We start from the raw sequence: 56,503 nt of genomic DNA, 5'->3' as shown, positions 1-56,503 counted from the left end.
CATGCGCAGCGGCCGCTTGGCGGTGACGCGCGGGTCCTTCTGCCTGAGCGTGCCGGCGGCGGAGTTGCGCGGGTTGGCGAACGGCGGCTTGCCCTCCTCCACGAGCTGTTCGTTGAGCAGCTTGAAGTCGTCGACCGGGATGTAGACCTCGCCGCGCACCTCGACCAGGCTGGGGACGTCGTCGCCGGTGAGCCGGTGCGGGATGTCCCTGATCGTGCGCACGTTGGCGGTCACGTCGTCGCCCACCCGCCCGTCGCCCCGGGTGGCGCCGCGCTCCAGCCTGCCGTCGCGGTAGACCAGCGCGATGGCCAGCCCGTCGATCTTCAGCTCGCAGAGGTAGGGGCCGGGATCGCCTTCGGCCAGCCGCTCCGCCCTGGTCAGCCAGCCGGTCATGCCGTCGGCGTCGAAGACGTTGTCGAGGCTCTCCATGCGGGCCAGGTGGTGGACCTTGGTGAACTCGCCCGAGACCGGCGCGCCGACCTTCTGGGTGGGCGAGTCGGGCGTCTGCAGCTCCGGATGGGCCTTCTCCAGCTCCAGCAGCTCGCTGAACCAGGTGTCGAACTGCGCGTCGCTGACCGTCGGCGCGTCTTCGACGTAGTAGCGGTAACGCGCCTCCTCGACCAGCTCGCTCAGCTCGGCATGCCGCTGCCGCGCCGCCGCCGGCATGTCCCCCTGCTCGCTCACGGCGTCTCCTTCCGTACGAACACCCCTGGCCGAACGGTATCGCGCGGCACCGTCACTCCTGGAGGTCGCGCGCGGGGTCGTCCTTGATCACCTGGGCGGCCTTCCGGCAGGCGGCCAGCGCCGACCTGGCGTAGCCGGGCGAGGCGCCGGCGAGCCCGCAGGCGGGCGTGAGCACGATCTTCCCGGCCAGCTCCTCCGGCGCGAACCCGAGCCGCCGCCACAGCTCCAGCGCGGGCCGGGCCACCGCCGAGTAACGGGGCAGCCGCGTGTCGGTCGCGGGCACCACGCCGAGGAACAGCCCGACGCCGGCCTCGACCAGCTCGCCGATCGGCTCCTCGTCCCTGCGCCTGATCAGCGACGCGTCCGCGGACACCGCCCGCACCCCCGCCCGGCGCAGCAGCGCGTACGGCACGGAAGGGGCGCAGCAGTGGACCACCACGTCGGGGAAGGCGCGCAGCGACTCCTCCACCCGCCACTCCTCGGCGGCGGGCAGCCGCCCGAACCCGGACGCGGTCGGCACCGTGCCGTTCAGCACGCCGGGCAGGCCGGGCTCGTCCAGCTGGAGCACGAGGTCGGTGACGCCGGGCATCCGCCGGCGCACCTCGGCGCAGTGGTCGGCGACGCCCTGCGCGAGCGAGGCGGCCAGGTCGCGCACCGCGCCCGGGTCGGACAGGACCTTGTCGCCGTGACGCAGCTCGATCGCGCCCGCCAGCGTCCACGGCCCGCAGACCTGCAGCTTCAGCGGCCCCACGTAGCCGTCGCCGACCTCCTCCAGCCCGTCGAGGTCGCGCCGCAGATGGTCGACGGCCCGCTGGTGGTCGCGCCCCGGCCGCCCCGCCAGCCGCCATCCGGACGGCTGCACCTCCACGGGCAGGTCGACGAGCAGCCCCGCCGTCCGCCCCACCATGTCGGCGCCGACCCCGCGCGCCGGCAGCTCCGGCAGGTAGGGCAGCCCCGGCACCTCCCCGAACACGACCCGCAGCGCCTCAAGATGATCATCGCCGGGATGCGACCCGACCCCGGTGGCTTCCCACGTCAGCATGGGCACAAGCGTAGGGTGTGCCAGATGAAGCTCACGAAGTACGGGCACGCCTGCGTACGCCTGGAGAAGGACGGCAAGGTCCTGGTCATCGACCCCGGCACCTTCACCCGGGACCCGGTGCTCGACGGCGCCGACGCGGTGCTCATCACCCACCAGCACCCCGACCACCTGGACGTCGACCGGCTGGCCGCCGCCTCCCCCGATCTGGAGGTGTGGACGTGCGAGGCCGTCGCCGCCGAGCTCGACGAGCTGCCGCTGAAGGTCGGCGTGGTACGTCACGGCGACGACTTCCAGGCGGCCGGGTTCCGGGTGGACGTGTTCGGCGAGTGGCATCTGAAGAACCATCCCGACCTGCCGATCGTGCAGAACGTCGGCTTCATGGTCGACGGCGCGCTGTTCTACCCGGGCGACGCGCTCACCGTGCCCGACGCCGAGGTGGAGACGCTGCTGGTGCCGACCAACGCGCCGTGGCTGAAGCTCGTGGAGATGGTCGAGTATCTGCGCACGATCCGGCCCGCGCGGGCGCTCTCCACCCACGACGGGCTGCTCAACGACATCGGGCTCGGGCTGGTCGACAACTGGCTGCGGATGGAGTCGGAGGCTCAGAAGGCCGACATGCGCCGGCTGCCCGTCGGCGGGTCGATCGAACTCTAGGCCGCCGACGTGATCGTGGCCGACCCGATCACCGTCGGCCCCGAGTAGAGCACCGCCGCCTGGCCGGCCGCGACGCCGGTGGCCGGCCTGTCGAGCTCGATCTCCAGGCCGCCGTCGCGCTCCTCGAACGCGCACCCGTACACCTCGCCGTGCGCGCGCAGCTGCACGGTGAGGTCGTCGCGGACGTGCGGGCCGTTCCACACCGGTCGCACGCAGGAGATGCGGGTGACCTCCAGCGCCGAGCGCGGCCCGACCGTGACGGTGTTGGACACCGGCTCGATCGACAGCACGTAGCGCGGCCTGCCGTCGGGCGCGGGCCGGTCGATGCGCAGGCCCTTGCGCTGGCCCACGGTGAACCCGTGGGCGCCCTGGTGGCTGCCGACGACCGCGCCCGACTCGTCGACGATCGGCCCCTCGTCCGCGCCGAGCCGCTCGGCCAGGAAGCCGCGGGTGTCGCCGTCGGCGATGAAGCAGATGTCGTGGCTGTCGGGCTTGTCGGCGACGGTCAGCCCGCGCCGGGCCGCCTCCGCGCGCACCTCGGCCTTGGTGGAGTCGCCCAGCGGGAAGACGGCGTGGCCGAGCTGCTCGCGGGTGAGGACCCCGAGCACGTACGACTGGTCCTTGGCCGGGTCGGCGCTCCTGGACAGCACGCCGTCGACGAGCCTGGCGTGGTGGCCGGTCGCGACCGCGTCGAAGCCGAGCGCCAGCGCCCGGTCGAGCACCGCGGCGAACTTGATCTTCTCGTTGCACCGCAGGCACGGGTTGGGCGTGCGGCCGGCCGCGTATTCGGCCACGAAGTCGTCGACCACGTCACGCTGGAACCGCTCGGCCATGTCCCAGATGTAGAACGGGATGCCGATCACGTCGGCCGCCCGCCTGGCGTCACGCGAGTCCTCGATCGTGCAGCAGCCCCTGGCCCCGGTGCGGTGGGATTGGGGGTTGGCGGACAGGGCGAGATGGACACCGGTGACGTCGTGACCGGCCTCGGCGATCCGGGCGGCGGCCACGGCGGAGTCGACGCCGCCCGACATGGCGGCAAGCACACGCAATCCCATGACCGTTCCAGCGTACTGGCCGCGCGGATGTGGTGTGGCGTCACCGAACGGTCGGCTGACCTCCGCTGACGGGGAGGCGCTCCCGGAAAGGATGGCGGACGCGGGGCCGGTCGGCCTGGTCGAGCGAGACCAGGGGCAGGGCGGGCGCGGAGCCGCCCCGGCTCAGCAGGGACAGGACCAGTTCCACGGTCTCCTCCATCACGGTCATGTTGAGGCGGTACCAGATGGTCGTGCCCTCCCTGTCCCCGATGATGAGGTCGGCCCCCTTCAAGACGTTGAGATGGCCGGACAGCGTCGGCCTGGGCACCGCGAGCTGCTCGGCGAGTTGTCCCGCCGACAGCCGGTCATGCTTGCGGAGGATGCGTAACACCTCACGACGTCGCACGTGAGCCAATGCTTCGAAGGCACGATTCGCGAGCACGAAAACCCACCTCGTTTCGCCCTAGACAGTGAGGGGCGGCTTCCTGCCAATGGGGAGATCGTAAATTTGGCCAGTGAAGCCAAATATCCCGCCTAGGGCACATAGGGGTCACGCCGCACCATGACCCAAGTCATGCGCGGCGGCCCGGCGAGGCATGACCACGGCCACGCTGTGCTGCGAGAACCGGCTGGTTAAGCTCGACGCCATGAGCCTCCGGACTCGCAAGCCGCGCGCATGCCGTGGGCGGGCGTCGTCGCCTCCGCCGCGGGCCTCCTCGTGATGATCGCGATCGCGTACGTCATGTGGGACCGCCTGCCCGAGTACGTCGCCACCAGGGAAGCCACCGCCACCCGGCCGGGTGTCGACGTGCCGAGGATCGTCATCGCGGGCGCCCTGCCCGCCGTCCTGCTCCTCGTCGGGGCCGTCATGACCGTGTCCACGATCATCGGCGGCAGGTTGCGGCACTACGTCGACCCCACGCTCGTCGCCTCGCCGAGCTCGCAGACCAGGACGATGAACGTCCTGTTCTCCGTCCTTCCCCTGCTGCTCGTCACGCTGCAGGCCGGCCTGCTGTCCAAGGCCGCCCGCTACGACTTCCCCCTGGAGCAGGCCGTCGGGGTCGCGTTCGGCATCGTGCTGATCGGCCTCGGCAACGTGCTCCCCAAGATCAGCCCGGCCCGCGTCGGGAGCGGCGCCACCGACCGGTGGGCCCTGGCCTGGCAGCGGTCGCAGCGGACGGGAGGCGTGGCCCTGATGGCCCTGGGGGTGGCCTGCGTGACCGGAAGCTTCTTCTTCCTGCCAGTCCTGCTGGTGGTGGGCTCGGCGCTGCTGGTGGCGGCGGTGTACGCCCTGATGGCCGTGCTCGCCGTCATGCGGATGCGCCGATCGTGATCCGGCCAGGTCGAAGCGCGCTCGGAGTGCGCGACCTGGGGGGCGAGTCTGCGAGGATTCTGCCATGCGACTGTTCGGGCGCAAGAGCGAAGACGAGGGTGCCGACCCGGGTGAGCGCGTGGCGGGGTTCTGGCAGTGGTGGGCGAGCGCCAGGCCGGAGCTCGACGCGGCGGTGGCGGCGGGAGAGAGCGGGAAGCCGGCGGAGCTCCTCGGCCCCGCGGTGGCGGCGGTCCACCCCGACCTGGTGTGGGAGCTGGCGCCGGGCAGGAACGCGGCCCACGCGCTGGTCGTGACGGCCGCGGGCGACGCCGAGCTGCGCTCGCTGGCGCACCGCTGGGCGCGCGCGGCGCCGCCCGCCGACATGCTGTGGGAGTTCCACCCGTCGCGCCAGGCGAGCGCCCTGCCCGGTGAGCTGACGCTCGACGCGGGCGGGATCGAGTTCGGACTGGACAAGCTGGTGCTGGGGCTGCGGGTGCCGCGCGGGGCGCTGCGGGTGGACGTGACCGCGCACCACCCGATCTTCGGCGAGCTCGGCGAGGACGCCCGGATGGACGCCACGCTGCTGGCCCTCGACCGGCTGCTCGGCGAGGACGACGTGGCCCGGTGGGTGGGCGAGATCGTCCCCGCCGCCGCGCCGCCGATCGACGCCGTGCCCGCCGTCCACCTGCCCGTGGTGGTGGCCGACGTGGCCGCCGACTACGACACCGAGCAGTGGGCCATGCTGGAGGGCCGGACGGCGAGCGGCGCGCCGCTGGTCGCCTCGGCCCGCTATCCGCTGCGGCCCGTCGACTACCCGCTGCTCGACCACCACATCGCCGTCACGCTGCCGTACCGCGACAAGGACGCGGGCGGACTGCCCCAGGGCAGGTCGCTGGCCGCGCTGGGCGCGTTCGAGGAGCGGCTCGGCGAGCGGCTGCGCGCGCTCGGCGACGACGTGGTGCTGGCCGCCCACCTGAGCGCCGAGCGCCGCCGCGTCATGCACGTGTACGCCACGCGCGAGAGCGCCGCCGCGGCCGCGCTCAAGGAGCTGGCGTCCACCTGGAAGGAGGGCAGGGCCCGGGTGGACGTGACCCCCGACCCGGCCTGGAGCGCGGTGGCGGCCTTCCTCGCCTGAGCGGGCCGTACGGGGCGGCGGGGTCTGTCAGCCGAGGCCGGCGCGGCGGGCCCGCTCGACCGCGGCCGGCAGCACCTCGATGAGCCTGTCGACGTCGTCCTGGGTCGAGGTGTGGCCCAGCGAGAAGCGGAGCGAGCCCCTGGCGGCGGCCGCGTCGGCGCCCATCGCCAGCAGCACGTGGGACGGCTGCGCCACCCCCGCCGAGCAGGCCGAGCCGGTCGAGCACTCCACTCCCCTGGCGTCGAGCAGCATGAGCAGCGCGTCGCCCTCGCAACCGGGGAAGGAGAAGTGGGCGTTGCCCGGCAGCCGGTCGGTGGGGTCGCCGTTGAGCACCACGCCGGGCACGGCCTGGCGGACGCGGGCGATGAGGTCGTCGCGGAGCGCCGTCAGGTGGCGGCGCTGGGACTCCTGCTCCTTGACCGCGGTGCGGACCGCGGCGGCGAGCCCGGCGATGGCGGGCGCGTCGAGGGTGCCGGAGCGGACGTCGCGCTCCTGGCCGCCGCCGTGTTGCACGGAGACCGGGGTCACCCCGCGGGCCAGCAGCAGCGCGCCGACGCCCATCGGGCCGCCGATCTTGTGGCCGGTCAGGGTGAGCGCGTCGGCGCCGGACTCGGCGAAGGACACGGGAAGCTGGCCGATCGCCTGCACGGCGTCGGTGTGGAACGGGATGCCGTGGTCGCCGGCGATGGCCGCCAGGACGTGGACGGGCTGGATGGTGCCGACCTCGTTGTTGGCCCACATGACGCTGACCAGGGCGACGCCGTCGGGGTCGCGCTCGATGGCGGCGCGCAGCGTGTCGGGGCCGACCCGGCCGAGCTCGTCGACCTCCAGCAGCTCGATCTCGGCGCCCTGGCTGTCGGCCAGCCAGTGGGCGGGGTCGAGCGCGGCGTGGTGCTCGACCGAGCTGATCAGGACGCGCTTCCTGGGCTGACGCGCCCAGAACATGCCCTTGATGGCGAGGTTGTCGGCCTCGGTGCCGCCCGAGGTGAACACGACCTCGCTGGGCCGGGCGCCGAGCGCGTCGGCGATCGTCTCGCGCGACTCCTCCACCACCCGGCGGGCCTCGCGCCCGGCGGCGTGGAGCGAGGAGGCGTTGCCGACCCGGCCGAGTTGCTCCGTCATGGCCTCGATGGCCTCGGGGAGCATGGGCGTGGTCGCCGCGTGATCGAGATAGGCCGACGGTCTGTTCACCCGGCCAGGGTATCTCGTTTGCCCCTGTACCGTCCGGACGGTACAGTAGAGCGCATGAGACGGGACGAGCTACTGGACGCGGCAGAAGAGCTGCTCAGCGACCTCGGCTCGACCGCGCTCACGCTCTCCGCCGTGGCCGACCGGGCCGGCGTCAGCAAGGGCGGTCTCCTCTACCACTTCGCCACCAAGGATGCCCTGATCAAGGCCATGGTGGAGCGTCTGATCGAGGAGTTCGACGACCTGGTGGCCGCCCAGCCGGACGCCACCTACACCGAGCGCTACCTCGGCGCCACGCTCGTCGCCGTCCGCGAGGGCAAGCTGCGCCGCTGGGCCGTGGTCACCGGCGCGTCGGGCAACACCTACCTGCTTGCCCCGCTGCGCGAGGCCATGGCCCGCTGGCATCGCGAGGGCCTGGACGACGAGCCCGACCCGGTGGCGTCGCAGATCGTGCGGCTGGCCTGCGAAGGGCTCTGGGATCTGGCGAGCCATGACCCGGAGCTCAACGGCGACGAGGCTCTGGGCGCGCTCGACGCCCGGATGAGAGCTCTGCTCAAACCTCCTTCCTGAGGTTTCCGGCTCTCTCGTACGGTCGGACACCGCTGCGCGCGCCCTTCTGACGCGACGCGCCGCCGGCGTTTGCGTGCGCCACTCCCCCCTTCCTTCAAGGCTCGGCCACGGCCGGGCCTGATTTCTGCCCGAAGTGATGTTTCTGTGAGGCATGCCCTGATGAACCGTGACCTGAGGATCGCCCGCTACGGCGCCGTCCTCACCTTCGCCCTCGCCGGCCTGATGGTCGGCACCATGACCGTGCGCATCCCCGCGCTGACCGACAAGCTCGGCCTGTCCGAGGCGGAGGTCGGCACCGTCCTGCTCGCCTGGGGCCTGGGCGCGCTGGTGACCATGCAGTCGATGCGCCGCGTGATGGCCCGCGCCGGCAGCCGCACCGTGCTGCGGGTCGGCGGCCCGCTGACCGCGCTCGCCCTGATCGCGGTGGCGCTCATGCCGAGCCTTCCGGCGCTGCTCGTCGCGTCCACGGTGTTCGGCATGACGTTCGGCCTGTTCGACATCGCGATGAACGCCCAGGGCTCCACCGTGGAGCGCGCCTACGGGCGGCCGCTGATGAACGGCATGCACGCCGGCTGGTGCGTGGGCGCCATGACCGCCGGCGTCACCGGCAGCCTGTCCATCGTCCTGGGCCTGTCGTTCACCGCCAACCTGGTGCTGGTCAGCCTGCTGTCCCTGCCGGTGCTCCTGGTGCTCGGCCGGACGTACCTGCCTGACGTCCCCGCGCCCGCGACCGCCGCGGGGCCGCGCCGCCGCATGCCGCCGGTCGTGTACCTGCTGGGCGCGCTGGCCTTCTTCGCGTTCATGGTCGAGGGCGTGGTCGCCGACTGGAACGGCCTCTACATGCGCGACACCATGAAGGCGCCCGAGGCGCTGGCCGCGCTCGGCTACCCGATCTTCGAGGCGGGCATGCTGCTCGGCAGGCTGACGGGTGACCGGCTGCGCTCGCGGTTCGGGGTACGGGGCATGCTGACGGCCGCCGGGCTGGCCACGGCCGCCTTCTTCGGCATGGTGCTGGCGGCGCCCGCGCCGGTGGTCGCGCTGGTCGCGGTGTTCTTCGTGGGCCTCGGTGTGGCGACCATCTCGCCGATGACGCTGTCGCTGGCCGGCACCGCCACCAGCACCCCCGGCCCGGCGATCGCCCAGGCGGGCGCCATGGGATACGCGGGCCTGCTGCTCGGTCCGGTGGCGATCGGGTTCCTGTCGGACGTGACCTCGCTCCGTACCGCGCTCGGGCTGGCCGTCGTGCTGGGCCTGCTGATCGCCGTGGCGGCGCGCCTGCTGCCGCGCGAGGAGCCCGCGGCGGTCACGCAGCTGCCCGCCCCCGAGCGGCAGCCGGTGGCCGCCTGACAAATGTCACGCCCGGACCCTGCGGTTTTCCCGGGAAAGAGCTGAGACAGCGCACTGCCGGGACGGCGCCCCGCCCCGGCACAGTGGTCCCGTGGACACGACAGCGATCGAGGTGCGGGACCTGCACCAGAAATATGGCGACTTCGAGGCGGTCAAGGGGATCGGCTTCCGGGTCGGCCGGGGCGAGCTGTACGCGCTGCTCGGCACCAACGGGGCGGGCAAGACGACCACCCTGGACGTGCTGGAGGGGTACGTCGCACCGACCGGCGGCGAAGTGCGGGTGCTCGGGCACGACCCGGTCAAGGAGCGGGCCCGCATCCGGCCCCGGATGGGCATCGTGCTCCAGGAGGCCGGCTTCTACAAGGACCTGACGGTGGCGGAGACCGTGGACGCCTGGCGGCGCTGGACGCCGCACGCGCTCGGCCGGGGCGAGGTGCTCGACCGGGTCGGGCTCGGTCACCGCGCGGCGGTGCGGGTCGGGCAGCTGTCCGGCGGCGAGAAGCGCCGGCTCGACCTGGCGCTGGCCGTGCTGGGCAGGCCCGAGGTGCTCTTCCTGGACGAGCCCACCACCGGACTGGACCCGGAGGCCAGGCGGAACGTGTGGGAGCTGGTGCGCGGCATGGTCGCCGACGGCGCCACCGTACTGCTCACCACCCACTACCTGGACGAGGCCGAGCAGCTCGCGCAGCGGCTGGCCATCATGCACGACGGCCGGATCGTCACCGAGGGCACGCTGGCGGGCGTGCTCGGGGAGCGGGGCACCAGGATCAGCTTCCGGCTGCCCGGCGCGCGCCCTGGCGACCTGCCGTACTCGCCCGGCCTGGCACGGCGCTCGGTCAGGCAGGACGGCGAGACGTTCACGGTCGAGACCCACGAGCCGCAGCGTGACCTGCGGGATCTGCTGGTGTGGGCGGACGAGCGCGGAACGGAACTGGGCGGCCTCGAAGTGCGCAGGCCGTCGCTGGAGGAGATCTTCCTCGAAGTCGCGGAGACGGAAAGGGTGGCGGCGTGAACTGGCTCTCGACGGTCTGGGCGCAGGCCCGGCTCAACCAGACGGTCCTGCTGCGGCAGCGCGGCCTGGCGTTCACCATCCTGCTGCTGCCGCTGTTCATCGCCTTCGTCTACACCAGCGGCCCGACGGCCTCCGGCGAGGTGAACGGGGTGCCGGCCGCCGCGCTCGCCGCGATCGGGGCCATCGCCGTGGTGTTCCCGTTCTCGTACATGACGATCGCGACCGGCATCGTGGTGCGCAGGGAGGAGCGTGTGTACAAGCGGCTGCGCGGCAGCGCGCTGTCCACCACCGCGATCTTCGCGGGCGACATCCTGCACGCCACGCTGGTCGGCGCGGTGCAGGCGGCGGTCATCCTGGTCTACGCGGTCGGGGTGGTGGGCGTGCCGGTGCCGGGGAACGTGCCTCTCATGCTGGTGGCGTTCGTGCTGGGCGCGGCGGTGTTCGCGGCGCTGGCGATCGGCACGGCCGGGCTCATCCCCAACTACGAGGTGGCGCAGCTGGTGGCGCTGCCTGTGCTGTTCGCCAGCATGCTCGGGGCGGGCATGATGTTCCCGCTGTCGGTGCTGCCCGAATGGGGGCAGCGGGTGGCGGAGGTGCTGCCGATGACACCGGTCGTGGACATGATGCGCATCGCGTTCCTGGGCCGCGACCTCGGCCGGGCGGGCGCGCCCGAGGTCGGCTTCCTGGAGGGCTTCCAGGTGTCGGCCGCGGGCCTCGGGATCGGGCTGCTGTGGATCGGCGTCGGGCTGTGGTGCACCCGGAAGTTCTTCCGGTGGGACCCGCGCCGGGCGTGACCTGGGCAAGGACAACCCGGCGGCGACCCTGGCCCGAGATCATCAGGAAGGTGCACGAGGGCGGCCGGTACATCGACCCGGAGCTGGCCGCGGACGCGCTGTCGATCCGGGAGTGCCCGCTGACCCCGCGCGAGCTGGACACGCTGCGCGCGGCCGCCGGGGGCGCGCCGATGTCCAGGATCGCCAGGCAGCTGAGCCTGTCGGAAGGCACGGTGCGCAACTACCTGTCCTCGGCGGTGACGAAGCTCGCCGTGGCGGACCGGCATGCCGCCGTCCGCCGCGCCCGTGACATGGGCCGGCTCTGACGGTCATGATCGTCATCATGACTGAGAGGAACGTCCCCTTCGACGTGGCCGCCTACGAGGCGCGTGTCCGGTCCATCCCCTGTTTCATCTGCGCCATCGTCGCCGGCGACCCGGCCTACGAGCACGAGCAGATCTTCTACGAGGACGAGCACCACCTGGCGTTCCTGTCCGCCTACCCGACGGTGCCCGGCTACGTGCTGGTCAGCCCGAAGGCGCACGTCGAGCACGTGGTCCGCGACCTGGACGAGGAGGCGTACCTGGCGCTGACGGGCGTGGTGCGGAAGGTGGCGCTGGCGGTGGAGTCGGTGGTGCCGTCGGAGCGCACCTACCTGCTCTCGCTCGGCAGTCAGCAGGGCAACTCCCATCTGCACTGGCACGTGGTGCCGCTGCCGCCGGGCATCCCGTACGGGCAGCAGCAGTACCACGCGCTGATGTCGGAGAACGGGCTGATCCCGTGGAGCCGGGAGCAGGCGGAGGACCTGGCCGCGCGGCTCCGGGAAGCTGTGAGTTCCCTCTGAGTCCGCCCGCGTCCCCCAGGCCGGGGTCGCGGGCTCACAGAGGTCTCACAGGATCGCTCAGGACGTCTCCAACCGGGCGGGCCAGGCTGGCCGCATGATCCGGCTCAACGCACTGACCAAACGCCACGGCGGGACGCTCGCCGTGGACGGGCTCACGTTCGAGGTACGGCCCGGCCTCGTCACCGGTTTCCTGGGGCCCAACGGCGCGGGCAAGCCTACTAACGGTCTGGGGCGCTTACGGTTCAATAACGATGCGTGAGATTGGATCCGTGCTGTGACCTGCGATTTTAGCGGGCTGGCGGATAGACGTAAGGGGGCGGACGAATCGTTGCGGTGGTGCTGACCTCATGGGGCAAGATCTCAAAAGGGGGCATTACACTGTCTCGCCAATCCGGGGAGGGGCAGCGCCCCTGCCCCCATACTTCCCTCCCCGCCCCCTTTTGCGATCTTGGAGGGGTCCCCATGAGGTTGGCTCCGAAACGATTCGGTAGCCCCCGCTGTGGCGTGCGATGATCAGCCCGACGACCATCTACGACGAGTACAGCAGGCCGAAGGCTTGCTAACGGCGGCCGACCCGAGGGGTTTCCCAAGAAAGAACTAAGAGGGTGTCGCCTCCGGGGCCAACATCCCTTGTAGGCATTCGCGCGAAAGGCGAATCTCGGGAATGTGGTCCCATGCCTTTGTACGATGAAGGATCTCCCGCGCACGAGAATTGACACGTGCTGAGCTGATAAAGGGAAGTGCTCGTGTGAGAGTACCCATGTATTCAGCCGTAAGACTCGGTCTGCCTGCGCGAATGGCCGTCTGAGTTTGGCGACCTAGATACTGAGCCTGGAAGAGAGGCGAGTATTGCCCCATTGCTTCGGCGGCTGCATGCAGGAGGAGATCCGCCTGGTCATACTCTCCTAGTTGGCTTAGACCGATGGCTACATCACCGCCTAAGGCGGCCTCGGCGAACGGGCTCAGGCCGCGCGTGTCCAGGGCAGTCGCCAGCGCGTCTCTCGCCTCTCGGCTGTGCCCCTTGATACTGATAAGCGCTCGGCCTAGTCGCATGTGAAGACTCGACTCCCTGCTGACCGGAAGATCCGGGACTCGGAGTCCCCGTTGGGCGTACTGAACAGCACGGGATGGGTCGCCTCGGTAGAGAGCTACACGACTCAAGGCGTCATAGGCACGGGCCTGCCCCGGGAAATCTTGGGCATGGTGGGCAAGGTCAAGTGCGATAGAGCCTGCGCGCTCAGACTGGGCCAACTTGCCGGCATCGTAGAGAGTGACGCTGACCTGGTACATCAAGTCTGAGGCGGTTCCCTGCCACCGTCCACTAAGAGATGCGGTTTTCAGTGCAGCTACATGACGCGTGTGTGCCAGGGCGCGGGGTGCGAGAGGCAGTCCGCCAAGTTCGTACCGTCCCCGCGCCAGGCTGTCAGTCAGCGTTCGAACATAGTCAGGGTCCAGATAAGGATCTGAGCTTACGGCAGAAGGCACGAACACCACTGATGCGGCGGCTGCAAGGAAATCCCTGCGCTCCACGGGTTCCTCCACGGATGGCGAGAGACGGACCTCCCAGCCAACTCGCGAGAGAAGCTCTTGTGCTCTGGCCACCCCTGTATCGGCGACGCCTCGGCAGATCTTTGAGATCCAGGCTTGCGATACCCCCAAGTGCTTAGCGAGCTGCGTCTGAGTCCAGCCGCGCTGCTCCATGATCACTTTGAGGGCTTCGGGGAGAGTCCGGACTTCCACTAGCTGAGCGTATAGCGGAGAGGCATTGAGTCCGTAGTGTCTTTTTCCTCAGAGGAATACCCCTCCTGGCCCACTGGAAACAGTCGGGGGAACATGGCTGCCCCAGTGAGAAACGTCGCATCGACAGAGCGTGGTGGGGCACCCGCGCGTGGAGGTCACAGTGGGATCAGCCAGCACAGCAGGCGGAGAGCAGCGGAGTGGCGCAAAGAATCCTGCGCAAAGGGCGGACTCCGGGCATCCCACATCGGAAGGGGTGCGGGAAGGAAAGATAGACGCCGATCTTCTGGGGAATCGTCGGCCGGTGGTTGCGAGGGGTTATGAGTCGGGGCCGATGCCGCTTGCGCCGACGGATTGGGTGCGGCCGAATGTGGCGCGGATGTACGACTTCTTCCTCGGCGGTAAGGACTACGGCGAGGCGGATCGGGTGGCGGCGGCCAAGGCGCTGGAGCTGAACCCGGACGTGCGGCTGATCGCGCGGGCGAACCGTGCGTTCCTCGGGCGGGCGGTGCGGTATCTGGCTGAGCGGGGGGTGCGTCAGTTCCTCGACATCGGCACGGGGTTGCCGTCGATGGGCAACGTTCATGAGGTGGCGCAGTCGGTGCATGCGGATGCGCGGACGGTGTATGTGGACAACGATCGGGTGGTGCTGTCGCATGGGCGGGCTTTGCTGGCCACCGATGATCAGACGGTGATGCTGGATGCGGATCTGCGTGACCCGGGCTGGATCTTGACTCGGGCGTCTGACCTGCTGGATTTCGATCGGCCGGTGGCGGTGCTGCTGGTGGCGATCCTGCATTTCGTGCCGGATGAGGACGGGCCGGGTGAGATCGTCGGGGACCTGATGCGGTTCCTGGTGCCGGGCAGTCATCTGGTGATCTCGCATGTGCTGGAGACAGAGCGGACGGTCGCGGCGACTGCGGCCTATCAGCGGGCGTCTGCCCGGGTGGTGTTGCGCGGTGAGGAGCGGATCGGGGCGTGGTTCACCGATGCGGGTACTGAACTGGTCGCGCCGGGTCTGGTGCGGGTGCCGTTGTGGCGTCCGGAGATGGATGACGGCCTGGCGCGCGATGACGCCTCCCGGGTCGATGTGGCAGGCGGGGTCGGAAGGAAAGAGCGGTGAACGGGCCGGGTGGGGCGAGTCCGGCGGGGCGGCTGGCGCGGGAGCTGGCTGATCATCTGGCCCGGCGTGGGGTGGAGTCGCGGGTGTCGGAGTGCGAGGGGATCGCGCTGGTGGGCCTCGCGGTGGTGGGCCTGAACGTGTGGTGTGAGTTCGGCGGGGCGGAGTGGCGGTTCCGGTGGTCGCTGGACGCTCCTACGGAGCCGGGGCGGTGGCGTTACACCTGCTGCCCTGCCTCGTGTATGGAGACGGCGGCGCGGCGGATCGCGGGGCTGTTCCAGGAGCGGCGCGAAGCGATGTCCGGGCCGGTCACCGCGCGGGTTGGGAGGGCTGCGCGGTGAGGGACGCGAGCAACAACACGAGGAACGACACCAGTCACACGGCGGCGTCGGGGGCGCGGGTCAGCCCAGAGGAACAGGCTCAGACACAAAAGCTTGAGAGCGAGTTCGGCGGGCGATGGCGAGTGTTCCGGGGCGTGTGCGAGTGGTATGTGGTTCGCCGCTGCGGACGCCCGTGTCCCCGGCCTGAGGTGCACGGCTCGCGGCATATCGGGCGGGCGGCGACTTTGGACAAACTCGCGGTGCTGCTCGCGGAGCTGGACAGCCTAGGTCAGGCGCAAGGGTCCGGCCAGGTGCGCTGAAGCAAAAGCTCGGTACGGCAGTGACTTCACCTGAGCCGGGGTCTGGAGCACGCTCCGGTGAGGGTGTCGGAAGGTCGCTGCCGTGCCGTTATGCGGGCCGCGTGGGCGGCCCGTGTCCCGTTCCCCGGTGGTCGCCGAGCGGCCCGTGGGCGGTAGTCGGGAGCGGCCGGGTCTGGTCCTGGTCGCTCTGGGCTGTCATGGCTGACCCCCAAGCTCGCGGGCCGGTGGTTGCCTGCTGGAGGTTGGCCGCCGGGGAACGGGAGTCCCCGCCTGGGAAGGGCGGGGCAGGTCTATAGGCCGTGGGGATCGGGAAGGAGGTGCCGGGCTTGAGCGGCGGTGAGGACAAGAGCAGGCGCGAGGAGATCTTGGAGTGTCTGACGGAGTTCCCGGACGGGGCGACGGTGGATGAGGTGAGCACGTTCTTCGATCACGCTCGCACGCTGGATTACTTCCGGTACCGGTTGAACAGGCTGGCCAAAGAGGGCGTCGTGGTGAAGATCGCGCCGACGCAGCGCAAGGCGTTCCAAGGTGACTATGAGCGTGGGCTGGTACGGCGGGTTAAGTATCGGCTGGCCGCTGCGGCGTCCGGCGCGCCAGACGGAGCCTGCGACATCGCGCGCTGATCGGCAGCGTTGAAGAGACTTCGCGGCTGGCCGCTGTTGCCCCTGGGCGGCTGGTCCTTCCCCTCTGGCGTGGCCCGTTACGGGACACGGGCGGTTCGGTACGCCGGAGAAGGTGGCCCCTCGCGAGACCGCTCATCCGGGCAGACGGTCTCGCGGGGGGCCACGTCGCGTTGAGACGGGAGCATACGGCGCAATCGGTAGGGCGGTCGGGGCGTCGGCGGGTTCCGGGTCGGTTCGGCGGTTCCGGCTAGGGGCGGGCCTGCCGGGCGGCGAGGGCGAGCACGGCGCCCTTGGGCGCCGCGCGCAGTCCCGATGACGATCCGGCCGGCGCGTCCCGTTGCCGGGGCCGCCTAGGACCTGTACCGGCTGCGCTGTCGGCGCGTACACACCGCAATCAAGATCGTGTCCGCGGGGGGTTCCCGTCCGGCTTGCCGGGCGGGCTTGATCTATGTAGGGAAACTCATCACACGGCGGCTCCCGGCATCAGACGCGCGGTTCCGGGCCGATAAGCGCGGGTGGCGCGGTAGCCGGTGGCTAGTGGAGTCCTTGGAGGTGACGAGCGTAGTGTGAGAGTGAGGTGTATAAGTCGTCTGTCCGGTTTGGTGATTGGTTATGGCTCTCTCCACGCACATGACGCAGCATCAGAATCTTCTCATCGTGGCCTTGGAAGGCGAGTTGGAGTTCTCCACGGCCCCAAGCCTGGTGGCGGCTGTGGACGCCGTTCTGCCGGTGGAGTCACCCAGTGTGGTCGTGGATACGGCTGGGGTGACCTTCTGCGATTCGCATGGGCTGGAGGCGCTGCTAGAGGTGCAGCGCATGGTTTCCCGGGCGGGCGGCAGCATGGAACTGGTTCATGTGAACGGCAGGCTCCGCCGTCTCCTGCGCCTGTCGGGGCTGGATCGCGCATTCGTGATTGCCTAGCGGAGTCCTGTGCCGGGCATGGGTTCGCGAGTCTGCTGTGCGCTGTCTGGCCCCTGCGGGCGGAGCCAGACAGCGCGTGCGGGGTAGGCCCCCTCCGGTCCTGTCCCACCCCTCCGTCATATCAGTGACAGAGTGAACACACAACGTGAACGGCCGATGTGGTCGGGATTGACAGGCCCATGGGTGCTGCCTGACCCCGTGAGCGAAGCGCGCGGGCCAGACAGCACCGGTGCGGGAATAGCGTTCCCCTGGGCCGCTCCCGCCCCCCCGTCCTATCAGTGACGGCTTGGCTATGTGGATGATCAGCGGGCTTGGGCGATTCCGGGCATACGGGCGGGGTCCGCCGTTTGGAAGGTGCTGCCCGGCTCGCCGCACCGGGGATAGAGCCGGACAGCACCGGCGCGGCAAGGGCACCTCAGCCTCCACCGCCCGAACATCACACTACGTGACAGGCATGCTGCGGAATGCAACCGGGTGGCCAATAGCGGGCACAGCGATGCCGCTCCCGCATGCGCGGCCATGCGACGTGATCGAACTCAGCCCGCGAACATGCCCTTAACATGCGAGGCGCGACAGTGCACGCCTGCATGCCGGACGGGCATCGCGTTGAACGATTCGAACATATGTTCGAGTACTGCTTGCCAGTGTGGGTGTGTCAGCGGGACACACCCCTGAAGGGAGGCAGACGGATGCGCTTTCCGATCGACGCAGGGCGGTTGGCCTTCACGGTAACCGCGCCACCGAATGCGGCCAAGGACTTCACGACCAAGAAAGCGAAGGTCACCGACGACGGCCAGCCGATCATGGTCGTGACGCTGCTGGCCATGGACGGGGCCGACTCGGCAAAGATCAAGTTCAACCTGCCGGGCGAGCAGAGTCACCTGGTGCCGGGCCTGCCGGTGCGGGTGGAAGGGCTGTGCTTCAACACGGCCAAAGAGGGCGAGGTCCGATGGTGGAGCGCTGCCGCCGTGACCGGCGTGCACGCCTCGGCCGCCGCGAACGCGGCCCCCTCGCGTCCGGCGTCGATGGCGGGTGAGGGCGCGGCCGGTGGCACGCGACGTACCCCGCACGCCTCGGCCCCGTCCGCTTCGGCCTCGTCCGCTTCGGCACGGCATGGCGGTAGCCCGATGGCCACCGGTGGCGAGAGCACGTCATGAGCGGGATCGGGGGTCCGCAGGTTCCCGGGCGGCCGTCCGGGCTGCCGCCGATGGTGGAGATGCCCGCCGCGCCGATCCGTGCGCAGAGCACGGCGGCGTCACGGCTGACCATGTACGTGCTGCGGCCGATGTGGCTCCTGCGGCGGGAGCTGGGCCTGATCACGGCCACGGGGCTACTGCTGGGCGGCGGCTGGTCGCTGGGCGGCTGGCCGGTGCTGGCGGGCCTGGCGGTCTGGCTGGTCGCGATGTTCGGCGGGGTCCCGGCTGTGCGCGGCTGGCTGCTGCACCTGCTGTGGTACTCGCGGGTGATCCGCCGCTGGGACCGGGCGGCCCGCTTCGCCGGGCTGGCCACCTACAACGACCGCATCCCGCGCGTGATGCGGGCGGAGCGGACGGCGGCCGGGGAACGGCTGCGGGTGCGGCTGCCCAAGGGCAGCGCGGCGTGTGAGGTGGACGATCGCGCGCCGTGGCTGGCCTCGTCGCTGGCCGCCTCCGGCGTGGTGGTGACGGCCGATGAGGTCAACGCCCGGTACGCGCTGGTGGAGGTGATCCGGCGTGACCCGTTCGCCGCGCTGGGGTCGCTGGTATGGCCGTGGGCCGGTGCGCCGGACGCGGGCTGGATGTCCTGCGCCTGGGAGCCCATCCCGGTCGGCGTGGCCGAGAACGGGGAACTGGTCACGGTCGCTCTGCTGAGCGGCTCCGGTGACGGGCCGCCCGAACTGGAGAAGCCGGACGGGCTGGAGGAGCTGGACGGGGGGCGGCGGCGATGAGCGTGCATCTGCTGATCGGCGGCGCTCCGGAAGCGGGCAAGTCGGTGGCGCTGCACAGTGTGGTGGCCGGGCTGATGCTCGACCCGGGCACGGACGCGGTGATGATCGACGGCAAGGCGGGCGTGGAACTGGCCGTGTGGGAGAAGGTCGCGCACGGCGGCATCCGGTGCGAGATCGACAGCGCCACGGCGGGCCTGGAGTGGGCGTGCAAGCGGATGGATGAGCGGTACGCGCTGCTGTCGGCGTCCGGGGTGCGGAAGATCACGCCGGGTATGGGGCATGGTCCGCTGCTGGTCGTGGTCGATGAGCTGGCCGCGTTCACGCTGCACCCGGACAAGAAGAAGCGGGCGGCGTTCCTGGAAGGGCTGCATGATCTGGGCGCGCGGGGGCGCGCGGCGGCGGTGCGGCTGATCGCGGCCACGCAGAAGCCGGGCAGTGAGGTCATCCCGACCTACATCCGGGATCTGTTCGATACCCGGTGGGCGCTGCGCTGCTCGACGCGGGACGCCTCGGACACGGTGCTGGGCGCGGGCTGGGCGGCGCGGGGCGTGGACGCCTCCACGATCGGCCTGGGTGCGGCGGGGGTCGGTTACCTGCTGGCCGGGCCTGCCGGCCCGACCAAGATCAAGGGGTTTTACCTGAGTGACGCGGACCTGGCGCGGCTGGCGGCGTATGCGGCTGAGCTGCGGCGTCCGGGCTACTAGGGGGAACGCGGCAGGTCCGGGGATCGCATGCGATCACGCGCGACCTGTGCACGACAGCGGGCATCCGGCCCGCTGATCGGCGGGGGCCGACCGGCACCCTGTCACCACCTACTCCACAGGGAGAAGATCATGTCGAAGTTCAAGCCGTCCACCCTGTTCGCCTCCGCGATCATCGCCGCCGGGCTGGCCGTCAGCGCGGTCGCGCTGCCCGCCACCGCGCACACCGGTACGCAGACCAGCACGGCCAGCACGGCCAGCACGGCCAGCAAGGCGCGGAAGGCGGCGTGCCGGAAGATCGTCATCACCGGGGTCCGCGTCGGCGTGCGGGAGTTCGCTTTCACGAACGCGGATGTGCTGCGGGTCCGCGACACCGGTAGGACCCTGACGTCGTGCGGGGTGCTGCGGGGCAACGGCTCGAACGGTTACGCCGACAAGTGCGGTCGCAGCGGCCGTAACTGGTACCTGGTCAAGATCCCCGCGACGCGTAATTGGCTCGGGCAGAGCCTCACGCAGGGGTACGTACCCGCCACATGCGCGCGGGTCGCGGGCTGATCGTCGGGTCGCGGTGACGGCGGCTGACGGGGGGCTGGGAGCCGTCGCGGGGGTCCGAGAGCCGTCCGGGATCGTCACATCCGTCCCGGGCGGCTTTCCGGAAAGGAAGATTATCGCCTACGGATTGTCACCTAAGCCTTGAACCAAGCGATTGCTTGGTTGATAAAGGTAGGTATCTGACAGTCTCAACCGGCACAACAGCACAACGGGGGTGCCGCCTCACCCTTGGGAACGTCGCGGGCGCATCGGGCGCTGTGCGGCACACGCGAACAACGAGAAGGAGGACGAGCGCGTGAAGATGTGGGTGGCAGACGAAGAGTTCCAGCCGAGAGAGATCGGAGACGAGCACGCGGCGGAACGGTTCATCCGGTGGCTGAGCAAGTGCGGACAGCAACGACTGGAAGACGATCTCCGGGCGTTCGTGCACGCACCGTGGCAGTGCGGCGGGCTCGGAGCGGCGCTGCTGGACGCGCCGGAGGACCTGGACGCGCTGCGGCGCACGGTCCTGGAGCACTGGGAGCCGGTGAGGGCGGGCCGCTGATCGTCCGCGCCTAGAACCTCTCGGGAAGTCTGCGCACCGGGGGCGCGTCGCGGGGAACCGCTCCCGGCTGTGGACGGGTCCGGCAAGAGTCCGGAAGAGGATGTCAGATGATGAGAAGCACGTCCGTATTGGGACAGATGATCGCCCGGGTGGCCGATGACGACGACTACCGGCGCTGGGCGGGACAAGTAGAACGCGCCGGGTACTGCGTCCGGCCGATCCGGCTGTCCGGCACGGCGACGACGATCCATCAGGGGACCGGCGAGGTCGCGGCGCGTTATGACAGCTCCGATGAGCCGGGCGGGGTGCTGCTGGTGGCGTGCAAGGACCGCCGCGAAAGCGTGTGCCCGCCGTGCGCGGCCCGCTACCGCGCCGATGCCTGGCACGTGTTCGCCGCTGGGGTGAGGGCTGGCCGGGATGACGCTGCTCACGAGAGCGCTGATGAGAGCGCTGATGGGCTGGATCACGGGGATGAGCCGGGAGGCAACCCGATCGTGCTGGCCACCTTCACCGCGCCGAGCTTCGGCAAGGTGCACGCCTTCCGCGACGGCGGGATCTGCCGTGCCGTGCGGGGCGGACAGGGCGGCGAGCGTGGCAAGCGCGGTAAGGGCATGTGTGAGCACGGCAGGCCGTTAGGGTGCCCTGCGCGCCACGATGGCGCTGACGCGCTGGTCGGGGCTCCGCTGTGCGTGGACTGTGCGGACCTGGCCGGGCAAGTGCTGTGGAACGCGCACGTGGGTGAGCTGTGGCGGCGCACGGTGATCTATGTGTATCGGGCGCTGGCCGCGCTGGCTCCGGCCCTCGGCGGGCGGCCGGTCGGGGTGCGCCAAATCCGGGAACTGCTGCGGGTGTCGTATGTGAAGGTCGCCGAGTTCCAGCGGCGGGGCGTGGTGCACCTGCACGTGCTGGCGCGGCTGGACGGGGTGAACCCGGATGATCCGGATGCGGTGCTGCCCGCTCCGGCGTGGGCGGGCGTGGAACTGCTGACGGCGGCACTGCGACAGGCGGCCGGACGGGTGAACGTGGCCCTGCCCGTGGTGGACGCCCGCACGGCGGCAGTGGCGCGATGGGGCAGGCAACTGGACGTGCGGCTGGTGGCGGCCAGAGACGTGGACGCGGCACGGGTCGCGGGCTACCTGGCCAAGTACGCAACCAAGACCGTGTCCGACAGCGTGAGCGGTCTGCCCGCCTCCCGCCCTGCTGCGGGCGACGGGGGCGACGACGGTAGCGGCGGCAGGCTGGCGGGCCATGTGGCCGCGCTCACGGCGACGGTGCGCAAGCTGGCACGCCTGGCCACCTGCCGGACACTTCGGCTGGCCCGCCACGTGCACACGCTGGGGTTCCGGGGGCATGTCACGTCCAAGAGCCGCCGCTACTCCACCACCTTCACCGCGCTGCGTGAGCGGCGGCGGGCCTGGCGGCGGGCACAAGCCGGGCAGGATCGGGGTCACGACCCGTGGGCGCACGATGGCGGCGGGGCGATGGTCGTGGTCGGCGACTGGAAGATAGCCGGTATCGGGTACCACACGTTCGGGGATCGGGTGCTGGCCGATGTGCTGGGGCGTGAGCATCGCCAAGCGCGTCAGGCGATGCGTCTGGGCCTGACCGAATAGCCAGCGCATACGGCGTGCCGGCGACTGCGGCGCGTGCGCGCACCTGGGAAAACGTGCCGTAGGCACCACTGTGGAAGGTCTTCGCTGTTCGGGGTTGGCCCTTCTTCCCCGGCGTCTCACCTGCGCCTGATCGACGGCGCGCAACCACTCTCGGCAGGGTGGGTGGGTGGGCTGCCTGGCCGCTGTCCGACAGCACTCATTAAACGATCACGGGGCGGCCTGCCCTGATTCCGGGCTGCGCTGATCACTGGCGCGGGAACGGTGCGGGGCCTGGTCTGCCGGTCGAGACAGGCGGCAAGGGGATGGATGGGCGAGACAGGACGGAAGATCAGCGGTTACCCGGACAGGAGCACGCGGCGGACGTGCCGACGGGGCCGACAGACGGCGACGATGACAAGATCACGGCCATGGTGCGGGGCTGGCCTCCGCTGACGGAAAGCCAGCGTGAACGGCTCGCGCTGCTGCTGCGCTAGCTGCCCTGCGATCAGGGCATGCCCCCGCCGGGTGCGATCGTCGGCGGGGGCACGCGCGCGTTACGCGGCCACCGGCATACCGGGCTGGGGAGGGGTCGGCGTGTTCGGGCTGATGGTCACGCATTCCTCCACGGGGACGTTGCGGCGGCGACCGGGCGGGATGACCTTGACCGTGACCAACAGTTTCAGGATCTCCCGCTTGCGGCCCAGTGACAGGCCGTCCCACGTGCGCTGCGCGTCGTCGGAGGTGGCGAACTCGGCCAACGGGCTGTCCGAGGTGACCTGCCTCAAGATCTGCCGGATCTCCTCGATCCGGGCCATGGCGGTAGCGATCGCCTCGTCGGCGGTCTCCTCGTCCCACTTGCGCAGCGTGACCTTACGGGCCGCGTTCTTCTTCGCCTGGTTCAACGTCACGATCTCCTCGCGCAACGCGGCGGCGTCCACGTCCACATTCACCGGGAGGAGATCGTGAACATCCTCGCGCGACAGCCGCTTGATCAATACGCGCGCCAGGTAGGCGTCCAGCTCTTCTGCCTTGGGCAAGCTGTGATCCTTGCTGCGGCACCGGTAAACGGGCTCTCCCCGGCTGTTCCTGCGCACGCTCGCGACCGTGCCGTCATCGCACCGGCCACACAACACGATCAGCGAACCAAGCCACTTGGGCGTGTTGCCAGGGCTGGTCTTCCGCGAAGGGTCGGCGAACAACGTGATCAAAGCCTGTCGCGTGTCCTCCGGGATGATCGCGGGGTAGGCGTCCCGTCGAATGATCTTTCCCTGGTAGACGGCGTGACCCGACGTACGCGGGTGCGTCAAGATCTGCTTGACCGTGCGCGCGGTCCAGCCCTGCGCCTCGATGACCTTGCCGTGACGCTTCAAGGTCCGCCCGTCGGTCTGGCTGACGGTCTGGACGCCCCGCCTGGCCATGTCCCTCAACACTTGATCAGTCGGCACCCCTGCCAACAGATCTTTGGCCCATCGCCTGATCTCGGCTGCCTCATCTTCCCGGTGCCGGGTCATGTCGAGCACGGGCCGGTCCTCGTAACGGCGCTCAGAGATCGGGGCCTTGGGATTGACGCACACCGACCGGACACGACCGGTGTCCACGCCCCAACCGTAGGGACGGACGCCACCGCCGTAGGCACCGTTGCGGGCCTGGCGCTTACGGGCGTCGCTGACGCGCTCGCCCCGGTGGTCGCTCTCGTAGCTGGCGCTCAACGTGTCGGCCACCAGCTCCTTACGCCCGGCGGCCTTCTCCAGGTTGTAGAACGACCCTTTCATGCCGCTGTACAGCTTGACCTTGCAGGCACGCGCGACCTTGATGAACTGCGTCACTTCCTCGACGTCGCGGTGCAACCGGTCCGCGTGCCGAACGATGATCAGCCGGACCTTACCGGCGGCCATGTCCGACAACAGGCGCTGATAGTCGGGCCGCTCCACACCGGAGAACGCAGACAGATCGTTGTCGACGTAGGTCGCCGTGATCTCCTCGCCCAGCTCCTCCGCCGACTCGATGTTCTCCAGGTGCTGAGTCTCGACCCCTTCGGCGTCGCCGCGCTTGTCGTAGGAGATCCGGCAGTAGTCCACGATGGCGGCGGTTGCGGGGGACATGGGCGGAACCTCCTTGATCTGGGGCTTCGTGACCGTTCTATCTCGATTATGTGCCCCAAACCGTTAGTCGTGAAGACCACCACCATGCGGATGATCCTCGGGCTCGACCTGCCGACGTCCGGCACGGTGACCGTCGGCGGGCGGCGCTACCGGGACCTGGAGACGCCGCTGCGCGAGGTGGGGTCGCTGCTGGAGGCGCAGTCCGTGCACCCGCGCCGCACCGCCCGCGACCACCTGCTCTACCTGGCCAGGGGCAGCGGCCTCCCGGACCGCAGGGTCGGCGAGGTGCTCGACCTAGTGGGCCTGTCCGACGCGGCGGGCTACCCGGCCGGCGGGTTCTCGCTCGGCATGTGCCAGCGGCTCGGCATCGCCGCCGCGCTGCTCGGGGACCCGCCGGTGCTGGTGCTGGACGAGCCGGTGAACGGGCTCGACCCGGAGGGCGTGCTGTGGATCCGTACGCTGCTGCGAGGCCTGGCCGCCGAGGGCCGCACGGTGCTGGTCTCCAGCCACCTGATGAGCGAGATGGCGGTGACCGCCGACCGGCTGGTGGTGATCGGCAGGGGCCGGCTGATCGCGGAAGGGGACGTCGAGGACTTCACCGGCGCCGGCGCCGAGGTGCTGGTCCGGGTGGCCGACGGGGCGGGCTTCGGCAGGCTGCTGGAGCTGGCGGGGGCGCACGTGCGGGCGCACGGCGACGAGCTGGTGGTGACGGGCATGCCGGCCCCGGACATCGGGCGGCTGGCCGCGTCTGAAGGGGTGGCGCTGGCCGAGCTGACGCCTCGCCGCGCTTCGCTGGAGGACACGTTCATGGAGCTGACCAGGGACAGCGTAGAGTTCGGGGCCGCGCTGTGAGGGGGCTGGTGCGGGCCGAGTGGACCAAGTTCAGGAGCGTCCCCGTCATGCCGGTGCTGGCCGGGGCCGTCATCGCCGTGTCGGTGCTGCTGGGATGGCTGTTCGCGCAGGCGTCGGCGGCCGAGTACGCGCGGGCCACGGCGGCGGACCAGGCCGCGTTCGATCCGCTGCAGGGAGGCTCCCGGGGCGTCTTCATCGTCCAGCTGCTGGTCGCGGCGCTGGGTGCGCTCGTGGCCAGCACCGAGTACGGCTCCGGTACGATCCGGGCCACCGTGGCGGCGGCCGGACGGCGCACCCGGCTGGTGGTGGCCAAGGCGGCGCTGGTGGCCGTGGCCGGGCTCACGGCAGGCGCGGCGGCGGTATGGGGGATGTTCCTGGTCTCACAGATCACGCTCGCCATGCACGGCGTGCCGCGGGTCTGGCTGGACGATCCCGACGCGGTGCGGCTGTTGCTCTTCGGGCCGGTGGTGCTGGAGCTGGTGGCGCTGTTCGGGCTGTCGCTCGGGATCCTGCTGAGGAGCACGGCGGCGGCGGTGAACACGGCCACGGCCTTCCTGCTGCTGCCGATGTTCGCCCCGATCATGCCCGACTTCCTGGGCCTCACGCTGAGCACCTGGTGGCCGAACACGGCCGCCTTCCGGTCGCTCATGCCCTCGGAAGGCTCACTCCCGATCTGGATGGGGATGGGCGTGCTGGCCGCTTTCGTGGCGGTCATGATGGTCTGGGCACGCACCCGGTTCCGCACGCGTGATGTGTGACCCCGGCTCGTAGGCTGAAGGCGGGAGGGCGGCAGGTGCGTGAACCCACAGGCGAGCGGCTGCTCGTGGTCGACGACGAGCCGACCGTCAAGGAGCTGCTCGCGGCCACGCTCCGGTTCGCGGGTTTCACCGTCAGCTCGGCCGACAGCGGCACGCGGGCCCTTGAGGCGGCCAGGCGCGACCCGCCCGATCTGGTGCTGCTCGACGTGATGCTGCCCGACCTCGACGGGTTCGAGGTGCTCCGCAGGCTGAGAACCTTGCCGAGGGCGGGCGGCAGGCCGGGGCCGGTGCCGGTCCTGTTCCTGACGGCTCGCGACGCCACCGCCGACAAGATCAACGGCCTGCGGCTGGGCGGCGACGACTACGTGACCAAGCCGTTCGACCTGGAGGAGCTGCTGGCCCGCATCAGGGCGATCCTGCGGCGCACCGGCGCCTCACCCGGCGACCACACGCTGACGGTCGGCGATCTGGAGGTCGACCCGGAAGGCCACCAGGTGACGCGGGGCGGCGTCCCGGTGCGGCTGTCGCCGACCGAGTTCAGGCTGCTGCGCCACCTGGCCGAGAACGCCGGCCGGGTGCTGCCCAAGGCGGACATCCTCCAGCACGTGTGGCGCTACGACTTCGCCGGCGACTCCAGCATCGTCGACACCTACATCAGCTACCTGCGCCGCAAGCTCGACACCGGCGGGCCGCGGCTCATCCACACCGTCCACGGCGTCGGCTACGTGCTGCGCAGGCCGAAGCCATGATCAGGCGGCTGTCGCTGCGCGCCCGGCTGCTCGCCATCACGGTGGCGCTGCTCGTGGCGGGCCTCGCGCTGGTGAGCACGGTCGTCGTACGGCAGCTCGAAGCCGAACTGCTGGCCCGGATCGACGCCCAGCTCGGCCCCTTGGCGACAGCGGCCGCCTCGATGCCGCCCGAGCTCATGGACCTGCTGCGCAAGCGGGCCGCCCCCGCCGCCCCGTCCCAGCTCGACCTGATCGAGGAGGTGCGGCTGGCCTTCCTCGCCGCCGACGGCACCGTGGTCACCACTGTGGTCGGCGCCGGGGTCGGCAGCGGGGTCGGCACCGGCGCCGGCCCTTCCTCCGGCGCTCCGACGGCCGGCGGGCTGCCGCGGCTGCCCCGGCTGGACGCGGCGGCCGTCGAGGCCCGCGCGGGGCGGCCGTTCACGGTCTCCGGCGACGACGGCGAGCAGTGGCGGACGGTCGCGGTGCCCGCCACCCGCGGCACGCATGCCTCGGTCGTCGCGGCGGTCTCACTGGACGGGATGAACTCGACGGTCCAGCGGGTGCGGCTCGCCTCCCTGGTCGCGGGCGGCCTGCTGCTGGGCTTGCTGGCGCTGACGGGCGGGTTCGCGATCCGGGCCGGGCTGGCGCCGCTGCGCCGGGTCGAGGAGACCGCGGCGGCCATCGCCGCCGGCGACCTCAGCAGGAGGGTGCCCGAGCCCGCCGGTCCGGGCACCGAGGTGGGACGGCTGGCCCGCTCCCTCAACGGCATGCTGGCGCAGATCGAGCGGGGCTTCTCCGCCCGGGAGGAGTCGGAGGCCAGGATGCGCCGTTTCGTCGCCGACGTGAGCCACGAACTGCGCACCCCGCTCTTCGGCATCAAAGGCTTCTCCGAGCTCTACCGCATGGGCGGCACGGACGCGGACGCGGCCCTGGCCCGCATCGAGAGCGAGTCCGCCCGCCTGGCCAAACTGGTGGACGACCTGCTGCTGCTCGCCACCATGGACCTCGCCACCCCCAACCCCACCCACACAACCCCCACCCCGGCCGACCCCACCCCCGGAGCCCCCACCCCGGCCGACCGCACCTCCAGAGACCCCACCGCCAGGGACCGCACTCCCGGGGACCGCACCTCCGAGGACCGCACCAAGGGCTGCGGTCCCTTCGGGGGCCGCGCCCTCGGGGACCGCGCCGCCGGTCGCGGCGCCTTCGGGCGCGGCTCCTCCGGAGACGCCTCCTTCGGAGACCGCCCCCTCAGGGACCGCGCCTTTGGAGACGGCTCCTTCGGGGACCGCACCGCCGACCACGGCACTTCGGGAACGGTGGGGTTCAGGGACGATGGGTTCAGGGACGGTGGGTTCGGGGTGGGGCTTGATCTGACGCCGATGGATCTGCGGACGCTCGCCGCCGACGCCCGCGCCGATCTCGCCGCTCTGGATCCGACGCGGGCGATCACGCTCACCGGCCCCGACGACGGCCCGCCGGGGAGCGCCCCGGTGCTGGGCGACGAGGACCGGCTCCGGCAGGTGGTCACGAACCTGGTGGGCAACGCCGTCACCCACACCCCGCCGGGAACCCCGGTCAGGATCGGCGTGGGCACCGTCGGCCGGGACGCGGCTCTGGTGATCGCCGACTCCGGCCCAGGACTCTCCCCGGAGCAGGCGGAGCGGGTCTTCGACCGGTTCTACCGCGCCGACGGCTCCCGCAACCGCACGACCGGAGGAGCGGGCCTCGGCCTGGCCATCGTCCGCTCCATCGTGACCGCCCACGGCGGCCGGGTGGAGATCCACTCCTCCCCCGGCGAAGGCGCGACCTTCCGCCTCCTCCTCCCGGCCGAGCCACAGTGAAAACGAGAGCCACCCGGCACCTGAACTCCCACGAGAACCGACCACGTCCCAAGGTTCGAGATCCCCACTCACAGAACCACAGGCCGGTCTCCATCGCCTACGGCGGAGCGGGCGGGCCGAAGGCTCGCTAACGGCGCCCAGCCCGAGGGGTTTCCCAAAAAAGCTTGTAAAACCCAAACCAACCCAAAACCCTGCCGAAACCCCAACCATCCCAAAAGGCCCGCAAAACCCAGAACCGACCCCGAAGTCCTTGCAGACCCCGACCCACTGGCCGAGAGGCCTGCAAAACCCGAGCCACAGGCCAGGAGGCTTGCGGACCCCGACCCACCAGCCCAAGAGGCTCACAGAACCCAAGCGACCAGCGCAGGAGGCTTACGGACCACAACCCACCAGCCAAAAAAGCTTGCAGAACGCGACCCACCAGCCCAAGCGGCTCGCAGAACCCGAACCGACCCTCACCAATAACCCACCGGACGCGAAAACGGCGCCGCACAGGGGTGCGGCGCCGTTTCCCGGAAAAGAGCTCCGAAAAGCTACTTACGCTTGTCGACCTCTTCGGTGAGCTGCGGGACGACCTGGTGCAGGTCACCCACGACGCCGTAGTCGGCCAGCTCGAAGATCGGCGCCTCCGGGTCCTTGTTGATCGCCACGATGGTCTTGGCGGTCTGCATGCCGGCCCGGTGCTGGATGGCGCCGGAGATGCCGGCCGCGATGTAGAGCTGCGGCGACACGGTCTTGCCGGTCTGGCCCACCTGGAACTGGTGCGGGTACCAGCCGGCGTCCGTGGCGGCGCGGGAGGCGCCCACGGCCGCGCCCAGGGCGTCGGCGAGGCCCTCGATGACCGAGAAGTTCTCCGCCGAGCCCACGCCGCGGCCGCCGGAGACCACGATCGCGGCCTCGGTCAGCTCGGGGCGGGCGCCCTTCTCCTGCTTGACGCGCTCGACGACGCGGGCGGACTTGGCGGCGTCGGACAGCGAGACCGACACCTCCTCCTCGGCGCCGGCGCCCGCGGCGGCCTCCGGGGCCGTCGAGTTCGGCCGCACGGCGACGATCGGGATGCCCCTGCTCACCTTCGCCTGGACGTTCACGCCGCCGCCGAAGATGGACTGCTCGGCCACGAAGCCGTCGCCGAGGCCCACGGCGTCGGTGATGACGCCGGAGTCGGTCTTGACGGCCAGCCGCCCGGCGACTTCCTTGCCCTCGGCGGTCGCGGCGACCAGCACGGCCGCGGGCGACTTCTCGCCGACGAGCTGGGCGAGCAGCTCGGCCTTGGGCGCGACCACGTATCCGGTGATCTCCTCGGAGCCGGCCACGTAGATCGTCTCGGCGCCGTACTCGGCCAGCTTGGCCTTGGCCTCCGGGGTGTAGCCGGGGCCCGCCCAGACGGCGGCGGGCGTGCCGAGCCGGCGGGCCAGGGTCAGCAGCTCCAGCGTGACCTTCTTGACCTCGCCGTCGACCTGCTCGACGAGAACGAGAATCTCCGACATATCAGTAAAACCCCCGTTCTCAGATGAACTTCTTGGACGCGAGGAACTCGGCGGCCTTGGCACCGCCGTCGCCCTCGTCCTTGACGATCGTGCCGGCGGCACGCGGCGGGGCCGGGGCGAAGTCGACGACCTGCGACCAGGAGGAGTCGAGACCCACCTGGGCGGCGTCGATCTCGGCGTCGGCCACGCCCAGGGTCTCGACCGGCTTCTTCTTGGCCGCCATGATGCCCTTGAAGGACGGGTAGCGCGGCTCGTTGATCTTCTCGACCACGGACACGACCGCGGGCAGCGAGGCCTCGACCCGGTCGAAACCGTAGTCGGTGATCCGCTGGATCTTGATGGACGAGCCGTCGACCTCGACCTTGTTGGCGAGCGTGAGCTGCGGCGTGCCGAGGCGCTCGGCCAGCATCGCGGGCAGCACGCCGGTGCGCGCGTCGGTGGACTCCGAGCCGAGGATGACCAGGTCGAACCCGATCTTCTTCAGCGCCTGGGCCATGGCGTAGGACGTGCCCAGCGCGTCGGAGCCGTGGAGCGCGTCGTCGACGAGGTGGACCGCCTTGTCGGCGCCCATGGCCAGGGCCTTGCGGATCGTCTCGGTGGCCTTGCCCGGGCCCATGGTGAGGACGGTCACCTCACCGCCGTGGGCCTCCTTGAGCTTGAGCGCCTCCTCGACCGCGTACTCGTCGAGCTCGTTCACCACGCCGTCGACCGCGTCACGGTCGAGGGTCTTGTCATCGGACCGCAGCTTGCGCTCGGTCGCCGTGTCGGGGACCTGCTTCACGCAGACGACAATGTTCATGGCCGGTGGCCGACCTCCCGTGTTCGCGTGCGCCGCCGCGCGAGCGGTCGGCGCCGGATGTCCTGTCCAGACTGCCAGGGCCCCATGGGCGTTGTGACAGCGGGTGTCCCGGCGCTCATGTTACCCACGGGTAGCTTACGCGCTGACACGTGCATCCGCGCGTAACGACTCCCCGCCCCACCTTACCGAGCTTTGTTCCGCTGCTTGCTGGCGGCCCTGGTCACGCGCTCAGGCTGTGAGCAGGAACACGATCCCGAGGACCAGTGCCGTGCCCGCGAACAGCGCCAGCACGGGCGTGCTGAAGAACGCGCTCAGCGCCACCGACAGGCCGATCGCCCCGGCGACGCCCACGGCGTCCGCGATGACCCTGCCCTTGGTGAAAGGCCCTCGCGAGAACAGCGCGAACCCCGCGTCCACCACCACTGCCAGCGAGAACACGGCCATCAGGAACAGCGCCACCTCCGGCAGCGGCTCGGTGGCCGCGGCCGACAGTAAGCCCACGAACACCGTCGAGCCGGCCAGCCAGCGCCTGCGCACCCTCTCCTGGTGCCGCGCCCTGGCGTCCTCCGCCGAGAGCTCGCCGACCGCCCTGCCGGGCTGCCACTCCCTCGTCGCCATGTGGTGGACATCACGACCGGAGCGGCGCCCCGTACCCACCGAGGGCCGCGGCAGGCGGCGTAACCGAGGGACCGCCGCCACGCCGAGCCGCGCGCAGATGTCGGCGGCCACCGGCCGCGCCGCCGGGTCGGTGGCGAGGCACTCGGCCAGCAGCGGCTCCAGCCAGCCGGGCGCGCCCTCCAGGTCGGGCTCGTGGTGGACGACGCGGTAGGCGACCGCCGACGCGGGCCCCGTGCCGTACGGGTGACGCCCGGTCGCGGCGTAGGCCAGCGTCGCCCCGAAGGAGAACACGTCGGCCGCCGGGCCGGCCGGCCCGCCCTCCAGCACCTCGGGCGCCAAGTAACCGGGGGTGCCGACCACCGCCCCCGAGGCGGTGACCGACAGCGAGTCGAGCGCGTGCGCGATGCCGAAGTCGATGACGACCGGCTCGCCCTCGCTCATCATCACGTTGGCCGGTTTGAGATCGCGGTGCACGACCCCCGCGTCGTGCATGGCCACCAGCGCCTCGGCCAGCCCGGTGGCCAGCTTGCGCAGGTCGGCCACCGGCACGGGCACCGCGCTGAGCGGCTTGCCCTGCACGTAGCGGGTCACGAGGTAGGGCCGGTCGCCGTCGAACGAGGCGTCGAGCACCTCCGCGACGTTCTTGCCGCCCACCAGCCGCATGGTCTCGACCTCGCGGGCCAGCCGGGCCAGCGCCGCCGAGTCGGCCGTGACGTGCGGATGGAGCACCTTGACCGCGACCGTGCGGCCCTCCTGGTCGAGCGCCAGGTGCACGTGGCCGAACCCGCCCGCGCCCAGCCGCGAGAGCAGCTGGTAGGGGCCGAGGTGCTCGCTCATACCCCTACTTCTCCCCACCACGGCCGCCGGGGACACTCACGACCAGGGCGACAGGAAGCCCAGCCCCAGCTCTCTCATCAGGTCGTCGACGAGGCCCGTGATCAGGCCGGTCGCACTGTCATGCGCCCGGGTGGTCAGTTCCTCGATGACGGTCTCGGGGGCCCGCCAGGGCTCCCACGACGGCGTGCCGCCCAGCGCGAACATCACCGCGAACAGCGCGACCGTGCCCATCACCAGGACCGCCACCGTCGCGGCGCCGGGCGAGCGCAGCACACCGGTGAGCGTGCGGGTGACCGCCTTGCGCGGCGAACCGCCGCCGGGCAGCAGGAACAGGCCGGCCACGAGCGCGCCGGCCGCGTAGGCGGCGGCCTCGTTCACGCCCATCCCGCCGCCCCACCGCAGCACGCCCCACACGCACACGCCGAACAGGATCGCCAGCGGCACCTGCACCACGCTCACCAGCGTGGCCTTGATCAGCGCCCACGGCGTGCCGACCAGCACGAGCAGCGGGTCGGCGGCGCTGCTGCCGCGCACCTGGCGCCGCTGCACCATGTCGCCGAACAGGTATTCGCCCACCCGCAGCACCAGCGCCAGCACGATCGCGATCGCGCTCACCATGACCGGCATCATCACCGCCAGCGCGACCAGCGTGACGAGCCCGAGCAGCGCCACGAACTGGCTGCCCGCGAGGTAGCGCTTGCGCTCGCGGGGCGGCGTCTGGTCGCGCGGCGGCGTGTAGGCCCGGGGCCGCGCCTGGGCCTGGGCCCGCGGCTGGGGCTGGGCCTGCGGCTGCGCGTGTGTGGGGGCCGGCGCGGGATAGCCCGCCACCCGCTGGTCCGGCCACGGGGGCCGGGACGTGACAGGCGCGGGGACGTACGGCGGCGGCTTCTCCTCGCGCGCCGGCCGCCCGTACTGGACCGGCGGCAGCAGGTCCGAGAACGACTCCATGACCTTCGTACGGCCGAGCAGCCGCTTGGTCCGCCCCGGCTGGTCCTCCGGCGGCGACTCGTTGAACGTGGTCACCGAGGGGTCGAGCGCCCTGGCCATGCGCAGCAGCTCGCGCGCGTCGGGCCGGTCGGCGGGGTCGACCTGGAGCGCGCGGCTGAGCCAGCCGCGCAGCCACACGGGCGCCTTGTCGAGCTGCGCCCGCCCCTCCATGATGTTGAAGCACACCGCCTCGAACGTGCCGGTGCCGAACGGCGGCACCCCCGTCGCGGCGAAGAACACCGTGGAGGCCAGCGAGTGCACGTCGGCCCGCTGCGTGATGTCGGAGTCGCGGATGATCTCCGGCGCCAGGTAGCCAGGCGTGCCGACGAACATGCCGGTCTGGGTCAGCCGGGTGGCGTTGACCAGATGGGCGATGCCGAAGTCGATGACCAGCGGCTCGCCGTCGACGAGCATCACGTTGGACGGCTTGAAGTCGCGGTGGATCACGTCGGCCGCGTGGATGGCCACGAGCGCCTGGCACAGGCCCTGGGCGAGGGTGATGAGCTGGCGCGGGCCGAGCGGCCCGTCGGACAGCACGGTCTCCTCCAGCGTGCGCCCAGGCGCGAACCGGGTCACCACGTACGGCTGGCCCCCCACCAGCTCGGCGTCGAGCACCTCGGCGACGTGCGGGCTGCGCACCCGGCGCATCGTCTCGACCTCGCGGGTGAGCCGGTCGCGCGCCTTCAGGTCGGCGGCGACGTGCGGATGCAGGACCTTGATGGCGACCTCACGGCCGTCGCCGTCGATGCCGAGGTGCACCACCCCCATGCCGCCTTCGCCGATCTTCCGCACCAGCCGGTACGGGCCGAGCCGCTCTGGCGTCTGGGTGTTGCCCGCGCTCATCGCCATCGTCCCAGCGTCATCCCCCCGAGTCCCCCTTCCAGTCCTGCAGCAGATCGACCACGGGCCCGACGTTCACCGGAGTCCATATGGCCCTCCTCGCGTTGTCCCCGAATGTGCCGGTGGCGAGGATCGGCGTGAGCGCGGCCATCGCCGCGAACACTCCCGCCATCACCATCGCCGCTGTTCTCGAGGGTACGAGCGATGAGAGCGTCCTGCGCATCTGGCGCCCCGGGCCCTCGACTCCGGGGCCTGCGCACACCGTCCACAGGGCCACCCCGGCGCCCCAGGCCAGCGCGTTGTCTGGGCTCATGCCGGCCATCACCGTGAGCAGGAGCGTCACGGGTAGTCCGAGTATGAGCGCGTACGGGATCAGGGCAAGCGTGATGGCCGCCGACTTGACCAGCGCCTTGGGGTAGGCGAACACTCTGATGACGTCCAGCGCGGCCGCGCCCGTCGGCCGGCGGGTGATCAGCTCGGGCTGGGCCAGGTCGGCGGCGCGCAGCAGCACCGCGACCGGCAGCGACACCAGGGTCACCAGCACCGGCGCCCGCGCGGCCAGCACGATCATGATGATGAGCAGCATCGCGCCCGCCACCCCGTAGGCGGCCGATCGCTGCAGCACCTGACCCGGGCGGGCGCCGGGGATGAACGGCTCCCGCTTGGTCTGCGGGTCGGGCGGGAACTGGGCCTGCGGCGGGATGTACGGAGGAGGCTGCACCGGGGTGCCCCTGCCGTAGTCGGGGGCCTCGGGGCGCACCCGCCTGGTAGGCAGGTCCTGCGGGTCGGGCCGCACCCGCCGGGTCGGCACGTCGGCCTCCGGCACATGGTGGTTGGCCTGACCCTGGCCGCCCGGGCCCTGCTGCCAGGGCGCGCTCTGCTGGGCCTCGCGCTGCATCTGGCGCAGCTCCTCAGGGCTCACCCTGCGCGTCGGCCACGGGTCGCCCTGGCCGAGCAGCGAGACGTACCGCTGGTCCTGCGCGGGCGGCGGGACGCGCGGGTCCTGGCCCTCGACGAGCTTGCGCGGCGTCATCGGCGGCGTGGAGATCTCCCACGACGGCTTGTCACCGGCCTCCGCATCCCGAGCCCCGCCCCCTTGCGCCCCACCAGCCACCTGCGAGCCATGCGGCCCTCCAGCAAGCCCTTGCGGCCCGCTGCCGTGAGGCCTATTGGCAAGCCCTTGCGGCGCACTGCCCGTGCCATGAGACCCGCTCGCAGGACTCTGCGGCCCGCTCCCTTGCCCATACGGCCCGGCGGCACTCTGAGCACCGCTCCCTTGCCCATACGGCCCGGCGGCGGCACCCTGAGCGCCGCTGCCAGGGCCAGGCGGCCCTCCGGCGGGGCCTTGGGGGCCGCTCTGCGGGCCTCCGGCGGGGCCTTGACCGGGCGGGCCGCCGAGGAGGCTCTGTGGCTGGCTGTGGGGGGTTCCACCGGGGCCTTGTGCGCCGCTGCCCGGCCCGTAAGGGGTGCCGGACGTACCGGCGGCAGGGCCGGTGTCGGGGCTCTGGGAACCGGTGAGGAGGCTCTGCGCTCCGCTGCCCGGCCCCTGCGGGCCGCTCGCCGCGGCGCCGTGCGGCAGGGCCGAAGGCCCCTGAGGGCCGCCGCTCTGCGGGACCTGAGAACCGCCGCCGGCCGCAGGGAACGCCGACTGAGAACCGCTTCCAGGGAAGGCCGGCTGGGAGCCGCCGGGGAAGGCCGGTTGGGGGCCGCTGACGGGCTGGGGGCGGATTCTGTCGTGGCCGGGTGCGGGGGTGGTCGGTCCCTCGTACGGGGGAGTCACGGACGGGTCCGGGTGGGGGACCGTGGAGATCTCGTCGGGCATCGACAGCCCGGCCTTGGGCATCAGCCTGGCCACCTGCTCGGCCAGCTCGGCCGCCTTGGGCCGCTTCGCCGGGTTGCGCTGGAAGGCGCCCTTGAGCAGCGGCTGGAGCGGCCCGGGGGCCGCGCTCACGTCGGCCTTGCCCGCGGTGATGTTGTAGAACACCATCTCCAGCGTGCCCTTGCCGAACGGCGGCTGGCCCGTGCCGGCGTAGAGGAGCGTGCCGGCCCAGGCGTGGATGTCGACCTCGGGCCCGGCCTCCTGCCCCTCGATGATCTCCGGCGCGAGGTAGCCGGGCGTGCCGATGAACATGCCCGTCTGGGTCAGCCGCGTCGCGTCGACCGCCTGCGCGATGCCGAAGTCGATCAGCACGGGATCGCCGTCGAGGATCAGCACGTTGCCCGGCTTGAGGTCGCGGTGGATCACGCCGACCGAGTGGACGGCGGCCAGCGCCGCGGCCACCCCGTGACCGATCTTGAGCAGCGCGGGCAGGTCGAGCGGGCCGTCGTCCTTGACGATCTCGTCGAGCGAGCGGCCGGCGACGTAGCGGGTGACGATGTACGGGCGATGACCGGTCACATCGGCGTCGAGCACCTCGGCGATGTACTTGCTCCGCACCCGGCGCATCGTCTCGACCTCGCGCGAAAGCCGCCGCCTGGCGAGCTCGTCGCCGGCGACCTCGGCGCGCAGGACCTTGACCGCGACCTGCCGCCCCTGGGGGTCGACCGCGAGGTGGACGACGCCCATTCCCCCCTCGCCGAGCCGCCTGAGCAGCCGGTAAGGGCCGAGTCGGTCATCGTTCATGGCATGAAGCACCATACCGGCTTAATCCCCGCCCACGAGATGAACCATGAGGCCACATTCCCACTCGTACAACGTCCGGATCGGGGTGAATGGTTTCCGATCCAACGGTCTCGGTTCGGCCACGGTGTCTTCCCTCCGTGACCGATCGGCCCTCCGCCGGCATCGTTCCTCGCTCTCTGGAGCTGTCGCGCTCAGACGGACAGGGAGAGGACTTCGGCTCCCTTCAGCCCGGCCAGGGTGGCTCCGGAGACGGCGAGCTTGGACCGGCGCAGGCCGCTGCCGATGACCACCTCGGGGTGCTCGGCGACCTGGGTGTCGACCAGGATCGGCCAGTCGGCCGGCAGGCCGACCGGGGTGATGCCGCCGTACTCCATAGCGGTGAGCTCCACCGCCTCCTCCATCGGGGCGAAGCTCGCCTTGCGGGCGCCGAGATGCTTGCGCACCACGCCGTTGACGTCGGCCCGTGTCGTCGCCAGCACCATGCAGGCGGCGTAGCGGACCTCGCCGCCGCGCTTGGCGGCGACGACGACGCAGTTGGCCGAAGCTCCCATGGCCACGCCGTAGCGCTCGCAGAACGCGGCCGTGTCGGCCAGCTCCGGGTCGATCTCCGCGACCCGGGCGTCCTCCACCTGCCCGATCGCCCGCGCCACCGGCTCGGCCAGCAGGTCGGTCCGGCCGGCGGCCGGCACCCAGTGCAACGTCATCCCATCTCCTCGATCGCTCCTCTCAGGACCTTACGCCGGTCCCGGGAGCAGCGGGTGGCGTCACGATGACTGCAGCACGCGTTTGTGCAGCTCAGTGACGACGCCACGGGCTGATTCCATCGCTCCGGCCATCCAGGCGGTCAGCCGGGTGAGCCAGTCGCCCGCGAAGTAGACCCTTCCGCTGGGACGTTGCAGAAGAGTGAAGGACGAATCAAAGGCGGGCCAGCTCGCCCAGCCGCCCTGGATGTGTTCCTGGCGCTCCCAGGCGACGGAGATGGAGGACAGGACGCCGGTGCGGTACTTCTCGCCGTGGATCTTCTTGCCCTGGGTGAGCGCGCGGCGGCGGCGGTCGTCGGGGGTGAGCGCGCCGTACAGCTCGGCGTCCGGCCCGTGGTTGTAGTAGCCGACCAGCACGCCGCGCTCGCTGTGGTAGCCGTACGAGGGGTACCAGATGCGTGCGATGTCCAGGTCGGTCTCGCTGACGCCGCCGTAGATCCGGTCCTCCAGCTCCCACCAGCGGCGATCGTACTCCAGGCCGATCTTCCCGGTGGACATGGGCGTGGGGAGCCGCAGGGCGGCGGTGACGTCCGCGCCCAGGTTGTGCGGGATCTTGGCGAGCAGGTGGGGCGGCAGGGTGGCGATGCAGTAATCGGCCTTGGTCCGGCCGCCGTCCCAGGTGACCTCGACCCCGTCGGGCAGGTCGGTGATCCCGGTGACCTTGGCGCCGGTGGTGATCCGGTCCGCGCCGATGGCCTCCACCAGTCTGGTGACGATCGTGTCCGTGCCGCCGACGACCTGGAACATGGGGCTGGCCTGGTCGTGGCCGAAGTCGTTGGTGATGGCCCGGCCGGTGCCCGCGGCGAGCACCTGCGCCAGGCTGCCGGGCGGGGGGAACGGGCTGCCCTCGTCCAGGCCCGGGTAGTCGAAGAAGCCGCGGCGGGGCGAGCCCTCGTAGTCGAGCTCGGGGCCCAGGTCGCCGAAGCGTCGCAGGAAGGTGAGCAGCCGATCCCGGTCCTCGGCGGTGAGCTTGCGGTCGAGCGCGCCGGAGTCGGTGGCCTTCGCGAGCAGTTCGGCGACATATCCGTACATGTCGGCGCGGGCGGTGCGTTGGCGCACGGACTGGCCGTTGGTGTGGATGTACGCCTGGGCGTTCCTGTTGACGAACGTCTCGATGGGGACGCCCAGTTCGCGGCAGTAGTCCAGGGTCACCATCCACTGCGCGATCCGGGCCGGGCCGGCGTTGAAGTAGAGGCCCTCGCCCAGCTTGACCTCCTGGGCGGGGCCGTTCAGCTCGGTCAGCCGGTCGCCGCCGCGCAGGGTGAGGTTGCGCCCGCCGGCCTTGGCCCTGGCCTCCAGCAGGGTGCAGTCGTAGCCGGCCTTGCCCAGCTCGTAGGCGGCGGTCAGCCCCGTCACGCCGGCGCCGAGTATCACCACCTTGGCCGCGCCGCGTCCTTGCAGGGAGAAGTCGCCCGGCCTGGGCGGGGTGAAAGTCTTGTCCTGCTCGTCGGGGGCCAGCCCCAGCGCGCCCATGGCGGCGTACATGGCCCCGGCGCCGCCCGCGGCCCCGATGCCCACCAGCAGCCCGCGCCTGGTCAGCTCCGCGCCTTCCATGCCACCCGCCTCCAGCCCTGGCCGCGCTGTCAGACCCGCGCGGCGTCACGAACCCGCCCATGCTGCCGCCCCGCCGCCCGGGACACCCACGGAACCGGCCAATCCATCGCAAAACCCGGAACCCCGGACGAACGGTGGAACCCTACGACTCCCCGCCCCCGGTCCTCACGCGAGGGCCCTCACCCGTACGGGCCGCTGCCGCACGCCACCTGGCCGCCGATCGTCGCGAAGATGCCGAACAGCGCCATGATCTGCGCGAAGTCGTCCGTCGTGAACTCGGTGTGCCGCGACCCCGCCACCTTCACCCCGGGGATCAGCGCCACGGCCGCCGCGATCGCCGTCGAGTTCCACTCCACACCCAGCGTGTACGGGGGATCGATCGTGTAGGGCGTGAAGTCGGTCAACCGGCTTAGCGCCCTGGCCATGCCCTCACGGATCCGTCCCTGGGCCACGCTCGGCGGCAGCAACTCGGCGGAGAACTTGTCGATCCCCTTCTTGACCGCCACCGTCTCCACATCGCCGAGCAGCTGGCGGGCCTCCTCGCCGACGGCCTCGTCACCGGTGACCAGCACCACCGGCACGCCGTGGAACCCGGCGCACGCCGCCACCACCCGCGTCTCCCCGGCGATCTCGCCGTTGAGGTAGACGTTCTGGATCTCCTTGCCCATCCACGTGTGGTTGAGCACGCCGTGGCTCACCCCGGCCCGCGCGTGGTAGCCGACGAAGCCGGCCGCCTGGAAGGACCCGTCGAGCCCGTGCGCCATCCGCTGCGCCTTGCCCGGCCCCCTGATCAGGGTCGCCCGCGGGTCGAGCAGGTCGATCCGCAGGTTCTTGGTCGACCCGTGGGCGTCGTTCACCAGCACCTTCCCGGCGCCGGCGGCGAACGCCCCCTCGACCGCCGCGTTGGCGTCGGCCGTCATCAGCTCGCAGCCCCGCTCGTACCCGCGCTTGCCCGCGTGCATCTCCTCGGGGTCGGTCAGGCCGGTGACGCCTTCCATGTCGACGGACAGGTAGACCCTCATGCGCTCACTCCCTCACTCGCTGCCGCCGGAGACGTTATCCGGTGGAGCCCCAGGTCTCGACCCGGTGGATCTCCTTCTCCGTCATGAGGCCGACCTCGGCGGTCATGAACGAGGTGGCCCGCTCGCGCCACGGCTCCGGGATCTCGGCCAGCGCCGGCGGGTAGCAGTGTTCGAGCCAGCTGGTGGACTCCTCCGTGGCGTCGAAGTAGTCGAGTGCCCCGGCGAAGAGCGTCCGCTCGATCCCGGGGATGCGGGCCAGGCCGTACTCGACCATCTCCTGACCGCCGTACGGCGGCGGGCGGAGCCACTTCCTGGCCCGGGGGTGGCCGGCGGTGAGCGGGGTGTCGAGCGGGCGGCGTTCGACGGCGGCCTGGATGAGCTCCTTGTACAGGCACTTGGCGCAGGTCCGGCAGGGGCCGTCGGCCGCGCCGCTGAGGCACCACCGGACCTGGCCGGCGAGTTCGGACTCCAGCGCCAGGCGCATGGTGACCGCCTCGCTCACGCCGCCGACGGGCAGCACGATGTGCACGCCCACCGCGGCGAAGAGCCGGCCCCACTTGCCGTGCGGGGCCCACATGGGGTTGTCGGGGGTGTAGCGGTGCAGGTAGCGGCCGCCGCCGAGCCAGCGCGACCCGATCTCGTAGCCGAAGCCCAGCCCGCCGAGGTCCAGCCGGTCGGCGTTGAGCAGCGCGCCCGCCGCCACCGCGTGGTGCTCCGGATAGCCGGGGCGCGGCTCGGCCAGGGTGTACTCCAGGTCGGAGCGCACCGTGGTGAGCGGCCGGCCGGTCTGCTGGGCGAGCCTGGCCAGGACGTCGGAGCGGTAGTGCGGCCACCTGTTCGGCACCCGGGGGTGCGGCACCCGGCGGAAGTGCACGAACGGGGCGTCAGGGTAGATCGCGGCCGCGGCCACGGAGTCGGCGCCGCCGCTGTACGAGATCGCGAGCGTGCCGCCGGCGGCCCGGGGCTCGGCGCCGACGGGGCCGGCCTCGACGCCCCAGCCGTCATGGAGGACCTGCGCGAACCGGGCGGAGACCGCGCGGTCGAAGGTGATCCGCTTCCTCGTCCAGGGCGCGACGACCGTCCAGGCGGCGACGGCGAACAGGTCGGGGTGGGCGTCGTCCGGCACGTCGGTGATGGTGCAGGAGTTCGTGGCCAGCTTGACGGGATACTCGTCGGAGGCCTTGCCGGTGATCTGGTCTTCGAGGTCGAGCCGGAACGTGAGAAGGCCGTCAGCCCAGGTCACGCGCACGGCCGAGGCTCCTCCCGCGCCACGGCGGGCACCCGCGCCTTGAGGTCGTCGATCGCCTGCCAGATGAGGACCTCGTTCTGCAGCAGGCCGTCGAGAGCCTGGGCGGTCTCCTTGGCCAGGCGGTGGGCGTCACCGGCGACCCGCTGGGCGTCGGCGGACCCGGGCTGCGGCCCCGGCGGCCTGGCCTGTTGCCTGACGGCGGCGCGCAGGCGCTCGACCTCGGACTGGAGGGCGGCCATCTCCCGGCGCAGCGTCTGCACCTCCCAGAGAGCGTCTCTGATGTCCTGGCGGTGATCCGCGATCGAGATGTACCGGGAGTCGAACCACGAACGCACGGCTTGACGCAGCCGCGCGGGGACGAGGACGCGCTTCATGGAACGTCACCATAGTCGGAAACCTCCCTCGCTCCTGCCGTCCGAATCCGGGCTGTAGCTGGATCGGTATGGCTCTGCCACCGAATATCCGGCATATCCGGCGGACCTTGACAGAGGTGTTGACGAAGCGGCCCCCGCCATCTACGTTTCCGGCTGGCGACGAAATATATCGTCACTTTTCCGAAAAGTTTCGGAGGCGCCATGTTACGAGGCGTTGTCGCGGTCACCCTGCTCGGCTTCACCGCCGTGAACCCCGCGCCGCACGGGGACCCCCCGGCCGTCACCGTCCGGGAGCACGTCCGCCACCAGAACATCGACGGGTTCGGCCTCTCCCAGGCCTTCAGGCGCAACGAGCTGCTGGAAGCGCTGTCCCCCGAACAGCGACGCGAGATCCTCGACCTGTGGTTCGACCCGCGCGAGGGGGCCGGGCTGAGCATCCTGCGCCTGGGCATCGGCTCCTCCCCGGCCGGCAGCCCGTACGACCACATGGTCTCCCACCAGCCCGAGGACCCGGGCGGGCCGGACGCGCGCCCCCGGTACGTGTGGGACGGCGACGACAACAGCCAGGTGTGGGTCGCCAAGGAGGCGCGGCGGTACGGCGTCGAGCGCTTCTACGCCAACGCCTGGAGCGCCCCCGGCTACATGAAGGACAACGGCGACGACAAGAACGGCGGCACGCTCAAGCCGGAGTGGGCCGAGGCCTACGCCCGCTACCTCGTCGCCTACACCGACTTCTACAAGAAGGAGGGCATCCGGATCACCGACCTGGCGTTCACCAACGAGCCCGACTACACGGCCCCGTACGCCTCCATGCGGTTCACCCCGGAACAGGCCGCCGCGTTCGTCAAGGTCCTGGGCCCGATCGCCAAGGGCATGAACGTGGTCTGCTGCGACTCCTTCGGCTGGGACGAGGCGCGCGCCTACACCCGGGCCGTCGAGGCGGACCCCGAGGCCCGCCGCTGGGTCAAGGTCCACACCGGTCACACGTACGCGAGCCCCGTGGACGGCCCGCTGCCCACCCGCCGCCAGGTGTGGATGTCGGAGTGGAACCCCAACGGCACCACCTGGAACGAGAACTGGGACGACGGCAGCGGCTACGACGGCATGACCATCGCCCTGGCCGTGCACGACGCGCTGACGCTGGGCCGGGCCAACGCCTACGTCTACTGGTTCGGCGCCTCCCGCGGCGCGACCAGGGCGCTGATGCAGATCGACGACGCGGCCGGGACCTACCGGGTGGCCAAGCGGTTCTGGGCGCTGGCGGCCTACGGCAGGTTCATCAGGCCCGGCGCGGTCCGGCTCGACGCCACCACCGCGAACCCGGCGCTCAAGGCGTCGGCCTTCCGCAACCGTGACGGGTCCACGGTCATCGAAGTGATCAACACCGGCGCCGAGCCGGTCACCTGGCACGGCGTGCGCGGCCGGGCGACCGCGTACCTGACCGACAGCACGCACGACCTCGCCCCCAGCAAGATCACCGGCGGGAGCGTCACGCTCCCGCCGCGCGCCCTCACCACCATCGTCGTCGGAGGCCATCGATGAGACCCCTGATCGTCGCGCTCACGCTGGCGCTCGCCGTGCCCGCGTTCGCACTCCCCGCGTCCGCCGCGCCCCCCGGCCAGGACGCCGCGAAGAACCACCACCGCGTCAAGGACCTGCGCGACCTGGCGCGCAAGCACGGCATCAGGATCGGCAGCGCCGTGGACGTCGCCGCGCTGCGTGCCGAGGCCGACTACCGGCACGTGCTCAACCGCGAGTTCACCCACCTCACCGCCGAGAACGCGATGAAGTGGGAGAGCGTGGAGCCCGAGCGCGGCGTCTACACCTGGGACGACGCGGACGCGGTGGTCGCGAACGCGCGCCGCAACGGCCAGCAGGTGCGCGGCCACACGCTGATCTGGCACAACCAGCTCCCCGGCTGGCTGACCAGCGGCGTGGCGGACGGCTCCATCGGCCCCGCCGAGCTCAGGAAGATCCTGCGCGAGCACGTCCAGACCCAGGTCCGCCGCTACAAGGGCAAGATCAGGGCCTGGGACGTGGTGAACGAGGCCGTCGACGACGACGGCAACATGCGGCAGACCATCTGGCTGCAGCACCTCGGCCCCGGCTACATCGCCGACGCCTTCCGCTGGGCCCGCGCCGCCGACCCGCGCGCCAAGCTCTACCTGAACGACTACAACGTCGAGTGGAACCAGAGCAAGATCGACCGCTACCTGAGCATCGTCCAGGAGCTGCAGGCGCAGCGGGTGCCGATCGACGGCATGGGCTTCCAGGGTCACCTGGGCATCCAGTACGACTACCCCGGTGACTGGGCCGACGTCATGCGGCGCTTCGCCGCCCTCGGCCTGGAGATCGCGGTCACCGAGATGGACGTGCGGATGGTGCTGCCCGTCACGCCCGAGAAGCTCGCCACCCAGGCCGAGTACTACAGCAGGGCGCTGACCGACTGCCTGAGCGTCAAGGCCTGCCGCGAGTTCACCGTCTGGGGCTACACCGACCGGCACTCGTGGGTGCCCGGCTGGTTCGACGGCGAGGGCGCGGCCTGCATCCTCGACGAGAACCTGCGGCCCAAGCCCGCCTACCAGGCCCTGCTGGCGACCGCGAGGCGCTAGCGGCCGGTGAACTCGGGGGTGGACTTCTCGGTGAAGGCTGTCATGCCGGTCTTCGCGTCCTCCGTCGCGAAGATGCCGGAGAACTGGAGCCTCTCGATCTCCAGGCCGGAGTCGAGGTCCACCTCCATCCCCCGGTCGACGGCCAGCTTGGCGGCCCGCAGCGCGATCGCGGGCCCGCCGGTGAAGGTCGCGGCCCACTCGCGCGCGGCCTGGTAGACCTCGGCGTCGGGCACGACCCGGTCGACCAGGCCGATGGCCAGCGCCTCGGCGGCGGGCACGTGACGGCCGCTGAAGATGAGGTCCTTGGCGCGGGCCGGGCCGATCAGACGCGGCAGCCTCTGGGTGCCGCCGGCGCCGGGGATGATGCCGAGCTGGATCTCAGGCTGGCCCAGCTTGGCGGACTCCCCGGCGACCCGGAAGTCGGCGCACAGGGCGAGCTCGCAGCCGCCGCCGAGCGCGTAGCCGGTGATGGCGGCGATGACCGGCTTGCCGATGCGGGCGACGGCGGTGAGGCTGTCCTGCAGGGCGCGCGAGTGCGCGTACATGTCGGCGTACGACATGACCGCCATCTCCTTGATGTCCGCGCCCGCGGCGAACACCCGCTCGCCGCCGTAGATCACCACGGCGTGCACCCCGGGATCGTCGTCCACGAGACGGGCCGCTTCGGCGATCTCCCGCTGGACCTGGGCGTCGAGGGCGTTCATCTTCGGACGGTCGAGTCTGATCGTGGCGATCTGGTCGGCCACCTCGACGCTTACGAACTCAGCCATGGAGCGAACCCTACCGGCTGCCTTTTCGCCGGTTCCGGCAGGTCTGTCCGGGGACCCAGTCGATGAAGAATTTCTTCGCAAAGCTCTCGCCAGAGAAGGAAAATGTTGAGACGCTGACTCCGTTCTGACAGCCCCCAGCAAGGAGCGGTACATGCGCAGAGCGCTGGCGATCGCGGCGGTCGCCATCCTGCCCTTAGCCCACGTCACGGCCGCGTCGGCCGCCGAGCCCGACGACCGGCAGCAGGCCTTCGCGGCGGCGGCCGAGGAGTTCCAGGTCCCCGAGAGCGTGCTGCTCGGCGTCTCCTACCTGGAGTCGCGCTGGGACGCCCACGCCGGGACGCCCAGCAACAACGCGGGCTTCGGCCCCATGCACCTGACCGACGCGGCCTCGTACACCGGCTCCAACCACCACGGTCAGGACGAGGAGGACCCGCGCGGCGACGACAGCAGGCCCGCCGTCCCGGCGGCCGAGGCGCCCGGGCCCGCCGAGATCCCCGCCGCGCTGCGCACCCTGGAGCGGGCGGCCGAGCTGACCGGAGAGAGCCGCGAGCGGCTGCGCGCCGACCCGGCCGCCAACATCAGGGGCGGCGCCGCGCTGCTGGCCGACTACCAGAAGTCGATCGGCGCGCCGCTCAGCGACGACCCCGGCCAGTGGTACGGCGCGGTCGCCAAGTACTCGGGCGCCGAGCAGCAGGAGGCCGCCCGGTTCTTCGCCGACGAGGTCTTCGCCACGATCAAGTCCGGTGAGGAGCGGGTCACCGACGACGGCCACCGGGTCAGGCTCAGCCCCGTCCCGAACCTGGGCAAGGTCGTGGCGTGGCTGGAGAAGCTGGGGCTGCGCGCGCCGCGCCGCGACGGCGTGGAGTGCCCGAGCACGGTGTCGTGCGAGTGGATCCCGGCCGGCTACGCCGAGCTGCCCGGCGGCGGCTACGGCAACCACGACCTGGCGAACCGCCCCAGCTCCCAGAAGATCGACTACATCGTCATCCATGACATGGAGGGCTACTTCGGCCCCTCCGTCGGACTGGTGCAGAACCCGGCCTACCGGGCGAGCTGGCAGTACTCGCTCCGCTCCTCCGACGGGCACATCGCCCAGCACATCAAGGCCAAGGACGTCGCCTGGCAGGCCGGCAACTGGTACATCAACGCCAAGTCGATCGGGCTGGAGCACGAGGGCTTCCTGGCCGAGGGCCACACCTGGTACACCGAGGCGATGTACCGGACGTCGGCCAAACTGGTGCGCTACCTGGCGCTCCGGCACGGCGTGCCGCTCGACCGGGCGCACATCATCGGCCACGACAACGTGCCCGGCACGCTCCCGACCACGGTGCGCGGCATGCACGAGGACCCCGGGCCGTTCTGGGACTGGGCGCACTACTTCAAGCTGCTCGGCGCCCCGCTGCACCCGTTCGGCGGCCCCCGCTCCGGCGCGGTCATGATCAGGCCCGACTTCGAGAACAACAAGCCGTACTTCTACGGCTGCGACCGGCAGAACCCGGAGGCCGCCTGCCCGCCGCTGCCCGCGCACACCGTCTGGCTGCGCACCGAGCCGCGCGAGGACGCGCCGCTGGTGAAGGACATCGGCAAGCACCCCACGGGCGAGTCCCTCTACAGCGTGTACGACCACAGCGCGCGGGCCAGCACCGGCCAGCGGTACGCGGTGGCCGACCGGCAGGGCGACTGGACGGCGATCTGGTATCTCGGCCAGAAGGCGTGGTTCCACAACCCGGCGTCCGCGCCGACCGCCGTGCCGTCGATGGGGCTCGTGGTCACGCCCAGGCCGGGCCTGGCGACGGTGCCGGTGTACGGCAGGGCCTACCCGGAGGAGGCCGCCTACCCCGAGGGCGTCCCGTACCAGGCGGTCACGCCGTTGCAGTACACGTTCTCGGCGGGCGAGAAGTACACACTGGCCGGGACGGCGGCGACCGAGTATTACCGGGCCGTCACCTTCGACCCGGCGAACCACCAGGTGGTCCGGGGCAAGACGAAGTATCTGCAGATCCAGTTCGGGCACCGGATCATGTTCGTCAAGGCTGACGACGTGCGGGTGACGTTCTCCGGGTGAACTCCGAGACGGCGCGCCTGGTGCTGGCCAGCGCCTCCTGCGAGGAGTCGTAGGTGCGCTGGGCGACGCCGACGAAGACGCAGTCGACGACGAGGAGCTGGCTGATGCGGCTGGCCAGGGCGCCGGGACGGAACTCCGTCTCGCGCCCGGCCGAGATCAGCACGTGCTCGGCCAGCTCCGCGATGGACGAGCGGGGGTTGTTGGTGATGGCGACCGTGGTCGCGCCGGCCTCCCCCGCCCGGCGCAGCGGCTCGATCACGTCGGGCGTCTCGCCCGAGGTGCTGATGCCGATCGCCACGTCGCCGTCCTTGAGCAGGACCGCGCTGGTCAGCGCCAGGTGGGCGTCCTGGAAGGCGTGGCTGGACAGGCCGATGCGCAGCAGCTTCTGCGCGACGTCCTCGGCCACCAGGCCGGAGGCGCCCACCCCGTAGGCGTCGATGCGGCGGGCGCCGACGATGGCGTCGACGACCAGGCCGAGCCGCTCGGAGGTGAGCTGGGCGACCGTGTCGTTGATCGCCTCCGACTCGGCCCTGGCGACCTTCTGGATGACCTCCGACAGCGGGTCGTCGGGGGCCAGGTCGCCGGGCACCAGCCGGTCGGGCTGGGCGGCGGCCGCGGCCAGCGCCAGGCGCAGCTGCGGATAGCCCGCGAAGCCGAGCAGCCTGGCGGTGCGCACGATCGTCGCCTCGCTCGTGCCCGACGCGGCCGACAGCTCCGTGATCGTGCTGCGGGCCACCGTCGCCGGGTCCTCGAGGATCAGCTGGGCGACGGTGCGGGCAGCGGGCGTCAGGGACGGCAGCACACCACGAACCGTGGCCACCAGGGTGTCGGCTCGCATGCCGTTGCCGCTGTCGTCCACAGACCTGATTATGCCGTTGGTTGACCTGATTTCTACACCGCGTAATCAGCGCAGGGTGCCGTTGGTCATGCCGACCGGCTCCTCGGGCACGGCGATCAGCCCCAGCTCGGCCCGCGCGGCCACCAGCGGGTGGTGCGGCACGACCCGGACGGTGTAGCCGAAGGCGCCGGTGCGGCCGAGCGGGACCACCCCGGTGAAGTGGGCGCGGCCGTCGTCGTCGACCCCGGCCGCGGTCAGCTCGGCGTACTCGGGATGGATCAGCTCGTCGTGCGGGCCGACCCTGCCGTAGGCGGCCTCCACCAGCACGTCGCCGGGCTCGAGGTCGCCGAGCGTGATCGTGGCCCGCAGCTCCAGCGAGGCCCCGACCTCCGGCGTGTCTCCGACGCCCGACGCCTCCACGTGCTCGACGCGCACGCCCGGCCACTCCTTGGTGACCTTGAGCCGCCAGTCTGCGAACGCCCGCGCCGGAGCGTACCCGTCGGCCGACAGCGCCCGCGCGGCCCTGGCGGCGGGCGTGTAGAGGCCCACCACGTAGTCGCGGAGCATCCGCCCGGCGAGCACCTTGGGCCCGAGCGAGGTCAGGGTGTGCTTGACCATCTCCATCCAGCGGCGGGGCAGCCCGTCGGCGGCCCGGTCGTAGAAGCGGTCGGCCACCTCGTGCTCGATCAGGTCGTAGAGCGCGGTGGCCTCCAGTTCGTCACGCCGGTCGGGGTCGGTCACCCCGTCGGCCGTGGGGATGGCCCAGCCGTTGGTGCCGTCGTACCACTCGTCCCACCAGCCGTCGCGGATGGACAGGTTGAGTCCGCCGTTGAGCGCCGACTTCATGCCGGAGGTGCCGGATGCCTCCAGCGGGCGCAGCGGGTTGTTGAGCCACACGTCGCAGCCCTGCACCAGCAGCTGGGCCAGGGCCATGTCGTAGTCGGGCAGGAAGACGATGCGATGGCGGACGTCGGCGCGGTCGGCGAACTTGACGATCTGCTGGATGAGCTTCTTGCCGCCCTCGTCGGCCGGGTGGGCCTTGCCCGCGATCAGGATCTGCACCGGCTTGTCCGGGTCGAGCAGCAGCTCGCTCAGCCGCTCGGGGTCGCTGAGCATCAGCGTGAGCCGCTTGTAGGACGGCACCCGCCGGGCGAACCCGATCGTCAGCACCTCAGGGTCGAGCACGTCGTCGATCCAGCCCAGCTCGGCCGGCGAGGCGCCGCGGTCGAGCCACGACTGGCGCAGCCGCGCCCGCGCGCCCTCGACCAGGCGGCCGCGGAGCTCGCGCCTGATCTCCCAGATCTCCGCGTCGGAGATCTTCTGCACGCCCTCCCAGCCGCGCGCCCGCTCCAGCAGCGACGGCAGCTCGCGGCCGGCCAGCTCCATGAACTCGCGGCCCACCCAGGTGGGCGCGTGGACGCCGTTGGTGATCGAGCCGATCGGCACCTCGTCGACGTCGAAGCCGGGCCACAGGTCCTTGAACATGTCCCGGCTGACCTCGCCGTGCAGCTCGGACACGCCGTTGACGCGCTGGGCCAGCCGCATGCCCATGACGGCCATGTTGAACCGGCCGGGATCGGCCTCGGCGCCGAGTTCGAGAATGCGCTCGACGGGCACGGTCGGCCAGGCGTTGCCGCCGCCGAACTGGCGGGCGATCATGTCGACGGGGAACCGGTCGATGCCCGCGGGCACCGGGGTGTGGGTGGTGAACACCGTCCCGGCCCGCACCGCCTCCAGCGCCTCGTCGAAGGAGAGCCTGGACTCGGTCAGCTCGCGGATGCGCTCCAGGCCGAGGAAGCCCGCGTGGCCCTCGTTGGTGTGGAACACCTCGGGGTCGGGGTTTCCGGTGATGCGGCAGAAGGCCCGGATGGCGCGCACCCCGCCCACGCCGAGCAGGAGCTCCTGCATCAGCCGGTGGTCGGTGCCGCCGCCGTAGAGCCGGTCGGTGACGTCGCGGGCGGCGCTGTCGTTCTCGGCCACGTCGGAGTCGAGCAGCAGCAGCGGGACCCGCCCGACCTGCGCCATCCAGACCTGGGCGTGCAGCACCCGGTCGTCGGGCAGCGAGATGCGGATCTTGACCGGTGCGCCGCCGGGCTCCTTGAGCAGGCTCAGCGGCAGGCCCCCGGCGTCGAGCGACGGGTAGTGCTCCAGCTGCCAGCCCTCGGGCGAGAGCGACTGCGTGAAGTAGCCGTGGCGGTAGAGCAGGCCCACAGCCAGGATCGGCACGCCGAGGTCGCTGGCCGCCTTGAGGTGGTCGCCCGCCAGGATGCCGAGGCCGCCCGAGTACTGCGGCAGCGCGGCGGCGATGCCGTACTCGGGTGAGAAGTAGGCGATGGCCCGCGCGGCGTCGGGCAGCGTCTGATACCACCGCGGCGCGGTCATGTACTCGCGCAGGTCGTCCGCTGCGTCGGCGAGCCGCCGGCGGAAGCGGCGGTCGGCGGCCAGTTCGGCCAGCCGGTCGGGCCCCACGGCGCCCAGCAGCGCGACCGGGTCGTGGCCGACCCGCTCCCAGAGGACGGGGTCGACCTCGGCGAAGAGATCCATCGTCTCTGGGTGCCATGACCAGCGCAGATTGTGGACGAGCTCGCCGAGTGCGGCCAGCTCCGCGGGCAGGACGGTCCGGACGGTGAACCGGCGGATAGCTCTCACAATGTGAACCCTACGGGCTAGGAGGAACGTCTGGTTCCTTCACCCCCAGTCCCGGCTTTCAAACCCCTTCCGAGATGAAGCATGAAGGGAGACTTTTGGGGCAACTTTCCCCCATGTCAGGTTCTCCCGGGGACACTCGGGAGTTCTATCCACCGCTGCCCGCAATTCACGTGCAAGGATCGATCCTGCCAGGAAAGCCTCCGGCGGTACCGAGTGCCGTCGCAAACCTTGAAATGCGATGATCGGACGAATTCCCATCACGGACATCTCCCCCGTCGTCGACTGCGGGCAGTGGCCCGCCAAGGCGGTCGCCGGCGAGACCTTCGAGGTCTCCGCGACCGTGTTCCGGGAGGGCCATGACGCCGTGGCCGCCGGAGTGGTCCTCACCGCGCCGGACGGGCAGCGGGGCAGGCTGAGACCGATGCGCGAGACCGCCCCCGGCACCGACCGGTGGGCCGTGGAGGTCTGCCTGCCGAGCGAGGGCGACTGGGTCTACCGCGTGGAGGCGTGGAGCGACCCCATCGCCAGCTGGCTGCACGACGCCGACATCAAGATCCCGCGCGGGCTCGACACCGATCTCATGTGCGAGGAGGGCGCGCGCCTGTTCGAGCGCGCGGCCAGGGCCGTGCGGCAGGCCGACTGCCCGGCTCCCGACGGCGCCAACGGCGAGAGCGCCTGCGGCCACCGGGCCGCGCTGCTCGGCGTCGCGGCGAGGCTGCGCGACGAGGACCTCGACCCGCGGGCCCGGCTGTCGATCGCGCAGCTGCCCGAGACGGCCTCGCTGCTGGCGGCCCACCCGCTGCGCGAGCTGGTCACCAGGTCCAGGCAGCAGAAGGTGCGGGTGTCCAGGCGGCGGGCGCTCTACGGCTCCTGGTACGAGTTCTTCCCGCGGTCGGAGGGGGCCGTGGTCAACGGCGTCGGCGCCTCCAAGTCCGGAAATTTCCAGACTGCGGCCAAGCGACTGCCCGCCATCGCCAAGATGGGCTTCGACGTCGTCTACCTGCCCCCGATCCACCCGATCGGCCACACCTTCCGCAAGGGACGCAACAACACGCTCAACCCCGAGCCCGACGACCCCGGCTCGCCGTGGGCGATCGGCTCGGAGGACGGCGGGCACGACGCCGTCCACCCCGACCTGGGCACCATCGACGACTTCGACGACTTCGTCGGCCGCACCCGCGAGCTGGGCATGGAAGTGGCGCTCGACTTCGCGCTGCAGTGCTCCCCCGACCATCCGTGGGTCAAGGAGCACCCGGAGTGGTTCACCGTCCGGGCCGACGGCACGATCGCGTACGCCGAGAACCCGCCCAAGAAGTATCAGGACATCTACCCGCTCAACTTCGACAAGGACCCCGAGGGCCTGTACGCGGAGATCAAGCGGGTGCTGCGCCACTGGATGGACCACGGCGTGCGGATCTTCCGGGTGGACAACCCGCACACCAAGCCGGTCGCGTTCTGGGAGCGCCTCATGGCCGACATCCACGCCACCGACCCTGACGTGCTGTTCCTGTCGGAGGCGTTCACCCGGCCGCCGATGCTGCACGCGCTGGGCAAGATCGGATTCCACCAGTCGTACACGTACTACACCTGGAAGAACTCCAAGTGGGACGTCGAGGACTACCTGGCGGAGCTGTCCCACGCCACGTCCCACTTCCTGCGGCCCAACCTGTTCGTCAACACGCCGGACATCCTGCACGAGTACCTGCAGCACGGCGGGGTCCCGGCGTTCAAGATCAGGGCCGTGCTGGCGGCGACGGCCTCGCCGACGTGGGGGGTGTACTCGGGCTACGAACTCGCGGAGAACGTGCCGGTACGTCCCGGCAGCGAGGAGTATCTCGACAGCGAGAAGTACCAGTACCGGCCGCGTGACTGGGTGACCGCGGAGCGGGAGGGCCGCAGCCTGGCGCCCTTCATCACCCACCTGAATCTCTTCAGAAGGGCCCACCCGGCCCTGCAGGAATTGCGTAACCTACGGTTCCACCGGGTCGACCAGCCGGACATCATCTGCTTCTCCAAACGGCTGCCCGGCGCCTACGACGCGGCCACACGACGGCACGGACTGGGCGACGTCGTCATAGCGGTGATCAACCTCGATCCGCACCATACGCACGAGGCCACGGTAGACCTCGACCTGCCCGCCCTCGGGCTCGACTGGAACGCCGAGTTCGTGGTGGACGACGAGTTTTCTGGCGAGTCGTACCGTTGGAGACAGAACAACTACGTGCGTCTCGACCCTCACATCCAGCCGGCCCACCTTCTCACCGTACGAGCCTCGCCACGGTAGAGCTGAATTCAGCGGGGAGTCTTCAACAGTGTGTGCAAGCGCCTCCCTCATGAGCACCCGAGAGGAGAGCTCATGAGCTCCACACCCATTCCCAACACCTTCGACGACGAGAAACCACGCGACCCCTACTGGTACCGGCGTGCCGTCTTCTACGAGGTGCTGATCAGAGGGTTCGCCGACTCCAACGGCGACGGCACGGGCGACATCCGCGGCCTCATCGGCAAGCTCGACTACCTGCAGTGGCTCGGCGTCGACTGCCTCTGGCTGCTCCCGCTGTACGAGTCACCGCTGCGCGACGGCGGCTACGACATCGCCGACTTCATGAAGATCCTCCCGGAGTTCGGTGATCTCGGCGACTTCGTACGGCTGGTCGAAGAGGCGCACAAGCGCGGCATGCGGGTCATCGCCGACCTGGTGATGAACCACACCAGCGACGCCCACCCGTGGTTCCAGGCGTCCCGCCACGACCCGGAGGGGCCGTTCGGCGACTTCTACGTCTGGTCCGACACCGACACGCGCTACCCCGACGCCCGCATCATCTTCATCGACACCGAGACGTCCAACTGGACGTATGACCAGGTGCGCGGGCAGTACTACTGGCACCGGTTCTTCCATCACCAGCCGGACCTCAACTACGAGAACCCCGCGGTGCAGGACGCGATGCTGGAGGTGCTGCGCTTCTGGCTCGACCTGGGCATCGACGGGTTCCGGCTGGACGCGGTGCCGTACCTCTTCGAGGAGGAGGGCACCAACTGCGAGAACCTCCCGAAGACGCACGAATACCTCAAGCGCGTGCGGGCCGAGGTCGACAGGCTCTACCCGGACCGGGTGCTGCTGGCCGAGGCCAACCAGTGGCCTTCGGACGTGGTGGAGTATTTCGGCGACCCGGTGGGCGGCGGGGACGAATGCCACATGGCTTTCCATTTCCCGCTGATGCCCCGCATTTTCATGGCGGTCCGCCGGGAGTCCCGTTACCCCATTTCCGAAATTTTGGCACAAACGCCGAAAATTCCGGAAAACTGCCAGTGGGGAATCTTCCTCCGCAACCACGACGAGCTGACCCTCGAAATGGTCACGGACGAAGAACGCGACTATATGTATACCGAATACGCCAAAGACCCCCGTATGCGGGCGAACGTCGGCATCCGCCGCCGGCTGGCGCCCCTGCTGGAGAACGACCGCAACCAGATCGAGCTGTTCACCGCCCTGCTGCTCTCGCTGCCCGGCTCGCCGGTGCTCTACTACGGCGACGAGATCGGCATGGGCGACAACATCTGGCTCGGCGACCGCGACGGCGTCCGCACCCCCATGCAGTGGGACCCGGACCGCAACGCGGGCTTCTCCGACTGCGACCCCGGCCGCCTCTACCTGCCGGTGATCATGGACCCGATCTACGGCTATCAAGGGCTCAACGTCGAGGCCCAGCAGAAGAACGCCGGCTCGCTGCTCCACTGGACCCGCCGGATGATCGAGATCCGCAAGCGCCACCCGGTGTTCGGGCTCGGCGAGTTCATCGAGCTCAACTCCTCCAACCCGAGCGTGCTGGCGTTCGTCCGCGAGCTGGGCGACGACCGCATGCTCTGCGTGAACAACCTGTCCCGCTTCCCGCAGCCGGTGGAGCTGGACCTGCGCAGGTTCGTCGGCGTCTCGCCCGTGGAGACCATGGGTGGCGTGCCATTTCCACCGATTGGCGAACTTCCGTATCTTTTGACGCTCCCTGGGCATGGGTTCTACTGGTTCACTTTGCCGCCGGCCCACACCCAGGAGGAGTAGGACGTGCTGGAGGAGCTCCTTGCCGCATGGATCGCACGCCAACGCTGGTTCGGCGGCAAGGGGCGCCCGATCGACTCGCTGTCGATCGACTCCGACGTCGTCATCGAGGCGGGCGACCCGAGCCTGCGCCACCTGATCGTGTCGGTGTGGCAGGAGGGGTCCCGCGAGCGCTACCAGCTCCCGCTCGGCCTGCGCAGGGAGCTCCCCGACACCCTCACCCACGCCTTCATCGGACCGTACGCGGCGGACGACGGGGAATGCGTGGTGTACGACGCCGTCCACGACCACGAGCTGACCCGCTGGATCCTGGAGTCGATGGCGGCCGGCTCAGGCCGGGCGGGCGTGCGGTTCCACCACCTGCCCGGCGTCGAGATCGACACCAACCAGCGCAGCCTGGTGCTGGGGGCCGAGCAGTCCAACACCTCGCTGGTGTTCGGCGAGGAGTACATCTGCAAGCTCTTCCGCCGGCTCGTCCCCGGCGTCAACCCGGAGCTGGAGATCGTCACCGCGCTCGCGATCAGGCAGGCGCCGCACATCGCGCAGCCGTACGGGTGGATCGAGACCGACCTCGACGAGACCCCGACCACGCTGGCGATCATGCAGGAGTTCCTGTCGAACTCCACCGACGGCTGGGACCTGGCGCTCACCAGCGTGCGCGACCTCTACAACTCGCTGCCCGGCCTCCCCGCCGCTGAGGCGGGCGGCGACTTCGCCGCAGAGGCGGGCCGGCTCGGCGCGGCCACCGCCCGCGTCCACCACGAGCTGCGCGAGGCGTTCGGCACGGAGGTGATGGAGCCGCACGAGATCAAGCGGATGGCCGAGGACTTCAGGCGGCAGCTCGGCCGCGCCGTGGGCGAGGTCCCCGAACTGCGCGAGCACGTGCCCGCCCTGGAGCTCGCCTACCACCGGGCCGAGGAGCTGACCACCGAGGTGCGCGTCCAGCGGGTGCACGGCGACTACCACCTGGGCCAGGTCATGCGCACCACCACCGACTGGGTGGTGCTCGACTTCGAGGGCGAGCCCGGCCAGCCGCTGGCCGAGCGCCGCGCGCTCTCCTCGCCGCTGCGCGACGTGGCCGGCATGCTGCGCTCGTTCGACTACGCGGCCAGGCACCTGCTGGCGGACCACTCCGAGGCGGCCCGCCTGGAGCCGATGGCCGAGGAGTGGGCCAAGCGCAACAGGGCCGCGTTCCTTGAGGGCTACGCCGAGGGCGGCGGCGTCATCACCCCCGCCGACACGGCGCTGCTGCGGGCGTTCGAACTGTCGAAGGCGGTCTACGAGGTCGTGTACGAGGCCCGCAACCGCCCCACCTGGGTGTCGATCCCCTTGGCCGCCTTCCGCTAGACGGCCGGGCTCTCGAAGGGCGACACCGGAGCGGCGGGGCGCCGCGCCTCCTGCGCGTTGCTGATCCGCAGGACCACCAGGGCCGCCGGCACCGCCGCCACCAGCATCAGCGCGCAGCTCAGCACGTCGAACCTGGCCGCCGACGCCATGGACTCCAGCTCTTCGGCGTTGAAGAACAGCCGCCCGGCCACGAGCGCCACCCAGTTGCCGATCAGCCAGAGCGCCCACCAGAGCGTGACCAGCCCCGAGCGCGGCCGAGCTCCGCCATGCCGGTGAGGGCGTAGAGGGCGTCACTGGCCTCGACCTCCTCCATCGTGATGGCGGCCGGGTCGGCGATCACGCGGTCGATGAACGCGGCCCGCTGCAGGTCGACCACGATGACGCCGACGGCGAGGGAGTGGAGCACCGAGCCGGAAGCACCCGGGTGTCCGACCCGGCACCCATCCGTGATCAACCCGAGACGGTTGTCAGGCCGTTCAGGCGGCCTTGTACTCGGGGTAGCCGTAGCCGGTCACCTGGGACACGGGCCGGATGCGCTCCTCGACCTTGCCGTTGCCGGTGTTGCCCTCGATCGTGGTGATCGTGCCGTCGCCGTTGTCCTTCTTCACCAGGCCGACGTGGTCGACGGCGCTGATGTTCTTGCTGCCGCCCCAGTCGAAGAAGACGACGCTGCCGGGCTTGGCCTCGCTGCCCCAGCGGTTGTTGTCCTTGAACCACTGGGCGTGGGTGACGGTGTAGGCGTCCCAGCCGATGGTGGAGCGGGCGCCGGCCTGCTCGCCGA

At 70.9% G+C, this 56,503-nt stretch carries 52 protein-coding genes and 1 pseudogene (1 of these 53 cut by a window edge); 30 read left to right on the top strand and 23 right to left on the bottom strand.

Annotation, left to right across the window (positions count from 1 at the left end; all coding sequences use genetic code 11):
• A protein-coding gene (gene ligA / locus AB0K05_RS21165; protein WP_364231454.1) for an NAD-dependent DNA ligase LigA crosses the window boundary here: on the bottom strand, positions 1-666 show its beginning. Its footprint begins 1,497 nt before the window's first position; only the first 666 of its 2,163 coding nucleotides appear in the window; the start codon lies at positions 664-666; its stop codon lies beyond the left edge, outside the window.
• Positions 667-736: 70 nt separating this feature from the next.
• Positions 737-1,726 (bottom strand): methionine synthase, encoded by a 990-nt coding sequence (locus AB0K05_RS21160; RefSeq protein ID WP_271276424.1) that lies wholly within the window; start codon positions 1,724-1,726, stop codon positions 737-739.
• Between the two features lie 24 nt (positions 1,727-1,750).
• Between AB0K05_RS21160 and AB0K05_RS21155 the strand changes: the two genes are divergently transcribed.
• Positions 1,751-2,380, top strand: a complete 630-nt coding sequence (locus tag AB0K05_RS21155) for an MBL fold metallo-hydrolase (protein WP_271276425.1) — start codon at positions 1,751-1,753, stop codon at positions 2,378-2,380.
• Here the strand turns inward: AB0K05_RS21155 and mnmA are convergent.
• Positions 2,377-3,435 (bottom strand): tRNA 2-thiouridine(34) synthase MnmA, encoded by a 1,059-nt coding sequence (gene mnmA / locus AB0K05_RS21150; protein ID WP_187280965.1) that lies wholly within the window; start codon positions 3,433-3,435, stop codon positions 2,377-2,379. The two genes, AB0K05_RS21155 and mnmA, sit on opposite strands and share 4 nt — an antisense overlap.
• A 40-nt stretch (positions 3,436-3,475) precedes the next feature.
• Positions 3,476-3,856: a metalloregulator ArsR/SmtB family transcription factor gene (locus AB0K05_RS21145; RefSeq protein ID WP_271276426.1), complete on the bottom strand. Its 381-nt coding sequence runs from the start codon at positions 3,854-3,856 to the stop codon at positions 3,476-3,478.
• Between the two features lie 234 nt (positions 3,857-4,090).
• Between AB0K05_RS21145 and AB0K05_RS21140 the strand changes: the two genes are divergently transcribed.
• The gene (locus AB0K05_RS21140; RefSeq protein ID WP_364231008.1) at positions 4,091-4,747 is read left to right on the top strand and encodes a hypothetical protein; all 657 of its coding nucleotides are present in this window, start codon (positions 4,091-4,093) and stop codon (positions 4,745-4,747) included.
• A gap of 64 nt (positions 4,748-4,811) precedes the next feature.
• Positions 4,812-5,861 carry a DUF695 domain-containing protein gene (locus AB0K05_RS21135; protein WP_364231006.1) on the top strand — a complete coding sequence of 350 codons (1,050 nt, stop codon included), beginning with the start codon at positions 4,812-4,814 and terminating at the stop codon, positions 5,859-5,861.
• Positions 5,862-5,888: 27 nt separating this feature from the next.
• Here the strand turns inward: AB0K05_RS21135 and AB0K05_RS21130 are convergent, their stop codons facing one another.
• Complete coding sequence (locus tag AB0K05_RS21130) at positions 5,889-7,052, bottom strand: cysteine desulfurase family protein (RefSeq protein WP_271276429.1); 1,164 nt, start codon at positions 7,050-7,052, stop codon at positions 5,889-5,891.
• A 54-nt stretch (positions 7,053-7,106) separates the two neighbouring features.
• Between AB0K05_RS21130 and AB0K05_RS21125 the strand changes: the two genes are divergently transcribed.
• From AB0K05_RS21125 to AB0K05_RS21095, 7 genes and pseudogenes are all read left to right on the top strand, one after another.
• Entirely contained in the window at positions 7,107-7,619 is a 513-nt protein-coding gene (locus tag AB0K05_RS21125) for a TetR/AcrR family transcriptional regulator (RefSeq protein ID WP_148029454.1), read from the top strand.
• Between the two features lie 159 nt (positions 7,620-7,778).
• The gene (locus tag AB0K05_RS21120) at positions 7,779-8,966 is read left to right on the top strand and encodes an MFS transporter (protein ID WP_271276430.1); all 1,188 of its coding nucleotides are present in this window, start codon (positions 7,779-7,781) and stop codon (positions 8,964-8,966) included.
• Between the two features lie 91 nt (positions 8,967-9,057).
• Complete coding sequence (locus AB0K05_RS21115; protein ID WP_271276431.1) at positions 9,058-9,978, top strand: ABC transporter ATP-binding protein; 921 nt, start codon at positions 9,058-9,060, stop codon at positions 9,976-9,978.
• Positions 9,975-10,772, top strand: coding sequence for an ABC transporter permease (locus tag AB0K05_RS21110; protein ID WP_271276432.1), 798 nt, complete (start codon positions 9,975-9,977; stop codon positions 10,770-10,772). The genes AB0K05_RS21115 and AB0K05_RS21110 overlap by 4 nt, the downstream gene beginning before the upstream one ends.
• A gap of 50 nt (positions 10,773-10,822) precedes the next feature.
• Positions 10,823-11,077, top strand: coding sequence for a LuxR C-terminal-related transcriptional regulator (locus tag AB0K05_RS21105; protein WP_333485704.1), 255 nt, complete (start codon positions 10,823-10,825; stop codon positions 11,075-11,077).
• A gap of 17 nt (positions 11,078-11,094) precedes the next feature.
• The gene (locus AB0K05_RS21100; protein WP_271276433.1) at positions 11,095-11,595 is read left to right on the top strand and encodes an HIT family protein; all 501 of its coding nucleotides are present in this window, start codon (positions 11,095-11,097) and stop codon (positions 11,593-11,595) included.
• 94 nt (positions 11,596-11,689) lie between these two features.
• Positions 11,690-11,815 (top strand): annotated as a pseudogene (locus AB0K05_RS21095) (ABC transporter ATP-binding protein); the annotation flags it as partial.
• A 377-nt stretch (positions 11,816-12,192) separates the two neighbouring features.
• Here the strand turns inward: AB0K05_RS21095 and AB0K05_RS21090 are convergent.
• On the bottom strand, positions 12,193-13,296 hold the full coding sequence (locus tag AB0K05_RS21090; RefSeq protein ID WP_364231452.1) for a helix-turn-helix transcriptional regulator: 1,104 nt from the start codon (positions 13,294-13,296) through the stop codon (positions 12,193-12,195).
• Between the two features lie 370 nt (positions 13,297-13,666).
• Between AB0K05_RS21090 and AB0K05_RS21085 the strand changes: the two genes are divergently transcribed.
• The 10 genes from AB0K05_RS21085 (at position 13,667) to AB0K05_RS21040 (ending at position 21,973) form a co-directional block, all read left to right on the top strand.
• On the top strand, positions 13,667-14,455 hold the full coding sequence (locus tag AB0K05_RS21085) for an SAM-dependent methyltransferase (protein ID WP_219544193.1): 789 nt from the start codon (positions 13,667-13,669) through the stop codon (positions 14,453-14,455).
• Entirely contained in the window at positions 14,452-14,793 is a 342-nt protein-coding gene (locus AB0K05_RS21080) for a hypothetical protein (protein ID WP_364230999.1), read from the top strand. Before AB0K05_RS21085 ends, AB0K05_RS21080 begins: the two co-directional genes overlap by 4 nt.
• Positions 14,794-15,418: 625 nt before the next feature.
• The gene (locus tag AB0K05_RS21075; protein WP_219544195.1) at positions 15,419-15,715 is read left to right on the top strand and encodes a hypothetical protein; all 297 of its coding nucleotides are present in this window, start codon (positions 15,419-15,421) and stop codon (positions 15,713-15,715) included.
• A 612-nt stretch (positions 15,716-16,327) separates the two neighbouring features.
• The gene (locus AB0K05_RS21070; protein WP_281429335.1) at positions 16,328-16,636 is read left to right on the top strand and encodes an STAS domain-containing protein; all 309 of its coding nucleotides are present in this window, start codon (positions 16,328-16,330) and stop codon (positions 16,634-16,636) included.
• Between the two features lie 689 nt (positions 16,637-17,325).
• A complete protein-coding gene (locus AB0K05_RS21065) occupies positions 17,326-17,793 on the top strand; it encodes a hypothetical protein (protein ID WP_219544197.1) in 468 nt (155 codons plus the stop codon).
• Positions 17,790-18,563, top strand: coding sequence for a hypothetical protein (locus tag AB0K05_RS21060; protein ID WP_219544198.1), 774 nt, complete (start codon positions 17,790-17,792; stop codon positions 18,561-18,563). The genes AB0K05_RS21065 and AB0K05_RS21060 overlap by 4 nt, the downstream gene beginning before the upstream one ends.
• Positions 18,560-19,267 (top strand): FtsK/SpoIIIE domain-containing protein, encoded by a 708-nt coding sequence (locus tag AB0K05_RS21055; RefSeq protein ID WP_219544199.1) that lies wholly within the window; start codon positions 18,560-18,562, stop codon positions 19,265-19,267. The genes AB0K05_RS21060 and AB0K05_RS21055 overlap by 4 nt, the downstream gene beginning before the upstream one ends.
• A gap of 129 nt (positions 19,268-19,396) precedes the next feature.
• Positions 19,397-19,819 carry a hypothetical protein gene (locus AB0K05_RS21050; protein ID WP_219544200.1) on the top strand — a complete coding sequence of 141 codons (423 nt, stop codon included), beginning with the start codon at positions 19,397-19,399 and terminating at the stop codon, positions 19,817-19,819.
• A 304-nt stretch (positions 19,820-20,123) separates the two neighbouring features.
• The gene (locus AB0K05_RS21045) at positions 20,124-20,360 is read left to right on the top strand and encodes a hypothetical protein (protein WP_219544201.1); all 237 of its coding nucleotides are present in this window, start codon (positions 20,124-20,126) and stop codon (positions 20,358-20,360) included.
• A 107-nt stretch (positions 20,361-20,467) separates the two neighbouring features.
• Complete coding sequence (locus AB0K05_RS21040; RefSeq protein ID WP_364230992.1) at positions 20,468-21,973, top strand: replication initiator; 1,506 nt, start codon at positions 20,468-20,470, stop codon at positions 21,971-21,973.
• Positions 21,974-22,506: 533 nt separating this feature from the next.
• Here the strand turns inward: AB0K05_RS21040 and AB0K05_RS21035 are convergent.
• The gene (locus AB0K05_RS21035) at positions 22,507-24,054 is read right to left on the bottom strand and encodes a recombinase family protein (RefSeq protein WP_219544203.1); all 1,548 of its coding nucleotides are present in this window, start codon (positions 24,052-24,054) and stop codon (positions 22,507-22,509) included.
• Between the two features lie 69 nt (positions 24,055-24,123).
• On the opposite strand from AB0K05_RS21035, the gene AB0K05_RS21030 reads away from it, so the two are divergent.
• Genes AB0K05_RS21030 through AB0K05_RS21015 form a run of 4 tightly spaced genes read left to right on the top strand, consistent with a single transcriptional unit; the run spans position 24,124 to position 28,236 of the window.
• Complete coding sequence (locus AB0K05_RS21030; RefSeq protein ID WP_364230989.1) at positions 24,124-24,906, top strand: ATP-binding cassette domain-containing protein; 783 nt, start codon at positions 24,124-24,126, stop codon at positions 24,904-24,906.
• Positions 24,903-25,664, top strand: a complete 762-nt coding sequence (locus tag AB0K05_RS21025) for an ABC transporter permease (protein WP_271276435.1) — start codon at positions 24,903-24,905, stop codon at positions 25,662-25,664. The genes AB0K05_RS21030 and AB0K05_RS21025 overlap by 4 nt, the downstream gene beginning before the upstream one ends.
• A 35-nt stretch (positions 25,665-25,699) precedes the next feature.
• Positions 25,700-26,413 (top strand): response regulator transcription factor, encoded by a 714-nt coding sequence (locus AB0K05_RS21020; protein WP_148029447.1) that lies wholly within the window; start codon positions 25,700-25,702, stop codon positions 26,411-26,413.
• Positions 26,410-28,236, top strand: a complete 1,827-nt coding sequence (locus tag AB0K05_RS21015) for a HAMP domain-containing sensor histidine kinase (RefSeq protein ID WP_364230985.1) — start codon at positions 26,410-26,412, stop codon at positions 28,234-28,236. The genes AB0K05_RS21020 and AB0K05_RS21015 overlap by 4 nt, the downstream gene beginning before the upstream one ends.
• Positions 28,237-28,769: 533 nt before the next feature.
• Here the strand turns inward: AB0K05_RS21015 and AB0K05_RS21010 are convergent.
• The 10 genes from AB0K05_RS21010 to AB0K05_RS20965 all read right to left on the bottom strand — a co-directional run bounded on the left by AB0K05_RS21010 (position 28,770) and on the right by AB0K05_RS20965 (position 41,387).
• Entirely contained in the window at positions 28,770-29,723 is a 954-nt protein-coding gene (locus AB0K05_RS21010) for an electron transfer flavoprotein subunit alpha/FixB family protein (protein WP_148029445.1), read from the bottom strand.
• A gap of 19 nt (positions 29,724-29,742) precedes the next feature.
• A complete protein-coding gene (locus tag AB0K05_RS21005) occupies positions 29,743-30,522 on the bottom strand; it encodes an electron transfer flavoprotein subunit beta/FixA family protein (RefSeq protein ID WP_148029444.1) in 780 nt (259 codons plus the stop codon).
• A 228-nt stretch (positions 30,523-30,750) separates the two neighbouring features.
• A complete protein-coding gene (locus tag AB0K05_RS21000; RefSeq protein ID WP_271276437.1) occupies positions 30,751-31,977 on the bottom strand; it encodes a serine/threonine-protein kinase in 1,227 nt (408 codons plus the stop codon).
• 36 nt (positions 31,978-32,013) lie between these two features.
• The gene (locus AB0K05_RS20995; protein ID WP_246640756.1) at positions 32,014-33,813 is read right to left on the bottom strand and encodes a serine/threonine-protein kinase; all 1,800 of its coding nucleotides are present in this window, start codon (positions 33,811-33,813) and stop codon (positions 32,014-32,016) included.
• Between the two features lie 10 nt (positions 33,814-33,823).
• Positions 33,824-36,427, bottom strand: coding sequence for a protein kinase (locus tag AB0K05_RS20990; RefSeq protein WP_364230982.1), 2,604 nt, complete (start codon positions 36,425-36,427; stop codon positions 33,824-33,826).
• Positions 36,428-36,618: 191 nt separating this feature from the next.
• Positions 36,619-37,131: a YbaK/EbsC family protein gene (locus AB0K05_RS20985; RefSeq protein ID WP_148029442.1), complete on the bottom strand. Its 513-nt coding sequence runs from the start codon at positions 37,129-37,131 to the stop codon at positions 36,619-36,621.
• 60 nt (positions 37,132-37,191) lie between these two features.
• Complete coding sequence (locus AB0K05_RS20980; RefSeq protein WP_364230978.1) at positions 37,192-38,742, bottom strand: flavin monoamine oxidase family protein; 1,551 nt, start codon at positions 38,740-38,742, stop codon at positions 37,192-37,194.
• Positions 38,743-38,921: 179 nt separating this feature from the next.
• The gene (locus tag AB0K05_RS20975; RefSeq protein WP_219548340.1) at positions 38,922-39,764 is read right to left on the bottom strand and encodes a M55 family metallopeptidase; all 843 of its coding nucleotides are present in this window, start codon (positions 39,762-39,764) and stop codon (positions 38,922-38,924) included.
• A gap of 34 nt (positions 39,765-39,798) precedes the next feature.
• Positions 39,799-41,013, bottom strand: a complete 1,215-nt coding sequence (locus tag AB0K05_RS20970; RefSeq protein ID WP_271276443.1) for a DUF6395 domain-containing protein — start codon at positions 41,011-41,013, stop codon at positions 39,799-39,801.
• A complete protein-coding gene (locus AB0K05_RS20965; RefSeq protein WP_364230976.1) occupies positions 41,004-41,387 on the bottom strand; it encodes a hypothetical protein in 384 nt (127 codons plus the stop codon). The genes AB0K05_RS20970 and AB0K05_RS20965 overlap by 10 nt, the downstream gene beginning before the upstream one ends.
• Before the next feature lie 201 nt (positions 41,388-41,588).
• Here AB0K05_RS20965 and AB0K05_RS20960 point away from each other — a divergent pair, with 201 nt between their 5' ends.
• Positions 41,589-42,929, top strand: coding sequence for a glycoside hydrolase (locus AB0K05_RS20960; RefSeq protein WP_364230974.1), 1,341 nt, complete (start codon positions 41,589-41,591; stop codon positions 42,927-42,929).
• Positions 42,926-43,999 carry an endo-1,4-beta-xylanase gene (locus tag AB0K05_RS20955; protein ID WP_364230972.1) on the top strand — a complete coding sequence of 358 codons (1,074 nt, stop codon included), beginning with the start codon at positions 42,926-42,928 and terminating at the stop codon, positions 43,997-43,999. Before AB0K05_RS20960 ends, AB0K05_RS20955 begins: the two co-directional genes overlap by 4 nt.
• On the opposite strand, the gene AB0K05_RS20950 is transcribed toward AB0K05_RS20955, so the two are convergent.
• On the bottom strand, positions 43,996-44,769 hold the full coding sequence (locus AB0K05_RS20950) for an enoyl-CoA hydratase-related protein (protein WP_271276447.1): 774 nt from the start codon (positions 44,767-44,769) through the stop codon (positions 43,996-43,998). The two genes, AB0K05_RS20955 and AB0K05_RS20950, sit on opposite strands and share 4 nt — an antisense overlap.
• Before the next feature lie 151 nt (positions 44,770-44,920).
• Between AB0K05_RS20950 and AB0K05_RS20945 the strand changes: the two genes are divergently transcribed.
• The gene (locus AB0K05_RS20945) at positions 44,921-46,834 is read left to right on the top strand and encodes an N-acetylmuramoyl-L-alanine amidase (RefSeq protein ID WP_364230969.1); all 1,914 of its coding nucleotides are present in this window, start codon (positions 44,921-44,923) and stop codon (positions 46,832-46,834) included.
• Here the strand turns inward: AB0K05_RS20945 and AB0K05_RS20940 are convergent.
• Both AB0K05_RS20940 and glgP read right to left on the bottom strand, forming a co-directional pair.
• Entirely contained in the window at positions 46,797-47,693 is an 897-nt protein-coding gene (locus AB0K05_RS20940) for a MurR/RpiR family transcriptional regulator (RefSeq protein WP_148029433.1), read from the bottom strand. The two genes, AB0K05_RS20945 and AB0K05_RS20940, sit on opposite strands and share 38 nt — an antisense overlap.
• A 45-nt stretch (positions 47,694-47,738) precedes the next feature.
• Positions 47,739-50,321, bottom strand: a complete 2,583-nt coding sequence (gene glgP, locus AB0K05_RS20935) for an alpha-glucan family phosphorylase (RefSeq protein WP_271276449.1) — start codon at positions 50,319-50,321, stop codon at positions 47,739-47,741.
• Between the two features lie 238 nt (positions 50,322-50,559).
• Between glgP and AB0K05_RS20930 the strand changes: the two genes are divergently transcribed.
• The 3 genes from AB0K05_RS20930 to AB0K05_RS20920 all read left to right on the top strand — a co-directional run bounded on the left by AB0K05_RS20930 (position 50,560) and on the right by AB0K05_RS20920 (position 55,722).
• Positions 50,560-52,605, top strand: a complete 2,046-nt coding sequence (locus tag AB0K05_RS20930) for an alpha-1,4-glucan--maltose-1-phosphate maltosyltransferase (protein ID WP_271276450.1) — start codon at positions 50,560-50,562, stop codon at positions 52,603-52,605.
• 72 nt (positions 52,606-52,677) lie between these two features.
• Complete coding sequence (gene treS, locus AB0K05_RS20925; RefSeq protein WP_148029430.1) at positions 52,678-54,378, top strand: maltose alpha-D-glucosyltransferase; 1,701 nt, start codon at positions 52,678-52,680, stop codon at positions 54,376-54,378.
• Between the two features lie 3 nt (positions 54,379-54,381).
• Complete coding sequence (locus AB0K05_RS20920) at positions 54,382-55,722, top strand: phosphotransferase (protein ID WP_219548322.1); 1,341 nt, start codon at positions 54,382-54,384, stop codon at positions 55,720-55,722.
• Here the strand turns inward: AB0K05_RS20920 and AB0K05_RS20915 are convergent.
• The 3 genes from AB0K05_RS20915 to AB0K05_RS20905 form a co-directional block, all read right to left on the bottom strand.
• A complete protein-coding gene (locus AB0K05_RS20915) occupies positions 55,719-55,934 on the bottom strand; it encodes a hypothetical protein (RefSeq protein ID WP_364231450.1) in 216 nt (71 codons plus the stop codon). The genes AB0K05_RS20920 and AB0K05_RS20915 overlap by 4 nt on opposite strands.
• Positions 55,934-56,128, bottom strand: coding sequence for a hypothetical protein (locus AB0K05_RS20910; protein ID WP_364230963.1), 195 nt, complete (start codon positions 56,126-56,128; stop codon positions 55,934-55,936). Before AB0K05_RS20910 ends, AB0K05_RS20915 begins: the two co-directional genes overlap by 1 nt.
• A gap of 70 nt (positions 56,129-56,198) precedes the next feature.
• Positions 56,199-56,503 (bottom strand): CHAP domain-containing protein (locus AB0K05_RS20905; RefSeq protein WP_364230961.1); only part of this gene is annotated, 305 nt, incomplete at its 5' end.

Origin of the sequence: Nonomuraea sp. NPDC049486, assembly GCF_040676925.1 — a bacterium.
Taxonomy (GTDB): domain Bacteria; phylum Actinomycetota; class Actinomycetes; order Streptosporangiales; family Streptosporangiaceae; genus Nonomuraea; species Nonomuraea ferruginea.
The sequence above is the reverse complement of the archived record's forward strand: the minus strand, read 5'-3'. Positions and strand labels throughout refer to the sequence as shown.

What these genes read in the sequence shown, in the direction of transcription:
- AB0K05_RS21050 (WP_219544200.1), top strand. Translation starts at nt 19,397, where the DNA reads ATGTCGAAGTTCAAGCCGTCCACCCTGTTCGCCTCCGCGATCATCGCC.
- AB0K05_RS20980 (WP_364230978.1), bottom strand. Translation starts at nt 38,742, where the DNA reads ATGGAAGGCGCGGAGCTGACCAGGCGCGGGCTGCTGGTGGGCATCGGG.
- treS (WP_148029430.1), top strand. Translation starts at nt 52,678, where the DNA reads ATGAGCTCCACACCCATTCCCAACACCTTCGACGACGAGAAACCACGC.
- AB0K05_RS21155 (WP_271276425.1), top strand. Translation starts at nt 1,751, where the DNA reads ATGAAGCTCACGAAGTACGGGCACGCCTGCGTACGCCTGGAGAAGGAC.
- AB0K05_RS21135 (WP_364231006.1), top strand. Translation starts at nt 4,812, where the DNA reads ATGCGACTGTTCGGGCGCAAGAGCGAAGACGAGGGTGCCGACCCGGGT.
- mnmA (WP_187280965.1), bottom strand. Translation starts at nt 3,435, where the DNA reads ATGGGATTGCGTGTGCTTGCCGCCATGTCGGGCGGCGTCGACTCCGCC.
- AB0K05_RS20990 (WP_364230982.1), bottom strand. Translation starts at nt 36,427, where the DNA reads ATGAACGATGACCGACTCGGCCCTTACCGGCTGCTCAGGCGGCTCGGC.
- AB0K05_RS21090 (WP_364231452.1), bottom strand. Translation starts at nt 13,296, where the DNA reads ATGGAGCAGCGCGGCTGGACTCAGACGCAGCTCGCTAAGCACTTGGGG.
- AB0K05_RS21035 (WP_219544203.1), bottom strand. Translation starts at nt 24,054, where the DNA reads ATGTCCCCCGCAACCGCCGCCATCGTGGACTACTGCCGGATCTCCTAC.
- AB0K05_RS21140 (WP_364231008.1), top strand. Translation starts at nt 4,091, where the DNA reads ATGCCGTGGGCGGGCGTCGTCGCCTCCGCCGCGGGCCTCCTCGTGATG.
- AB0K05_RS20950 (WP_271276447.1), bottom strand. Translation starts at nt 44,769, where the DNA reads ATGGCTGAGTTCGTAAGCGTCGAGGTGGCCGACCAGATCGCCACGATC.
- AB0K05_RS20965 (WP_364230976.1), bottom strand. Translation starts at nt 41,387, where the DNA reads ATGAAGCGCGTCCTCGTCCCCGCGCGGCTGCGTCAAGCCGTGCGTTCG.
- AB0K05_RS21010 (WP_148029445.1), bottom strand. Translation starts at nt 29,723, where the DNA reads ATGTCGGAGATTCTCGTTCTCGTCGAGCAGGTCGACGGCGAGGTCAAG.
- AB0K05_RS21015 (WP_364230985.1), top strand. Translation starts at nt 26,410, where the DNA reads ATGATCAGGCGGCTGTCGCTGCGCGCCCGGCTGCTCGCCATCACGGTG.
- AB0K05_RS21160 (WP_271276424.1), bottom strand. Translation starts at nt 1,726, where the DNA reads ATGCTGACGTGGGAAGCCACCGGGGTCGGGTCGCATCCCGGCGATGAT.
- AB0K05_RS20930 (WP_271276450.1), top strand. Translation starts at nt 50,560, where the DNA reads ATGATCGGACGAATTCCCATCACGGACATCTCCCCCGTCGTCGACTGC.
- AB0K05_RS20960 (WP_364230974.1), top strand. Translation starts at nt 41,589, where the DNA reads ATGTTACGAGGCGTTGTCGCGGTCACCCTGCTCGGCTTCACCGCCGTG.
- AB0K05_RS20995 (WP_246640756.1), bottom strand. Translation starts at nt 33,813, where the DNA reads ATGGCGATGAGCGCGGGCAACACCCAGACGCCAGAGCGGCTCGGCCCG.
- AB0K05_RS21055 (WP_219544199.1), top strand. Translation starts at nt 18,560, where the DNA reads ATGAGCGTGCATCTGCTGATCGGCGGCGCTCCGGAAGCGGGCAAGTCG.
- AB0K05_RS21000 (WP_271276437.1), bottom strand. Translation starts at nt 31,977, where the DNA reads ATGAGCGAGCACCTCGGCCCCTACCAGCTGCTCTCGCGGCTGGGCGCG.
- AB0K05_RS20985 (WP_148029442.1), bottom strand. Translation starts at nt 37,131, where the DNA reads ATGACGTTGCACTGGGTGCCGGCCGCCGGCCGGACCGACCTGCTGGCC.
- AB0K05_RS21125 (WP_148029454.1), top strand. Translation starts at nt 7,107, where the DNA reads ATGAGACGGGACGAGCTACTGGACGCGGCAGAAGAGCTGCTCAGCGAC.
- AB0K05_RS20975 (WP_219548340.1), bottom strand. Translation starts at nt 39,764, where the DNA reads ATGAGGGTCTACCTGTCCGTCGACATGGAAGGCGTCACCGGCCTGACC.
- AB0K05_RS21100 (WP_271276433.1), top strand. Translation starts at nt 11,095, where the DNA reads ATGACTGAGAGGAACGTCCCCTTCGACGTGGCCGCCTACGAGGCGCGT.
- AB0K05_RS20955 (WP_364230972.1), top strand. Translation starts at nt 42,926, where the DNA reads ATGAGACCCCTGATCGTCGCGCTCACGCTGGCGCTCGCCGTGCCCGCG.
- AB0K05_RS21120 (WP_271276430.1), top strand. Translation starts at nt 7,779, where the DNA reads ATGAACCGTGACCTGAGGATCGCCCGCTACGGCGCCGTCCTCACCTTC.
- AB0K05_RS21040 (WP_364230992.1), top strand. Translation starts at nt 20,468, where the DNA reads ATGATGAGAAGCACGTCCGTATTGGGACAGATGATCGCCCGGGTGGCC.
- AB0K05_RS21005 (WP_148029444.1), bottom strand. Translation starts at nt 30,522, where the DNA reads ATGAACATTGTCGTCTGCGTGAAGCAGGTCCCCGACACGGCGACCGAG.
- AB0K05_RS21060 (WP_219544198.1), top strand. Translation starts at nt 17,790, where the DNA reads ATGAGCGGGATCGGGGGTCCGCAGGTTCCCGGGCGGCCGTCCGGGCTG.
- AB0K05_RS21070 (WP_281429335.1), top strand. Translation starts at nt 16,328, where the DNA reads ATGGCTCTCTCCACGCACATGACGCAGCATCAGAATCTTCTCATCGTG.
- AB0K05_RS21065 (WP_219544197.1), top strand. Translation starts at nt 17,326, where the DNA reads ATGCGCTTTCCGATCGACGCAGGGCGGTTGGCCTTCACGGTAACCGCG.
- AB0K05_RS20945 (WP_364230969.1), top strand. Translation starts at nt 44,921, where the DNA reads ATGCGCAGAGCGCTGGCGATCGCGGCGGTCGCCATCCTGCCCTTAGCC.
- AB0K05_RS21085 (WP_219544193.1), top strand. Translation starts at nt 13,667, where the DNA reads ATGCCGCTTGCGCCGACGGATTGGGTGCGGCCGAATGTGGCGCGGATG.